Below are 46,219 nucleotides of genomic sequence, written 5' to 3' on the forward strand. Positions count from 1 at the left end.
GGCTCCCCGCGGGGAGCCGGCCTTCCGGTTTTTAAGTCAGCTGTTACTTTTTGCCCTGATTGGCCACGGCCTGGATGGCTTCCGCGGCGGCGTCGGCGTCCAGGTAGGTGCCGCCTGGATTGACCGGCTTCAGGTTCTCGTCCAGTTCGTACACCAGCGGGATGCCGGTGGGGATGTTCAGCCCGGCGATGTCGTCGTCGCTGATGCCGTCCAGATGCTTGACCAGCGCGCGCAACGAGTTGCCGTGGGCGGCCACCAGCACGGTCTTGCCCGCCGCGAGGTCCACCGAGATGTCCGACTCCCAGTACGGCAGGAATCGATCCAGCACATCCTTGAGGCACTCGGTCCGCGGCACCTTGTTCCCCAGGTCCGCGTAGCGCGGGTCGTTGACCTGCGACCACTCGCTGGCGTCGTCCAAGGCGGGCGGCGGGGTGTCATAGGAGCGGCGCCACATCATGAACTGATCCTCGCCGAATTCGTTGCGGATCTGCGCCTTGTCCTTGCCCTGCAGGGCACCGTAGTGGCGTTCGTTCAATCGCCAGCTGCGCTTGACGTCAATCCAGCTGCGGTCGGCGGACTCCAGCGCAATGTTGGCGGTGACAATGGCACGCTTCAGCCGGGAGGTGTACAGGACGTCCGGCAGCAGGTCGTTCTCGACCAGCAGCTCGCCGCCGCGGTGCGCTTCCTTGCGCCCCAGGTCGGTCAGCGGGACGTCGACCCAGCCGGTGAAGAGGTTCTTTTCGTTCCAGTCGCTCTGCCCGTGGCGCAACAGGACCAGCGTGTGTTTCGAAGTGGAAGTCATGGCTGCAATCCTAGCGGAGTACCGCCCCGGCGCCGGCGGCTCCGGCCGGACGTTACGCTGACGGACGTGCCGGTGCGTGGAGGAAATTCCCGCGTGAGCTTCGGCACAATCGGCCCCGCATGGCGATCTGGCGGGCCGCCGTGCCCTTATTCTTTTTTCTCGTGCCCCAGACGTCCGCGACCGCCACCCGGCCGGTCCGCCGACCCATCGGAACCGTCACCCGGGGCACCACCAATCCCAACCGGCTGCGGCGGATGGACCGCTGGCTGGCGGGCCCCGAGGCCAGCCGCCTGCGCCGGGCCGTGGATCCGCTGGTCATCGACCTGGGCTATGGAGCCGCGCCAACCACCGCCGTCGAACTTCACCAGCGCCTCTGCCGGGTGCGCGCCGACGTAGAGGTGATCGGCATCGAGATCGAGCCGGCCCGCGTCGCCGTCGCCAAGCCCCTGGAACGTCCGGGCCTGAGCTTCCGCCAGGGCGGGTTCGAAATCCCGGTATCCGGCCGCCGGCCCGCGGTGGTCCGCGCGTTCAACGTGTTGCGGCAGTACCCGGAATCCGAATTCGGCGCAGCCTGGGACACGGTACGCGGCCGGCTGGCACCGAGCGGGCTGTTCATCGACGGCACCTGCGACGAGATCGGGCGCCGGGCCACGTGGATCGCGGTGGCCCCGGAAGGCCCGCTCTCGCTGAGCATCTCGCTGCGTTTCGGCGCGTTCGCCCGGCCGTCGGAGGTGGCCGAGCGGCTGCCCAAGGCGCTCATCCACCACAACATCCCGGGCGAACCCATACACCGCTACCTTCAGGCGCTGGACCGGGCGTGGGCGGACGCGGCGCCGCTGGCCGCGTTCGGCCACCGGCAGCGCTGGCTGGCCATGTGCAAGTCATTGCACGACGCCGGATGGCCGGTTTTGGATGGCCCCTCGCGTTGGCGTCTGGGCGAGGTCACGGTCGCGTGGAAGGCCGTCGCCCCCTCGGCGTGAGCTTGTCGTTCTCTCGGCGTGAGGCCGTCGCGCCCCTTGTCGTGCGCGGGAAGCCTGCTCGGCTGTCAGGCTGCCGCGTTGCCCATCAGGCGGTCGCGGCACTCACCAGGGGTAGGCCGATCCGCCGCCCTTGACCTCGATCAAGGCCGGCTTGACGTCCGCCAGGTAGACGCCCGCCGCGGCCACGGCGGCCAACTGGAAGATCATCCACGTACCCAGGCCGCCTGCCCCCAGAGCGGCCAACGCGCCCACTGCGGTGGCGGCGACCAGCACGCCAACCCAGAAGCCCTTGGTCTTCTTGAACGCGGCCTGGAAGTAGTCGGCCTTGCGGCCCACGCAATCCGCCAGCGCCCACAGTTCAATAACCAGGGCGATCAGCCCCAAGGCCATGTAGAGCCAGTACTGGATGTCGTAGGCAAGTTGCACGCCTTAAGCCTAACTGGTGGGGGTATGTTTCGGCAGCCTCACACGTCGGCCGCGGCGAGGGCCTGTTCCAGATCCGCCCACAGGTCCGCCGGGTTCTCGATTCCCACCGACAGCCGCAGCAGGTTCTCGGGCACGCTGTCCGGCTCGTTGACATGGCGTCGGCGCCGCTCGATCAGCGATTCGACCCCGCCCAGCGAGGTAGCCGGCAGCCACAGTTGCAGCGCGTCGATGACCTTGTCCGCGGCGGCGGCACCGCCCTTGACCTGGATGGCGATGATGGAGCCGAAGCCGTCCATCTGGGCGGCGGCGCGGGCATGCCCCGGATCTTCGGGCAGACCCGGATACCGCACGGCCTCGACCGCCGGGTGCTGCTGCAATCTGCGGGCCAGTTCGCCGGCGGTGGCCTGCGAGCGCTCGATCCGCAGCGCCATGGTCCGCACGCCGCGCAGCGCCAGCCAGGTTTCGAACGGTCCGGCGATGGCCCCGTGCAGCGACCGGTGCACCAGCAGCTTGGACCGCAGCTCTTCGTTGGAGGTCACGACGGCGCCCAGCACCACGTCCGAATGGCCGGCCAGATATTTGGTCACCGAATGCACCACGACGTCGACCCCTGCAGCCAGCGGACGCTGCCCCAACGGGGTGGAAAAGGTATTGTCCGCGACCACGAGTGCGCCGGCCTGGTGCGCGGCGCTGGCCAGCGCCTCTACCTCGGCGATCTCGAGCATCGGGTTGGTTGGGCTTTCCAGCCACAGCATGTCGGCGCCGCCCAGCTGCGCCGTCACGGCAGCGGTGTCCGCGATGTCTACCGTGCGCAGCTGCAGTTCGCCCCGCTCGGCCAGTTGCTCGGCCATGGCCAGGCTGCCCTGGTAACTGTGCCTCGGCATCACCAAGACGCCGCCGGACGGAATCAGCGACAGCGCGGCTGAGACGGCGGCGAGGCCGGACGCGAAAACCAGGCCCGGCAGCGCGGCGCCTTCCAGCTCGGCCAAGGTCTCTTCGAACGGGTCCCAGGTGGGGTTGGAGTACCGCCCATACGCGCGGTCCCCCTGCACCACTTCGCCACGGCCGAAGAACGTGGAGGAGAGCACCACCGGCGGATTGACCGGGGCGTCATGGTCGCGGGGCGGCCGTCCGGCAGACACCACCACGGTGTCCGGCGCAAGATGTTCGGCATGCTGGAGGTCGCGGGAAGAGGCGTCGGTCATGACAGCAGATTAGTACGGCCGCCATCCACACGTTAACTGTGACCGTCCCGCGTGCACCAACGATTCCGGCTAGGCTAATCAGGTGAGTTCCGACCGCCAGCCCGCCAACGCCAGCGGCCTCTTCATCGCATTCGAAGGCGGGGACGGGGCCGGAAAATCAACCCAGGCCACCGCCGTCGAACACCGCCTGCGGGCAATGGGCCGCACGGTGCTCCGGACCCGGGAGCCGGGCGGCACGCCCGTGGGCGAAAAGCTGCGCGCATTGGTGCTCGAACATGGCCACGGCGAAATCGATGCCCGCACCGAGGCGTTGATCTTTTCCGCCTCCCGCGCCGCCCACGTCGAACAGGTCATCCGGCCGGCGCTCGCACGCGGCGACGTGGTGTTGTGCGACCGGTTCATCGACTCCTCGGTGGCGTACCAAGGTGCCGGCCGCGGACTCGGCCTGACGGAAGTCCGGGAGATTAACCTGTGGGCCACGGAACGGCTGCTGCCGGATTTGACGGTGCTGTTGGACGTCGCCCCGCAGCAGGGCCGCGACCGCCGCACCGCCGGCGACGCCGCCGAGGACCGGCTGGAATCCGAGCCGGACGACTTCCACTCGCGGATCCGCGCGGCGTTCCTGGAGTTGGCCGCCGCTGCCCCGGAGAAATACCTGGTCCTGGACGCGAGCGCCGCACGGGAAGAACTCACCGCAGCCATCATGGACCGGGTCCAGGAGCTGATCTCGTGAGCGTCTGGTCCGATCTGCCCGGCCAGAGCGCGGTGGTCGAACAGCTCAGCCGCGCCGCAGCCGCCGAACGGCCCGCACATGCCTGGCTGTTTACCGGCCCGCCCGGCTCCGGCCGCAGCAACGCCGCCAAGGCCTTCGCCGCCGCGCTGCTGTGCGAAAAGCGGGATCCGGCCGAGCGCGGCTGCGGAACCTGCCACGCCTGCCGCACTGTGCTGGCCGGCTCCAACGCCGATGCCACCCTGGTGGCCACCGAGAACGTGACCTTCTCCATCCAAGAGATGCGCGAGCTAGTCGGCAAGGCGCAGGACAAGCCGTCCTCGGGCCGCTGGCGCGTGATCATCATCGAGGACGCGGACCGGATGACCGAACGCACCACCAACGTGCTGCTCAAGGCCATCGAGGAACCGCCGCCGCGGACCATCTGGATGCTGTGCACTCCCAGCCCAGCGGACGTCCTGGTCACCATCCGCTCGCGCTGCCGCCCGGTCAGCCTGCGCATTCCGCCAGCCGACGACGTCGCTGCCCTGCTGGTCCGCCGGGACGGCGCCGATCCCGAATTGGCCGGCTTCGCCGCCCGGGTCTCCCAAAGCCACATCGGTGTGGCCCGCCGGCTGGCCGCCGACGCCGACGCACGCCATCGACGCGACACGATTGTCCGGCTGCCGCTGCGGCTGCGCGGCGTGGCCGATGCTGTCACGGCCGCCGGCGAGCTGGTGGACATTTCCAATGCCGACGCCGCGGCCGCCTCCGAACAGCGCAACGAATCAGAGCGCGAAGCGTTGCTGATCGCGCTGGGTGCGCCGGAAAAAGGCGCCATGCCGCCGGCCATCCGCAGCCAGCTCAAGCGGCTGGAAGAGGACCAGAAACGCCGCGCCAAGCGCAGCCTCAGCGACTCGCTGGACCGGGTGTTGATCGACCTGAGCACGTTCTTCCGCGACGTGCTGACCCTGCAACTGGGCACGGGCACCGAACTGATCAACGAATACCTGCGCCAGGACCTCACCGCCTACGCGGAACGATCCACCCCCGAACAGACGTTGGGCAGAATGGACGCCATCGCCCAGGCCCGGCAACGCCTGGGCACCAACGTTGCCCCCGTCCTGGCCATGGAAGCCATGGCCGTCAGCCTGCTCTGAGTCCCACCCGGATCTCGCCCGCAGCAACTACTCAGGAGCCGCCCGCATGCCCAGCACCAGTCACAGGCACCCCGCCTCAAAGCTGCGCCATTCCGCTGCGGCGGTGCTGGCCGCCGTCGTCCTTCTGCTGGGCACCGGCTGTTCGGTGATCACGCCGGAACAGGCGCGCGAGCCCGCGGACCCGGCCCAGGTGACCAGCGGTGTGGCCGAAGAGCTGATGCCGTTCTATACACAGGCCGTTGACTGGAAGTCCTGCGAGAACGGCTTGGAGTGCGCCGACATTGACGTGCCGCTGGACTACGCGGAGGCCGGCGGCAAGAAAATCCAGATCGCCGCGATCCGCAGCGACGCAGGAGATTCGGCCCAAGGGTCCATCCTGGTGAATCCGGGGGGTCCCGGAGCCTCCGGCTACGACCTGCTGCGCGACGGCCTGCAGACGATGTTCTCCGAGCAGCTCCGCAGCGACTACGATCTGGTGGGCTTCGACCCGCGCGGGGTTCAGCGGTCCGCTCCGGTGACCTGCCAGACCGATGCCGAACGCGATGAAGCCCGGGAGACGGACTACAACCGCGACTCGGATGCGGATATTGAACGGGCCATCGAGGACGCCGCCAAACTTGCGGCCAAGTGCGCCGAGAAGACCGGTCCGGTGCTGGGCCATGTGGACACGGTCAGCGCCGCCAAGGACATGGACATCCTCCGCGCCGTGGTCGGCGATGAAAAGCTGAATTACCTGGGCTTCTCCTACGGCACGTTCTTGGGCGCCACCTATGCCGGGCTCTTCCCGGAACGGACGGGACGGATGGTGCTCGACGGCGCGCTGGATCCCGCGCTGAGCAGCGAGCAGGTCACGCTGGGCCAGGCGGCCGCTTTCGAGGATGCCATCCACGCCTACACGGCGTACTGCCTGGACAATGCCGGTTGCCCGATGAGCGGCAGTGTGGACAACGCCGTCGACCAATTGCGGGATCTGATCCGCTCCGTCGAAGAGAGCCCGCTCACCGCGCCGGACGGCCGCCTGGTGCCCGTGGGCACCTTCGTATCCGGACTGCTGGTCCCGCTGTACGACGACGCCAGTTGGCCGGTCCTGACCCAGGCCCTGACCACCGCGTTCCGGGGCGATCCCAGCAGCATGCTGTTGCTGGCCGACGCCGGCGCCGGCCGCGACCAGGACGGTCACTACACCAACAACACCACGGACGCGTTCACGGCGATCAACTGCCTGGACTACCCGATGGTGAGCGATCTGGCAGGAATGCGCCAGGACGCCAAGGAACTGGAGCAGGCCTCCCCGACCATCGGCCGCTACCTGGCGTTCAGCGGGGCGAACTGCAGGGACTGGCCGTACGAGCCAACGGGTGAACGCGCCCCGATCCACGCCGAGGGCGCCGCCCCCATCCTGGTGGTCGGCACCACCGGGGATCCCGCCACGCCTTATGAGTGGTCCGAATCGATGGCCAAGGAACTGGAGTCAGGCACGCTGCTGACCTACGAGGGCGAGGGGCACACGGCGTACGGGCGCGGGAACACCTGCATCCGCGAGGCCGTGGACAGCTACTTCGCGGACGGGACCATGCCGGCCGACGGCACCGTCTGCTCCTAGGCCACGGTGGGCCGGCCCGTTTTGACCGGCCCGGCACGGCTCCCATATAGTTGTTCTTCGTGGATTCAGCCCGGCAACGGTGCAGCGTCCCGCCTCCTTAGCTCAGTCGGTAGAGCGTTTCACTCGTAATGAAAAGGTCGCCAGTTCGATTCTGGCAGGGGGCTCCAGCGAAAACCCCGGCACATCAGTGATGTGCCGGGGTTTTTCTATGCCCTCAGGCGTGGCCCTCCACCGGAGGAAGGTGGCATGCTGGCCCGGTAGGCCCATGTGCCTCTTGGCCTGCCTCGGTTCATCCACGAAAGGAACTCCCTGATGCGGCACACGCCCGCCTACCTGATGACCGACCCGAACGAAGTCAAGCGGCTGATCCGGAACAACCCCTGGGCCACCTTCGTTTCCGCCACAAGCAACGGCCTGGTTGCCTCCCACTACCCCGTGTTGCTTGAGGAAGACCGTGACGAGATCAGCATCGTCAGCCACTTCGGCCGCCCGGACGACACCCTGCACGAGCTTGGCAGCCACGAAATACTCGTCATCATCCAAGGTCCGCATGACTACGTTTCGCCCAGCTGGTACTCACCGGGCGACCTGGTACCCACCTGGAACCACGTGACCGCGCACCTTTACGGAACACCTGAGCTCCTGACCGACGATGAGAACTACGAAATGCTTACCCGTCTCACCGAGCACTTCGAGCAGCACCGTCCGGGCAGCCGGCACCTCAGCGAAGACGAAGCGGGAACCCGCCGCATAGCCAAGGGAACCGTCGGGCTGCGAATTCTCGTGGAGCGGTTCGACGCGAGAGCGAAACTCAGCCAAAACAAGCATCCCAACATCGTGCAGAACGTGATCACCCATCTGGAGCCGGACAATCCTGCCCTCGCCCACGAGATGCGACGAACGCACGCCCCGGCCGCCGACATGTGATGTCCGGCCAGCGGTCTGTGCGTTTCGGTGGCCGCCGCAGCTTCGGGAAGAATGGGACAGGCCGCCGCTGCATGCCCGGCCCCGATGCCATGTGTTTGGAAAGAAGGACAACCTTGGACTACCGCCTGATCATCAACCAGGGCAGGGTCGCCGACCGCACCGACGGCGCCCTCATCGGCGCGCGGAAGGCAGGACATGCCTTGGCCGAACACCTGTCGGTCGAGGCGACCGTTGTGGGTCAGCCGTCGCCGGCGATCCAGGATGACTGGCGGCCGGCCCTCGACCAGGCAGCGGACACTCTGCGCGGGCTCGCCGACGCCGTCGGCTCGTCCCTGGACGCCGGCGATGTCCCGCTATTGGTCACCAACACCTGCGCGGCCAGCCTGGCCACCCTGCCGGTGGCAGCGGAAAGGTACCCCGATGCAGTGTTCCTGTGGATCGATGCCCATGGAGACTTCAACACCCCGGACACTACCGAATCCGGCTATCTGGGCGGGATGGCGCTGGCGGGCGCCTGCGGACTGTGGGACAGCGGCCAGGGCGGCACCGTAGACCCGCGGAAGGTGATCCTGGTCGGCGCGCGGGACATCGACTCCGCCGAGATGGACCTGCTTCAGCACGCCGGGGTCACCATCCTGTCGCCGGAAGAGGCCACCCCCGAGGCCGTGCTGGAGCTCGTTGCCGGCCGCCCCGTCTGGATCCATGTGGACTGGGACGTGCTGGAGCCCGGATACATCCCGGCCGCTTACAAGATCCCTTCCGGGCTGCTGCCCCGTCAGGTCGCCGCGATCTTCTCGGCGCTGCCCACCGAGAGCATCCGCGGGGTGGAGCTGGCCGAGTTCGAAGCCGGCGACCCGGACGTTCCCGAAGCGTTGAGCGTCGAGCTGATCGTGGAGACCTTCCAACACCTGCAGCAGCCGCTGGGACTACAACGCTAGGTAGCCGGCGCCTGCTCGGTCGTGACGGTGCCGGCGTCGCCGTCGACGTGGATCCGCTGGCCGTTGGTGATGCGTTGCGTGGCCACTCCCGTGCCGAGCACGGCGGGGATGCCGTATTCCCGGGCCACGATGGAGCTGTGGCTCAAGGGGCCGCCGACGTCGGTGACCACGGCCGAGGCCATCGCGAACAGCGGGGTCCAGGCGGGGGTGGTGATGCGGGCGACCAGGACGTCTCCCGGCGCCATCCGGCCAAAGTCCTCCGGCCCGTCCAAGACCCGGGCGGGAGCGCTGACCCGGCCGGGGCTGGCCCCGATCCCTTTGATGGTGCCGTCAGCCTGCCGGGACCGCGCGGGCATCATTGAGCCGAAGGCTCGTTCCATCAGCCTGCTCTCCGGCAGCATTTGCGGAGCGGCGGCCTTAACCTGGCCCCGCCACAGCATCTTGCGCTCCTCGACGGCGGCCGCCCGGACGGGACGGTCCGCCCCGGTGATGGCCACCGCCCGCGGACCCGGCTGCTCCGGAACGTTCTGGGTTCCACAGTTACCCGGGGCTTCCCGGGTCCGCGGTGCGGCCAGGCCGAAGTCGACGGCGCTGGCCAGTTCCCGATGACGCAGCCAGAACACGTCGGCGGGCTCTGCAATCACTGCCGCGTCGGCCAGCCGTTGTCCGAGCTCCAGCAACATCCGGCGGATCAACGGCCAGGCCAGGCCGACGTCGGCCAGGGCGTCCTCGCGGATGGGTGCGGCATTCTGCGCCCACCGTAGCAACCGGAAGAACGCGGCGGCCCGGCGGGACCCTCCGAGCCGGGTGGCGATGCGGTTGGTGTGGTCCTCCCTGCGGGCGGCCGACATCCTCTGCCGTTCGTGCGGGTCTTGGCCCTGTCCGTGCAAGTAGAACTTCACCGTTTCCAGGAGCGGCGTAGGATCATCGGCCGGCACCGGATGGATGAAGTCGAGGTTGTAGACCGTGTGGCCGAACCGGTCGAGGTGGGCCTGGAGCCGTGGCTGCCACTGCCGCCACAGTGCAGGATCCACCCCGGTAGGAGGGGACCCCGTGCGCTGCGAGTCGGCCAGTGCCGTAGACGGTGTAGCGAGGAGCGCCGGAGCCAGGCCCGGCACCCCGCGGGCCCAGGCAGCGAGGTCGTAGAGGGACTTTTCCGCCCGGATGGGTTCGCTGTCATAGCCCAGCAGGAACGTCACGGCGGGAGGATCTTCCGTGCGGCGGACGGCCTTGTTGTAATACGCCCGGAAGGAGATTTCGCTGGTCGCGGCGATGGGAATGATGGACTGCACCGCCGTGTAGTACACGGCGCAGGCATCCACTAAGGACTGCACGCCCTCCAGCAGTTCCTCTCCCGACAATTCCCCTTCCGGCTTCGCCGACCAGTCCGCAACGATCCGCTCATAGCGGGGGTGGGAGAAGTCCCGCCACCCGGCCACACCCATGTGTGCTTTGCCGCCAAGCAATGCCGCCATCGCCGCCGGTGTCCCGCCCAACATCCGCACCATCGCCCGATTGCGGTAGTAGTAGTAGGCGTAGCCGTTGACGGTGGGCAGCCCCACATCGCCCTCGTGAATGACGTTCCGGCCCACGGCTTCGTCCATCAGGACTCGGAGCGAGCGTGACACGGAGCCGTCGATCAGGTCGGCGAACAGCGGCGAGAGCGGGTCCGGCAACTGTTCCACGATGCTCGCGCGGAAGTAGAGCCCGTTCCGGTAGGGCACGGGCCAGCTGTCCGGGGGGTCGGCCGCCGGTTCAGGCAGCGCCGTTATGGGCCGCGACTGCAGGAAGAAGAACCCGTCGCCGGTTCGGGCCCACTCGATGTCCTGCGGCACGCCGAAGTGTTTCGCGATCTGTGCTCCGTAGCGTGCGAGTTCCGCCGCCACCGGATCATCCAGTACCTGCTGGCGGCGGCGCTCCTGCGGCACGGGCTGCTCCCGAGTGCCATGCCCCGCGTAGACGGTCATGACGTCCTTGTCCGCGGTCCGCCGCGAGAGCACGCGGTCCGTCCCCGCGTCAACGACGATGTTGTCGGGGGTGACCGTTCCGCTAACCACGGATTCGCCCAGGCCCCAGGCGGCACTGATCACTATCTGGTCGCGGCGCCCGTTGGCCGGGTTAGCGGTAAACATGACCCCGGCCGCGTCGGCCCCGATCATCCGCTGGACCACCACCGCCAGGCGCACCGACGCGGGCCCGACGCCTTCACGCGCGCGGTAGGCCATGGCGCGTGCCGTCCACAGCGAAGCCCAGCAGCCGGTCACGGCCGCGGCCAGGGCCTCCGCCCCATGCACATTGAGGTAGCTATTCTGTTGGCCGGCGAAGCTGGCCGAGGCGAGGTCCTCCGCGGTGGCGGAGGAGCGCACCGCCACCGCCGCATCCCCGTGACCGAGCCCTTGGTAGGCGGCGCCGAGTTCGGCGGCGACCTCGTCCGGCATGGTGCCGCCGGTGAACAGGGCACGGATCCGCTCCGAGGCCTGCTCGTAGTCCTGCATCGCCGCCTGCGGTCCAAGGCCGGCCAACTCCTGGATGCCCGTTGCGAGGTGATTGGCATCCACGAAGGCCGCGTAGGCCTCGGTGTTCAACACAAACCCAGCAGGGACCGGCACTCCGGCGCGAAGGAGGCCGCCCAAGCCAACGCCCTTGCCACCGACCGCGGCAAGGTCCCCTCCTCCCACATCGTCGAAATGGTTGATGTAGGTCATGAGCGTGCGTCCATTCCGCCCGGCACCGGGCCGTCTACACTGGCACCTGATTGCCAACATGATGGCACGCCCGGACTCTAGAGGCCATGGTGGCGATGGTCTGACGCCGGCTAACGCTGCCCTGCGCCGCCCTGCTCCAGGCCGGCCAGCAGCCGCTCGGCCTCGGCGAGGTCGGACAGGACGACGGCGGCGTGGCGGCGCACGTTCTCGGCCCCGACTTCATAGCCTTGGGCGCCGCCGAGCCTGGCCATGGCTGCGGCCTGTGCGGTGGCCGCCAGCGAGTTGCCGGCCTTGGAGAGGCTCCGGTGGACCTCGGCCAAGGGTCCGCCCGGGATGTCCAAGCCGTCGGTCGGATGCAGGGATTGCGCGGCCACACAGCAGTTGCGCACCCGCGGCAGCAGCCCGGCCACCTGGTTGGCGATCGGCAGCAGTTCGCCGTAGAGTCCGTCGTCCTGCACGCCCTCGAGGACCTGATGGTAGCGCTCCAAGGCGCGGCGGAAACGGTCGTGCGCGCGGCGCCAGATGCCTTTGCCGAGGTCCTTATCGTCCCGGCGGGCCTGCCGGGCAGCCCCGAAGAGCGCCACGGTCCTAGAGGTACTGCCCGGGGCCGACGTGGCGTTCGCGGCCCTGGCCGGCGTTCTCCCCCTCGGCTCCGGGGGCGCGGCGCGGTTCGCCGTCGTCGCCAATCACGACGCCCGGCGCAATCATGGTGCCGGGCGGCAGCTGCTTCATCTGCATCCGCGCCGCCATCTGCTGATTCAGCGCCTGCTGGGCCGCGATGGCGGTCTGGATTCCGTGGAACAAGCCTTCCAGCCAGCCGACCAGCTGTGCCTGGGCAATGCGCAGCTCGGCGTCCGAGGGCGTGGAATCGTCGGTGAAGGGCAGGTTGATGCGGTGCAGTTCCTCGATCAGCTCCGGTGCCAGCCCGTCCTCGAGTTCCTTGACGGACCGCTCGTGGATTTCAGCCAAGCGGGTGCGGGCCGCGTCATCGAGCGGGGCGCTGCGCACCTCTTCCAGCAACTGGCGAACCATGGTGCCGATCCGCATGACCTTGGCCGGTTCGTCAACCAGATCGGCGAGTTTGGACCCGCCGCGGCCGGACCGCGGAGCCTCGGCACCGGCTTCTTCGGGCTGCGGCTCACCGCCTTCCTGGCGCTGGCCGGACAGTGCGCCGACGATGACCGGTTCTGCGGGCTGCGGCGTCTGCTCTTCGCTCATGTTTTTATCTTGCCAGAGACAGCCATCCTGCGCAGATCGGATTGCCTCGTGTTCCCCCGGCAGGTGCCGCAGCTTGCTGCCGGGTACCGGCGCACTGCCTCTTGGACGAAAGCCGTCCGGGCGCAACGATGCCCGCACCGGAACGTTCCTGACCTACGCTCCGGTGCGGGCACCGCCGTCGTTATTCTCGAGTCAGCAGCAGCGGCCCTGCGGGTTGTTCTCCTGCCGGTCCGTCTTGTCCCGCCAGAACTCGCGTTCGCTCATCGGTTCAGTGCCCGGGTGCGCCCGCCTGTGGTGCTCCAGATAGTCCTGGTAGGCGTGCTCGCCCATCACTCCTTTGAAGTACCACGCGAAGCTCCGCCAGCCGCGCCGCGCCTGTGGCCAGTTAATGCTCGACATCACTATGCCCCGTCCTTGCCCGCCCGGTCGCGGCCGGCAATGCGTTCCATTGTTTCTCCAGCTCCCGCTCGGGCCGGCTGGCAATGAGCCCCGCCGGTCCATAGGTGGCAGACACCACTGCCGGGTCCTCGTGCGAGGGCTCCCCGCCGAGCCGCCAGGACCGGTAGGTTGCCCACAGCGCGGTGGCGATCACGATGATGGTCAGGACCACGAAGACGATGGACAGAGTGCCCTGCACCGCGGTGTTGCGGACCACCGCCTCCATCTCCTCCACCGTTTTGGCGTTCCCCAGGCTGGTCTGGCCCGCCGCCAGGGCCTCGCGGTTGGCGAGGTTGTTGGCCCAGTAGCCCACCTTCACGTCCGGGCTGAAGATCTTCAGGATGGAGGCCCAGATGGTGATCACCGAGGCGAACGCCAGCGGCAGCGCGACGATCCACAGGTACTTGAACGCCCCGCGCTTGGCCGCAATGGCCAGGCAGACCGCGAGCGCGATGGCCGCCAGCAGCTGGTTGGCAATGCCGAAGAGCGGGAAGAACGTATTGATGCCGCCCAATGGATCGGTGACGCCCAGGATGAGGATGTACCCCCAGCCGGCCACCATGATGGCGGTGCAGATCCAGACGCCGGGGCGCCAGGACATGTTCTTGAACTTCGGCAGGACGTTGCCGATGGTGTCCTGCAGCATGAAGCGGGCCACCCGGGTTCCGGCGTCGACAGCGGTGAGGATGAACAAAGCCTCGAACATGATGGCGAAGTGGTACCAGAAGCCCATCATCGCCACGCCGCCGATCAGACCCTGCATGATGTGCGACAGCCCGACGGCAAGGGTGGGAGCACCGCCGGTCCGCGAAACGATGGACTCCTCGCCGACATTGCGGGCCAGTTCGGTCAGCATGTCCGGCGTCAGGTTCACGTTGGCCAGGCCCAGGCTGTTGACGAACGCCACCGCGCCTTCCACTGTGCCGCCCGTCGCCGCCGCGGAGGCGTTCATTGCAAAATAGATCCCGCGGTCGATCGAGATGGCCGCGACCAGGGCCATGATGGCCACGAAAGACTCCATCAGCATTCCGCCGTAGCCAATGAAGCGGCTCTGCTTCTCCTTCTGCAGCATCTTTGGCGTGGTGCCGGACGCAATCAGCGCGTGGAACCCCGAGAGCGCGCCGCACGCGATGGTGACGAACAGGAACGGGAACAGCGAACCGGGGACGACGGGACCGTCGCTACGGCCGGCGAACTCGCTGAAGGCCGGGACGTTGATCTCCGGCCGGACCAGCACGATGGCCAGTGCCAGCATCAAGATGGTGCCGATCTTCATGAAGGTGGAGAGGTAATCGCGCGGAGCGAGCAGCAGCCAGACCGGCAGCACGGCCGCGATGAAGCCGTAGATGATGATGCCCCAGGCGATGGTGGTCCGATCCAGCGTGAAGATGGCTGCGCCCCAGCCGGTATCGGCGATCGCCCCGCCGCCGACGATGGCTGCAATAAGCAGCACGAAGCCGATGATGGATACTTCGCTGACCTTGCCCGGCCGCAGGAAGCGCAGGTAGATGCCCATGAAGATGGCGATCGGGATGGTCATGGCGACCGAGAAGACGCCCCAGGGCGACTCGCCCAGGGCGTTCACGACCACCAGGGCCAGGATCGCCACGATGATGATCATGATGGTCAGGGTGGCAATCAGCGCGGCCGTGCCGCCGACGAGGCCGAGTTCCTCACGCGCCATCTGGCCGAGCGACCGGCCGCCGCGGCGCATCGAGAAGAAGAGCACCAGGTAGTCCTGCACGGCGCCGGCCAGGACGACGCCGACGATGATCCACAGCGTGCCGGGCAGGTAGCCCATCTGCGCGGCCAGGATGGGCCCGACCAGCGGACCGGCGCCGGCGATGGCGGCGAAGTGGTGGCCGTAGAGCACGCGGCGGTCCGTCGCTACGTAATCCTTGCCGTCCGCGTTGTACTCCGCCGGCGTTGCCCGCCGATCGTTGGGACGGGTCAGCTTGTTCTCGATGTACTTGGAATAGAAGCGGTAGGCGATGAAGTACGTGCAGACGGCGGCGAAGACGAACCAGATCGCGTTGATCGTTTCACCACGAGAAAAGGCGAGCACGCTCCAGCTCACCCCACCCAGCAGCGCGATGGCTACCCAGATAACGATCTTGGTGGGCGTCCACTTGTGTTGCTCGGCTTCCGCGACCGGATCCAGCGCTACCGGCGGCAGGTTCGGGTCCTGGACCAGCAGGTCGGAATCCGGGTCGTTTCCGGCTTGCCCGGGCAGGGCTCCGGTCGGTTTCTCGCTCATAATGCTCCCCCTTCATGGAACGCCGATGCTATTAACGATGCACCGTAGCAGCGCCGCCGTCTACAGGGAACGGAGCCGCCCGTTTCTTCAGGTAGTGAGCAGGATCTTGCCCGTGTGGGCGCCCGAATCGAAGTACTCGTGGGCCGCCGCAGCGTCCGCCAAAGCAAACGTGCGGTGCACCTGTGGCGCGACGTCCCCGGAGACCACCAGCGGCCAGACATGCTCGGCAACGGCACGCATGATGGCGGCTTTTTCCTCCGCCGGGCGGGCCCGCAGGGTGGTGCCGATGACCGCACCGCGTTTGGCCATCAACTGGCCCAGGTTCAGCTCCGCCTTGGCCCCGCCCTGCAGGCCGATCACGACCAGCCGGCCGGAGGTGGCGAGGGCGTCCACGTTCCGCTGCAGGTACTTGGCACCCACGACGTCCAGGATGACGTCCGCGCCGCGTCCCCCGGTAGCCTCTTTGATCCGCTCCACGAAGTCTTCCTCGCGGTAGTTGATCAGCACCTCGGCACCCAGTTCACGCGCGACATCGAGCTTTTCCTGGCTGCCCGCCGTCACCGCCGGGACCGCGCCGAAGGCATCGACCAACTGGACCGCCATCGTGCCGATGCCGCCGGACCCGCCGTGGATCAGCACGGTTTCGCCGGCCTGCACGCCGGCGGTCATGAACAGGTTGGAGAAGACCGTGGCCGCCACTTCCGGCAGCGCCGCGGCCGTCACCAGGTCCACGCCTCGCGGCACCGGCAGCACTTGTCCCGCGGGGACCGCAACCTGTTCGGCGTAGCCTCCGCCGGCCAGGAGGGCGCACACCTCGTCGCCGACCCGTGGCGCGGTGACGCCGGCACCCACGGCGGACACCCGGCCGGACACTTCCAGGCCCGGGATCTCGGACGCCCCCGGCGGCGGCGGGTAAACGCCGTTGCGCTGCTGCACATCGGCCCGGTTGACCCCGGCGGCAGCCACATCGATCACTACCTCGCCCTCCGCCGGCCGCGGGGCTTCGGTCTCCCGCAACTTCAGGACCTCGGGGCCGCCTGCTCCCTCGTAAAAAACCGCTTTCATGCCAGCCTCGCTCACCTAGTCGGGGACGCAAAAACCTTGAGGGGGCGCGCTTTGCCCGGGTACGCCCCTCCGTGTCAGACTACAAGGTGAGGAAGGTTGTCCGAGCGGCCGAAGGAGCTGGTCTTGAAAACCAGTAGGCGGTAACCCCGTCTCATGGGTTCAAATCCCATACCTTCCGCTTTCGCAGCAGGTGTCTTGGCCGTGAGGCCCGGACACCTGCTGCTTTTCCACGCCATGATGACGGCGTCCAGTCGGACAAGACCGGCGTGTATTCTGCCTCCCCCGCACCGCCGGTATAACCTCGGCTAGGAGCCGTTGCACCCAAAGCCGAGGAGACCCCGTGCCTAGCCAGTCCGCGCCTGTCCGCCGCCGCCCACTCAAGGCGGCCGCCGTCGTCGTCCTTTTGGCAGCGCTGAGCGGCTGCGGCTTGGGCGACGCGCAGGAACCGCCACGGGATGAATCCGGTGCCGTGACCGAAGCCGCTTCCGCCGGCGCGTACGCCATCAAGGTGGGCGACTGCCTGAACAACCCGGACGCCGAACAACTCACCGAGGTGGAGTTTGTGCCGTGCGGTCAGCCGCACGAGCTGGAGGCGTTCGCGGCCAGCAACCTGCCGGAGGGAGATTTTCCCGGCGACGAGGAAGTGGCGGCCAAGGCCGAAGAGTTCTGCGTGGCCGAGTTCAAGGCTTTCGCGGGCATCCCCTACGACGACTCCGCGCTGGAGCTGATCCATTTGAACCCCACCGAGGAAAGCTGGAGCGGCGAGCAGGACCGTGAACTGCTCTGCCTGGTGGGCGCCAAGGACGAGCCCACCACAGGCACGCTCAAGGACAGCCGCCGCTAAGTCCGGCAGGGACCGCTGCCGCCCGCCGTCTGGTCCGGTAGGCCAACTACCGGCCGCCGCTTTGGGCCGGCAGCACCGCTGCCCAGCAGTCCAATTACTCAACCTGTTCGGCCCTTCCTGTCAAGGCTTGGCGAACGTTTCACCCTGTTTGAAGGTGTTCTCTCACAGAAGTGTTCCTCTGGTTCTGGCCCTCGGGTAACCTCCCGTTCATCCCTGCCAGCTGAACTGGGGAGCGGTGCTTGCACCGTGCAGCCGTGCCGCAGCCGTTCCCTGAGTGCGCGGATCATCACTTCCACCTTGAGAGATAGGGCCACATGGCTACTTCATCACCGAAGACCGCGCTGGCTGCGGTCCTGACTGCAGGCCTGGTGGCGGCGCCTTTCGCGGCGTTACCCGCGCATGCGGCCGATCCGGTCGACCTCAACCTCCTGAGCATCAACGATTTCCACGGACGGATCGACGCGAACACGGTCAAGTTCGCGGGCACCGTGGAACAGCTCCGGGCGCAGAACCCCGAGGGAACGGTGCTCACCTCCGCCGGCGACAACATCGGCGCCTCGGTCTTCGCGTCTTCCACGCAGCAGGACCAGCCGACCATCGATGTGCTCAACGCCTTGGAATTGGCGACGACGGCGGTGGGCAACCACGAGTTCGACCGCGGCTTCGCCGACCTGACGGACCGGGTGGCCCCCGCCTCCAAGTACCCGCAGCTGGGCGCCAACGTGTACCGGGCCGGCACCACCGAACCGGCCCTGCCCGAGTACGAGCTGGTCCCGGTCAACGGCGTGACCGTCGGCGTGGTCGGTGTGGTCACGGAAGAGACTGCTTCGCTGGTGTCCCCGGGCGGGATCGCGGACCTCGAGTTCGGCGACCCGGTAGACGCCGTCAACCGGGTGGCGGCCCAGCTGACCGACGGCGCCGGCGACGAAGCCGACGTCATCATGGCGTCCTACCACAAAGGCGCCAACACGAACGCGGACCTAACCAGCGCCGTGGCGGCGAGTGCCGTGTTCAACCGGATTGTCAACGAAACCAGCCCGGACGTGGACGTCATTTTCAACGGCCACACGCACCAGGCCTACAGCTTCGAAGCCCCGCTTCCGGGCGTTGACGGCAAGACGCGGCCCGTGGTGCAGACCGGCTCCTACGGCGCGAACATCGGCCAGGTCCAGCTCAGCTACGACGCCGATGCCGACGAGGTGCTGGCGCACACCGCCGCCGTCGTCCCACGGACCGGCACCGCCGACGCCGACCTGGTCTCCGCCTATCCGCGCGTGGCCGAAGTATCTTCGATTGTGCAGGCCGCGCTGGAAAACGCCGAGGAAGTCGGCGCCCAGCCGGTTGGCTCGGTCACCGGCGACATCACCACCGCCTTCCTGCCGGACGGGCCGGACGCGGATACGGCGCCGGACCGGGACGACCGCGGCTCCGAATCGACGCTGGGCAACCTGGTGGCCGATTCGCTGCTGGCGTCCCTCGCCTCCGCCGAACGCGGCGGTGCCGAGATCGGTGTGGTGAATCCCGGCGGGCTGCGCAACGAGCTCTACTACGCGCCCGACGGCACGGTCACCTACGCCGAGGCCAACGGGGTGCTGCCCTTCCTGAACAACCTGTGGACCACCACGCTGACCGGCGCCCAGGTCAAGACCCTGCTGGAGCAGCAGTGGCAGCGCACCGCGGCCGGCGAGGTACCCAGCCGCGCCTACCTGCAGCTGGGCCTGAGCAAGAACGTCAACTACACCTACGACGCGGCGCTGCCCGAAGGCGAGCGCATCACCGGCGTCTGGGTCAACGGCAAACCGCTGGACGCGGAGCGCGGCTACCGGGTGGGCACCTTCAGCTTCCTGGCACAGGGCGGCGACAACTTCCACGTCTTCACCAAGGGCGCGGACACCCGCGACTCCGGCCTGGTGGACCGCGACGCCTGGATCGACTACATCCAGGACAACAGCCCGCTCTCCCCGGATTTCGCCCGCCGCACCGTGCAGGTCACCGGGGCACCGGAATCCGTCGGCCCCGGCCAGCAGGTCAGCGTGCAGGTCTCCAAGCTGGACCTGACGTCGCTGGGCGCTCCGCTGAACACCGAACTGTCGCTCGCGTACGTTGACGCGGCCGGCACCAGCACCAAACTGGGCACCTTCCAGGTGGCCGACGGCGGTGCCTCCATCGAGTTCACCGCTCCTTCCGCACTGGACGGCGGCTACTTCGAACTGAGCGCCGCCGCCTCCGGAACCACCTTCCGGCTGCCGTCCGCCGTCGAGGCCGGCGGCAGCGACGGCGCCGACCATGTGGTGATCAACGAGGCGTACCTGTCCGGTGGCAGCGCCGGCGCTGCCTACGTGAACAAGTTCATCGAGCTCTACAACCCCACCGACGCCGAGGTCAGCCTGGACGGCTGGTCGCTGCAGTACCGCTCTTCCGGCGGGACCGGCAACCCCACCGGAGTGGCGGCGCTGTCCGGCAGCATCGAGGCCGGCGGCTACTACCTGGTGCAGGCAAACTCCAACGGCACCAACGGCGAGGAACTGCCGGAAACGGATCTAGTGACGAGCTTGGCCCCGTCCGGGACCAACGGCACCCTGCTGCTGGCCAACCAGTCCGGACCAGTGGCCGATCTGGGCACCGGTTCGGTGGTCGACCGCGGCAATGTGGTGGACCTGCTGGGCTACGGCACCTCGAACACCTTCGAGACCGAAGCGGCCCAGTCGCCGAGGAGCAACTCGGACGTGCGGTCGATGAACCGCGCCGACGGAACCGACACCAACAACAACGCGGCGGACTTCAGCCTCAGCGAAGATATCTCCCCGCGGGGTTCCGGCGAGGGCAACGGCGGCGGTGACCCGGAGCCGGAGCCCAAAGCAGCCACCATCGCCGAGATCCAGGGCACCGGCACGCAGTCCCCGCTGGCCGGCAAGACCGTGACCACCGGCGGCGTGGTGACCGCCGCCTACGCCACCGGCGGCTTCGACGGCTACTACCTGCAGACCGAAGGGACCGGCGGCGACACCAACGCCACGGACCGGACCGCGTCGGACGCCGTGTTCGTCTACTCCCCCGAGACGGCCGGTGACGTGCAGGCCGGCGACTTCGTGGAGGTCACCGGCAAGGTCAGCGAGTTCCACGGCCTGACCGAGATCACCGTCGCGGCCGAGGGACTGACCGTCCTGCAGGAGGCAGCGGAGGCGCCGAAGGCAGCAGCCATCGGCTGGCCGGCCACGGAGGCGGACCGCGAGAAGTTCGAGGGCATGCTGCTGGCGCCTCAGGGCGGCTTCACCGTCACCGACAACTTCGCCCTGAACCAATACGGCGAGATCGGCCTGGCCGCCGGAGACTCCGCGCTGGTGCAGCCCACCGCCGTCGGAACCTACGGCTCTAACGAGTTCTGGGCCGAGACGGAGAAGAACGCCGCCCTGGCCGTCACGCTGGACGACGGCTCGAGCGTCAACTACCTGGGCGCGGACGCCAACAAGGACATCCCGCTGCCCTACCTGTCCGCCGGGGATCCGGTCCGGGTGGGTTCCCCGGCAACGTTCGCCACCAATGTGGTGCTGGATTACCGGTTCGATCTCTGGCGTTTCCAGCCGCTGGGCCACCTGACGGTGGAGAACGCGGAAAGCGTCCAGCCGGCGTCGTTCCAGAACACGCGCACCGATTCTCCGGAAGAGATCGACGGCGTGAAGCTGGCCTCGTTCAACGTGCTGAACTACTTCAGCACCACCGGCGACCAGCTGCCGGGATGCGGCGCCTTCACGGACCGCGACGGCAACCCGATCACGGCCCGCAACTGCGATGCCCGCGGCGCCTGGGACGCGGAGAACCTGGAACGCCAGCAGGCCAAGATCGTGGCAGCCATCAACGCGCTGGACGCGGACATTGTGGCGCTGGAGGAGATCGAGAACTCCGCCCAGTTCGGCAAGGAGCGCGACGCAGCCCTGGCCGCGCTGACCGAGGCACTGAATGCGGATCTGGGCGACACCCGCCACAACGGCAAGCATTCGGGCAAGGGGCCCCAGCACGGCGGCTGGGACTACGTCCGGTCGCCGGAAGAGCTGCCGGCGCTGGCGGATGAGGACTTCATCCGTACGGCCTTCATCTACAAGAAGGACGAGGTGAAGACGGTCCAAGAGTCGGTGATCCACAACGACACCAAAGCGTTCGCCAACGCGCGCAAACCGCTGGCCCAGGCATTCAAGGCCAAGAACGGCGCCTCGGATACCTTCATCGTGATCGCCAACCACTTCAAGTCCAAGGGCTCCGGCCCGAGCTCGGGCGAGAACGCCGACCACGGCCAGGGCGCCTGGAATGCAGCCCGCACCGCGCAGGCGCATTCGCTGGTGGACTTCGCGGAGCAGATGCAGGAGAAGTTCCGGACCGGCAAGGTGCTGCTGACCGGCGACTTCAACTCCTACGCGAAGGAAGACCCGATCAGGGTCCTCACCGAGGCCGGTTACGTGGACCAAGGCGCCAAGACCGGCGAGCACAGCTACAGCTTCGGCGGCATGGTCGGCTCGCTGGACTACATCTTCGCCTCGCCCGCAGCGGACGCGAAGGTCAAGGGTGCCGACATCTGGAACATCAACTCGGTGGAATCGATCGCGCTGGAGTACAGCCGGTACAACTACAACGCCACCAACTTCTACGCCCCGGATCCCTTCCGGGCCAGCGACCACGATCCGATCATTGTGGGCCTGGACACGGACAAGGACCGCGGCAACGGCGGAAACAAGCGCTAAAACCTAGAAGGACGAACAGGCCCTCCCTACCCGGGAGGGCCTGTTTTGTTGCGCGTCAATGACGGCGTCAGCGGCCTAGGCTGCCGCTGCCAACGACGGCGGTGCCCGCCTGCGCGGGGTCGGCCAGACTTCTGTTGCGCGTCAATGACGGCGTCAGCGGCCTAGGCTGCCGCTGCCAACGACGGCGGTGCCCGCCTGCGCGGGGTCGGCCAGACTTCTGTTGTCGGCTGCGTCCAGGATGGCACGGGCTATCCGGTCGGCATCCTGCAGCGTCCGGCCGCCGGTTTCCCCGGATGCTCCGGCTTCGGCGGCAATCGAGGTGCCCCACTGCACCGAGGACAGCTGCAGCCCGATCACATACAGATTCCGCACCGGCTGTCCGTTCCGATCCAGCGGACGGTACGGCGGTTGCGTGACGTCCAGGCCGGAACCCGTCACCGGCGCTCCATTGGGTCCAATCATCAGCTTGGGCCTGGTCAGGCCATCCTCCAACATCCGGCGCAGCAGCGTCGACCGGTTATGCGCCACCCGGTTGACCGGCATCATCGCCTCCACCAGGTAGGCGGCGCTGTATTCGGCGCCGTCGACCCATGACGAGGTGACCCGGAAGCGGCCGGTGTCCGGATCCACTTGGTAGACCGGCTCGGGGCCCGCAAACTGGACGATGCCGGCCCGCGCCAGGGCGGCCAACTGCTCGATGCGCTGGGCCGGCGGTCCGCTGGCCAGCCCCTCGACCAGCGGTTCGAACCATCCGCGAAGTTCGGCCAGCCAGGATTCCTCGGTGATCCCGCCGTCGGCCACAATCTTCTTGAGCAGCGAGCGTCCGGCGTTCAGTGCCCCGATGGCCATCTTGAGCGGATCATCGGTACCGCGCGCCGAACCCTCCGCATCGGCGTCCAAATAGTCCAGCACCGCTTGCTGATGCTCCGCTGCGGATGCGAACTTGCGGCCGCCGAAAGGCTTGGCCAGGCCTTCCACGTCCAGCAACCTGTCCTCGCTGACCCGCTCGGCCAGGTACGCCCGAACCCGGGTCAACATCGTACGGCTTCCTGGCTCCCATTTTTCTGCCAGCAATTGGTCCAGCCCTGCCAGCAGCTCCTGCGGCGCCACCTTCAGGCACTCCGGTTCCACCCGCGCCAGGGTGGAGTAATAGGTCCAATACACGTCGCGGTGCAGCATGGGCCAGAGGTCGTGGTCGAAGCCGGGCTGCACACCGGCTGCGGCGAACAGGCGGGCCGAGTGCGTGGTGAAGTGCCGCAGCTCCACACCGGCCGGAATGTAGCTATTGATCTTGGCCTTCGCCCGGTAGGGGGTGCCGCGCCGGGACCCGGCCACCAGCCGCGGTTCCTTCCCCGACGGGAGGTAGGTCAGCGGCCCGCCGTCCGTCGCGGGCACGAACCGTCCGCCGCGGCCTTCGGTCACTTGAACCATCAGGTCGAAGAAGTTCAGGCCCATTCCACGGACCAGCACCGTGCGCCCTGGCGGCAGCCGACCCCAGTCCACGTCCGCCGGCACATTGGGCGCTAGGTAGTTCAGGCCATGCCGTGCCGCCGCATCCTGAAGCTGCTGCTGCTCCGGGTTCAGCGCGGCAGGCACATGCCCCAGCGCCAGCACCACGGCGTCGGCCGGCAGGGTGGTGCCGTCGTTCAGCTCAAGCTGCCACCCGCCGTCGTGCCGTGCCAGGCCGGTGGCTTCCGCCGCATGAACGGTCAGCGAGGCATCCGCTCCGGTCCGGGCGGCCAGGTGCGCAAAGGTCCAGGCCAGGTAGCGCCCGTACAGCGCGCGGCTGGGGAAATCGGCCGGCCCCAGCGCCGCCGCCTCCTCGGCGTCGTCCGCCGGCACATCCGGGATACTGCCGGCCGCTACGGCGGAGCGCCAGGCCTCGAAAGTCATCCCGGCCACCGGTTCGGGGCCCACGTGCTCGGTCCCGGGTGCCGGCACCACCGTGGGGAACAGGCAGGGCGTGTTCATCAGGAACAACCGGGACTGGCCGGGCTGCCAGACATGGCCCGACCCGGGCCGGAACGGGTCCACCAGATGGATCCGCAGCCGGGCCCCGCCGCGGGCCTGCTGGTTGGACAGCAATCGTTCCAACACGGAGGTGCCCCGCGGGCCGGCGCCCACGATCGCTACACGAAAAATGCCCGGATTATCCACGCTTTCTAGCCTACGGCCTGCCGGGCGGCGCCCGGTCGGGCGGGGCTAACCGCCAGCGCGCTGGGGGCCGCGGCAGCATTCTGTGGCTTGGGTACCGGACTCCACGCTCCCCCGGCCTGGACGGTGGGCGCCAAACTCCAGCCTGGACTGTGGGCGCCAAACTCCCCCGCTTGTACAGTGGACGCCACATTCAACCTGGAAGGGCCGGCATTCCTCTTGCTTGCTCGGGGAGGCCCCAGTGGTCCGGCCCATCGGAGCGGAGCCCCGCCAGCTTTGCTTACCGGTGGGAGAAATACTGTCCGCGGAGCGGTACAAGCCCAGTAGGACAATGGCCCGCTGGGCAGTGACCCGCGAGCGCTCCGGCCGGAGGACAACGTAACGCAGGCCGGAGGGCAACGTGACGCAGGCTGTCCACGGCCGCAGGCACTACAACGGCGAGCGCGCTGGGGGGCCGCGGCAGCATGCCTAGGATGGAGGCATGGCCCAGGACCCCGCGCAGGACAATACGCATTTGCCCCAGGACGACTTCATCTGGCTGGAGGACATCTACGGCGAGAAGCCGCTGGAATGGGTGAAGGGGCAGAACCGGCGCACCGAGGACAAGCTAGTGGACGGGCAGTTCAGGGCGCTGGAAGCCGGCATCCTGGAGGTTCTCGACGCGGAGGACCGGATTCCCGGCGTCACCAAGCGCGGCAATTACTACTACAACTTCTGGCGCGACAAGACGAACCCCCGCGGCCTGCTCCGGCGTACGTCTTGGGAGAGCTACCTGAGCGACTCCCCCGAGTGGGAGATCCTGCTGGACGTGGACGCGCTGGCCGCGGCCGAGGGCGTCGAGTGGGTGTACGCGGGCTCCGCCTTCCTGCGGCCCGCCGACGGCGTCAGTTACCGGCGGGCCATGCTGCGACTGTCGCCCGACGGCGGCGACGCGGTGAGGCTGCGGGAGTTCGACGTCGAGGACCGCGCCTTCGTCACCGGGGGCTTCGACATCCCGGTGGCCAAGAGCTACGTCTCCTGGCTGGACGAGGACCGGATCCTACTGGGGACCGATTTCGGCCCCGGCTCGCTGACCACCTCCTCCTACCCACGGACCAGCCGCATCCTGCAGCGCGGCCAGGCTCCGACTGAGGCGGAGGAGTACTTCGACGTCCCCGAGGACCACATGCTGGCCCAGGTCGGCCACGACTCCATCCCCGGATTCGAACGCGACGTGGCGGTGGACGTCATCGACTTCTTCAACTACCGCACCTACCTCCGGCGCGACGGCGGTTGGCTGCCCATCGACGTGCCCACCGACGTGAACGTGGACATCTACCGCCAGTGGCTGCTGATGAGGCCGCAGGGCGACTGGGAACTCGGCGGTACCGTCCACCCCGCCGGCTCGCTGCTGGCCGCTGATCTGGAGGCCTTCCTGGCCGGCGAGGGCAGCGTGCAGGTGCTGTTCGCCCCGGATGCGGCAACCTCGCTGCAGTCCTGGAGCTGGACGAAGAACTACCTGCTGCTGAACCTGCTGCACGATGTCTCCTCGCAGGTCCGCGTGCTGGATCCGGCGGCCGGCTGGTCCGCCTTGGAGCTGCAGGACTGCCCGCCCCTGCACGCCGTGGATGCCTCGGCCGTGGATGACGAGGAATCCGACGACTACTGGCTGGTGTCCACCGGCTACCTCACGCCGTCCACCCTCTCGCGCGGCACCATCGGCGGGTCGGCAGCGGAAGTCAAGGCTTCGCCGTCGTACTTTGATGCCTCGGCATATGAGGTCCAGCAGCACTTCGCCACGTCCAAGGACGGCACTCAGGTGCCCTACTTCCAGGTGGCGCCAAAAGACCTCAAGCACGACGGCGGCAATCCCGTGCTGCTCTCGGGTTACGGCGGGTTCGAGGTCGCCAGGACACCCGGCTATAGCGGCACCGTGGGCCGGGCGTGGCTGGAACAGCGCACCGCCGACGGGCGCGGCGGGGTCTACGTGGTGGCCAACATCCGCGGCGGCGGCGAGTACGGTCCGGGCTGGCACCGGGCGGCGCTGCAGGCCAACCGGCACCGGGCCTACGAGGACTTCGCCGCAGTGGCGCAGGACCTGACGGACCGCGGCATCACCCGGCGGGAGCGGCTGGGCTGTGCGGGCGGATCCAACGGCGGCCTGCTGGTGGGAAACATGCTGACCAGCTACCCGCACCTGTTCGGCGCGGTGTCCTGCGGGGTGCCGCTGCTGGACATGGCCCGCTACACCAAGCTCTCCGCCGGCTACTCCTGGATTGCCGAGTACGGGGACCCGGAGGACCCGGCCCAGTGGGAGTTCATGCGTACCTTCTCGCCCTACCACCTGCTCCAGCCGGGCACCGAGTACCCCGACGCGCTGATCTGGACCGCCACCTCGGACGACCGGGTGGGCCCGGTGCAGGCTCGGAAAATGGCCGCACGGATGCTGGAGCTGGGTGTTGAGAACGTCTGGTTCCACGAGGCGTTGGAGGGCGGCCACGCCGGCGCCAGCGACAACAAGCAAACCGCCCGGCTGCAGGCGCTCTCGCACACGTTCCTGTGGCGGGCGCTGACGGGTTAAGCCGTTCCCGGTTTTGCTCTTGACCCGTGGTTCTGGGTAGTCTTGTGTGGCTAGCAATAGCGTATGGAGACGTGCCAGAGCGGCCGAATGGACTTCACTGCTAATGAAGGGTCGGGGTTAAACTCGACCGGGGGTTCAAATCCCCCCGTCTCCGCGTCAACTCCCCCGGGAAACCGGGGGAGTTTTTGCGTCTCCGGAGTGTAAACGCCGGGCGGGCCCGAACCAACTGGTTAGCGCCTCCCGTAGGCCAGACTGCGTCTCGTCTCCCGTCCAGGCCACATGCCCGTCGGGCCGGATCAGCACGGCCGACGGAGCGCTGACCGGACCGATCACCGGAAGCTCCCATCCGCCGTCGTAGGTGGCGTCCACCAACTGCACCCGATCCGCCCACGGCCCCAATTCGATGCTGCCCGGCGTGCCGAGGTTGATGAGCACCGCACGGGCATGGTGCAGGAGGGTATACACGCGCAGCGGGCCGTTGGCGGTGAAGACGTCGAGATCGGGCATCCGGCGCCCGAGCAACGGGTGCCCCTCGCCGAGGTCGTAGCGGACGTCCAAGCCGGAGATGAGCCCGGCAACCTGCTTGCGGGCTTCATCGATGGTCAACAGGCCGGCCACCGTGTCGGCCAACGCGCCGACGCGAGGGTCGGCCCGTTGCATGAGCGACTGCGCCATCGTGTGTTTCAGCGCGCGGGCCCCGGCCGGGTGCCGTTCGGCGTGGTACGTGTCCAGCAGGCTGTCCGGCGCTGTGCCATTGACGACTTGTGCGAGCTTCCAACCGAGGTTCACTGCGTCCTGGATGCCGAGCCCAATCCCCTGCCCGCCCGACGGAGCATGAACGTGTGCGGCATCGCCGGCCAGCAGCACCCGGCCGCTGCGGTAGCTGGCGGCCTGCCGGGTGGCATCGGTGAACCGCGAAATCCACCTCGGATGGTGGACCCCGAAATCGGTGTCATAGATCTCGGTCAGCGCCTTGCCGAGGTCGGCCAGGGTGGGCTCGGTTCCCCGTCCAAGTTCCTTCTCTGTCACGATCACCCGCGTGGTTCGCCCGTCCTCCATCAGGTGCAGCCCGTGAATCCCCACCTCGTCAATCCGCGCGCCGGCCGGCGTCTCCTCGGTCACTTCCACTTCCGCGATCAGGCTGCTCCTCGTCGCATCCCAGCCGCGGAACTCGATGCCGGCTGCTTTCCGGACAGCGCTTCGCCCGCCGTCGGCGCCGACCAGGTACTGCGCGTGCATCCGCGTCCCGTCGGCGAGCTCCACGTCCACGCCGCTGTGGTCCTGGGCGAAACCCGCCACCTCGAGCCCCCGATGGACCGGCACGCCCAGCTCCCCGATCCAGCCGGCTAGGATCCGCTCAATATGGTTCTGCCACAGGCCAAGCGTGTAAGGGTGCCGGGTGGGAAAGTCGCTCACGTCCAGCTTTGTGCTCCCGAAGAACGCCGCCTGGACGCGCTGCCCCTCGGCGAGGAACCGGTCGGCGATCCCGCGCTGGTCGAGGATTTCGATGGTCCGCGAGTGGAATCCGCCCGCACGCGAGCCCACCAGCTCCGGCGTCCCGCGGCGCTCCACAATCGCCGTCTCGACTCCCGCCAGGGTCAGCTCGGCGGCGAGCATCATCCCGGTCGGACCGCCGCCGGCAATGACCACATCGGCCATCGCAACCACCGCCTCTTGAACGTGGCCCGTGCCATCCGCGGAACCTCTTAGACGCCTTCAACTGCTTCGAGGCGGCCGGTCCGAACCGCCTCGGCGAAGGCCTGGTAGTCCTTGTCGTTCTGATCGGCGTACCGCTCGGAGAAATCGGTGACCGAGACATCGAATTTGTCGCTCTTGCCCAGATAGGCGGCGATCGCGATCGGGTCACCTGATCGTGCGTGCGCGCGGGCCAGTGTCCAGCCGCAGGCGGTGGCATACAGCGCCAAACCCGGCGGCTTCATCGCTTCCACCACGGCTGAGCCCTTCATATCCCGGAGTTGGCGCCAATAGAGGTGCCGATTGTCCTGCGCACCCTTGGTCCAGCCCAGGAAGATGTCGCTCGCGGCCTGCATCATCCGCTGCCCCTGCATCACGCGCTCGCCCGGCTGCCTGTACTTGCTCTTCGGCAAGTGGTCCTCAAGCACCGATCGCGTGGCCTCCTTGACTTGGAGGAACAGCGGATCCTCTTGATCGCGCCCTTGGAGCAAGGCGATAAACGCCCGCGTACCGACACTGCCGACGCCCACAACCTTGCGGGCGACATCGATCAGTTCGAATTGTTCAAGCAGGTGCCGCCGGTCTTCCGGCAGGGTGGCCCGGTAGGACCGGAGCTGATCGCGGATAACGCTTTCTACCTCGTCGCCGGACATTCCGTACGCACCTGCCAGCTCCCGGGCGGGAATGACCAGCGGTGGCTGGCTGACAATTCGGACCCTCCCGTCGACTCGCTCTGCGAGCTTGGAGAGTGCCTGCAGGCTGTCCCGAGTGCGGGCCTTTGCGAGGCTCTGCCTCGCTTTCTCTCCCCTGGCCTTGGCTGCCTTCTTGAGGGCTTTGTCGCTTTGAGTTGCCACGGCCAGATCGATGGCTTCCACCAACTGCTCCTCGGTCAGGCGGGCGTACCAAATGTCCAAGGTGCGCATTTGCGCGAACTGTGCCATCGCTTCGCGGTAGGCCCGCACCCCGGTAAGCGTCACGTCGCGCGCGTCGTCCTTGCTGAACGCATTGTTCCGGGCTGCGATGGTGAAGCTAGCGGACATGCGTTTGACGTCGTATTCGAATGGTCCCGGAAGCGTCTCGTCGAAGTCGTTTAGGTCGAACAGCAGGTTTCGTTCGGGCGAGGCAAATACGCCGAAGTTGGACAGGTGGGCATCGCCGCACGATTGGGAGTTCAAGCCGGCCCGCGGCGTATCTTTCAGGTCGCGGGCCATAATCTTGGCCGCGCCCCGGTAGAACGTGAACGGTGAGGCCAACATCCGGCCGTGACGCACCGGCACGAGGTCCTGTTCCCTGGTTTGGTTCTGTTCTTCGAGGAGTGCTACCGGATCAGGCCGGTCGGCGGCGGGAACCCAGCCCGTGTGGCTGGAGACGGGCGTCTGTTTGCGGCATTCCTTGCCCTTGGCTTCGCGTTCCTCGACGCTCGGGTGCTTGACCCTTTTCTCGGCCATGCTCGGTGACCTCCCTTTGACGTCAGGAACCGCCACCGTCGCACCGGCACTAGTGGCCTCGAAACGTTCAGGAGCCGCCTGGCCCCACTGTTGTGCGCTTCATCGAGTCCTGCAGCATCTCGTCCGCATTGACACTGCGATTGTGGCCCCGGCACGTCCAATCGTCAACGCGCCGCGCTTTTCGCTGTACTGAGGGGTTGTGCCTGTGCCATCGGTACCACTCAAGCGTGATTCTGCGGAGGTCATTGGCACCGGCAGTGCCTTTACGCCCCCCGGCACCTCGTGCCTCCGAGTCCGGTCGGTCAGCCCTTGAGAGCGAGCACGAAGGGCAGCACCGTTTCCGCCCCGGCCAGGCGCAGCGCGCGGCCGGCCACTGTGAGGGTCCAGCGGCTGTCGGCGAGGTCATCGACCAGCAGCACGGGGCCTCGGTTCTCCGCCAGCCATGCTTCACCACCCTCGGGGACCTGGAACTGGTCCCAGACATCGGCCAGCCGGAAGGCACTGTTGCCGCCGGGGCCGCTGCGCGGGCCGCCATGTGGGACAGCGAGTTCGCCGAGGTACGGCAACCGGCCAATCTCCGAGAGACCGCGAGCCAGCGACTGCGTCAGCAGCGGCCGGCTCCGCGACGGCACATTCACGACGGCCACCGGCCGCTGCGCCCAACCCCACTGGGCCAGGACCTGCACGCAGGCTTTCAGCATGCCGGCGGGCACCTCTCGGTCCGGAGCGTCGGTGCCAAAGACCTCCCGCAACTGCCCGCCCCAGCCCAGATCCGTCAGGCGTGCAAGCGCCCGGCCGCTGCCGTTGGCCTCGGCGGGCGGGATCTTCCCCTTGACCGGGACGCCCAGTTTGTCCATCCCGCTGGGCCACATGGCCCGGGGCTCCAGTTCGACGCCGGCCCGCTGCAAGGCGGCGCCGGCGCTCTCGGTGGCTTCGGCAGCGATGCTGTCCGAGTACCACGGCCCGGCGCAGTTGTCGCAGCGGCCGCACGGAGCAGCCGCCGGATCGTCCAGGGCGCTGGCCAGGAATTCCATCCGGCAGCCGGAGGTGTTCTCGTAGTCCAGCATGGAGTTCTGTTCGGCCACCCGGGCCTGCGCAATGCGCCCATAGCGCTCCGCGTCATAGGTCCAGGGCTGGCCGGTTCCCTCCCAGCCGCCGCTGACCTTGCGCACCGCGCCGTCTACGGAGAGGACCTTCAGCAGCAATTCCAGCGGGGACCGCTTCAGGTTCACGAGCGTCTCCAGCGCCGCGGTGGACAGCACCGTGCCGGGAGCGGCGAGCTCGCGCAGCACCGCGGTGGCGGTCCCCTCGTTGGGCATCGATGCGGTGGCGAAATACTCCCAGATGTCCCGGTCCTCGGTGCCCGGCAGCAGCAGGACATCGGCGTTGGGGGTGCCGCGGCCAGCACGCCCCACCTGCTGGTAGTAGGCCACCGGGGAGCTCGGTGCACCCAAATGGACCACGAAGCCCAGGTCCGGCTTGTCGAAGCCCATGCCGAGAGCGCTTGTGGCCACCAGCGCCTTGACCCGGTTCTCCTTCAGCGCCGCCTCCGCCTGTTCCCGCTCGGCAGGATCGGTGCGGCCGGTGTAGGCGGCCACCTCATGGCCGGCCTCACGCAGCAGGCGCGCCGTATCCTCGGCGGCGGAGACCGTGAGCGCGTAGATGATTCCGCTGCCGGGCAGGTCATTCAGATGGGTGAGCAGCCAGCCGAGCCGGGCACGCGGGCTGGCCAGCCGGAGCACTCCCAACCGCAGCGAGGCACGGGCGAGCGGCCCCCGGATGGTGAGCACCCCGCCGTCGTGCTCCCCCGCGGAACGCACGCCGAGCTGCTCTTCGATGTCATGGACCACACGCGAATTGGCGGTGGCCGTGGTGGCCAGCACCGGCACCCGGTCCGGGAGCTGGCCGATCAGGTCCCGGATCCGCCGGTAGTCGGGACGGAAATCGTGGCCCCAGTCGGAGATGCAGTGGGCCTCGTCGATCACCAACAGGCCGGAGCTGCCCACCAGCTGCGGCAACTGCTCGTCCCGGAAGCGCGGGTTGTTCAGCCGCTCGGGCGACACCAGCAGCACATCCACAGTGTTGGCGGCCAACTGCTCCTGGATCTGCCCCCATTCCAACTGGTTGGCGGAGTTGATGGCCGCGGCCCGCACACCGGCGCGTTCGGCAGCGGCCACCTGGTCGCGCATCAGCGCGAGTAGCGGCGAGACGATCAGCGTGGGACCGGCGCCCCGGCGGCGCAGCAGCAGGCTGGCCACGAAGTAGACCGCCGACTTGCCCCAGCCGGTGCGCTGCACCACCAGAGCCCGGCGTCCGCCGGAGACGAGCGCCTCCACCGCCTCGAACTGGCCCTCGTGGAATTCGGCCGCGTCATGGCCCACCAAGGCCCGCAGCAGCGCCGTGGCCTCCTGGCGCAGCCCACCGCCGTCCGGCCCGGCCGCAGCCGATCCCAGTGTGGCGATGTCCGTCGCCGTGTCCGTTGTCCCGTCGATCCACTCAGCCATGAACCCCAGTATTCCAGCCGCAGCTGACAACCTGTCCCTTTTCCACAGGAGCCCCTTATAAGCTGGTGGGGTGAGCAGCATAGATCTTGGCCTGTCCTTCAAGGCCTACGACGTCCGTGGGATCGTGGGCGAGACCATAACCGCCGCAACCGTCGAGGCGACCGGGGCCGCCTTTGTGGACGTACTGTCCTTGGCCGGGCAGACGGTGCTGGTGGGCGGGGACATGCGCCCGTCCTCGCCGGAGTTCGCTGCCGCGTTCGCCCACGGCGCGGCCGGCAGGGGTGCCAACATCCTGATGCTGGGGCTGATCTCGACCGACGAGCTCTACTATGCCTGCGGTTCCCTCGATGCCGCCGGAGTGGTGTTCACCGCCAGCCACAACCCGGCCCAGTACAACGGCATGAAGATGGCCAAGCCCGGCGCGGTGCCGGTTTCCTCCGACACCGGCATGTTCGACATCCGCGACCGTGCGCAGAAATACCTGGAGACCGGCATTCCCGACGGCACCGAAACCGGGGCCATCACCGAAGCCAACGTGCTCTCCGGTTATGCCGGGTACCTGCGCTCCCTGGTGGACCTGACCGGCATCCGCCCGCTGAAAGTAGTGGTGGACGCCGGCAACGGCATGGCCGGAATGACCACACCCGCCGTGCTCGGCGACACCCTCTTGCCGGCGCTGCCGCTGGAGATTGTGCCGCTGTACTTCGAGCTGGACGGCACCTTCCCCAACCACCCGGCCAACCCGCTGGAACCGGAGAACCTGGTGGACCTGCAGGCCGCCGTCCGCGAGCACGGCGCCGACATCGGCCTGGCCTTCGACGGCGACGCCGACCGCTGCTTTGTTATCGATGACACCGGGTCCGTGGTCTCCCCCTCGGCCATCACCGCGCTGGTCGCCCGCCGAGAGATCGCCCGCGCCCAGGCCGCCGGCGAAGAACACCCGGCCGTGATCCATAACCTGATCACCTCCCGCGCCGTGCCCGAAGCCGTTTCCGCCGCCGGCGGCCGGGCCGTGCGCACCCGGGTGGGCCACTCCTTCATCAAGGCGCACATGGCAGAGGAAAAGGCGGTGTTCGGCGGCGAACATTCCGCGCACTACTACTTCCGCGACTTCTACAACGCCGATACCGGCATGCTCGCCGCCATGCATGTGCTGGCCGCGCTCGGCGAACAGCAGGCGCCGCTGTCCGAACTCGCTGCCGAATACGACCCCTACCACGCCACCGGTGAACTGAACTCGCAGGTCGAGGACAAGGCCGCCGCGGTCGCCCGCGTGCTGGGCGACTTCGCCCCCGCCCTGGCCACCGACCCAACCGCCGGCGGGACATCAGCCACCGCGCCCACCTGCCCCACCGCCTACGCGGGAACCGGAGTGAGCGTGGACCGCCTGGACGGCACCACCGTCATTGCCGACGACGGATCCTGGTGGTTCAACCTGCGCCCCTCCAACACCGAACCGTTCCTGCGCCTCAACGCCGAAGCCACCAACCCGGCGCTGCTCCAGACCCTCCGCGAACACGTCTTGGCCCGGGTCCGGGAAGCAGCATGAGTGCGTCCTGGCGCGACGGCATTCCGTCCGAGGTACTGGCCGATATCGACACCCTGTTCGGCACCGGGCTGGGCGTGGCCCAGGAGCAGTTGGCCGACCACGGAGCGTTCCTGCCCGCGGCACTGGTGACCACGCGCGACGGCGGGCTGCGCCTGGTGGTGGTTTCCCCCGATGACCTCGACGCGGAGGCAACCGAGGCAACGGAGGTCAACGTGGACGGCATGATCGAGGATCTATATGCCACGCTGCGGCAGGAACGCGGCGACTTCCGAGCCGTCGCAGTGATCAGTGACATCTTCCTGCCCGAAGAGGACGCCGACGCGATCCAGATCGCCGTGGAGCACTCCGCCGGCGTCGCCGTCTCCGCCATCCAGCCCTACCATCACGACGACGATGGCAAGTGGAGCTACCCGGACCCCTTCGTGGACCCGCAGGAACGCCTCGTCTGGCCCGATCAGGAACCCGTCGAAGAAACCGGGTCCCCGGAGGCCTGAGCAGGCTGCCGCGCCCCGCCGCCGTCGCCATGACAAGCGACCGACGTCACCGCATCCCCACGCCGTGACTGGCGGCACAGCCGCGGCTTTTGTCAAGAGCTGGCGGCTAATATAGCAAGCATGCGTATCAATGCCTTCTCCGATGTGTGCCTGCGGGCGCTGATGCTGCTCTCCGCGGCCCCGGACGGGGAATTGATGACCACGCAGGCCATCGCCGACGGCGTCGGTACGCCGTACAACCACGTCAGCAAGGCGGTGCTGAAGCTGCGCGGGCTCGGACTCCTCGAGGCGGTGCGCGGCCGGTCCGGCGGCGTGCGGATCAGCCCCGCCGGTCGGGCCGCCACTGTGGGCGGCGTGTTGCGCACGCTGGATGCGCGCGAGGACCTGGTGGATTGCGAGTCCGCCCATGGTGATTGCCCGATGAACAACAACTGCGGGCTGCGCGGGGCGCTGCGCCGGGCGCGCGAAGCTTTTTACCGCGAACTCGACTCCGTGGTGGTGTCCGCGCTGCCGCACCAGTCCCAAATGGAGCCGGTGTTTGTGAGCTTGCTCACCCGCCGGCCGGCCTAAGCCGCCCCGTTACCGGATCTTTCTACAACTTCTAGAGGCCATCCTTCGGGAGGCAGCGGCTGAAATCCGCGCCCAGCCCGCGGTCCGGCACAGTCACCAGACCGCCGGCTTTCAGGCGTACGTCCGGCTATCCCGTTTGGCGGCCCGAGAGCTTGTCACGCAGCCGGTCAACCATGCCGACGCCGGGCCCCACGGTTTTGTGGAACAGTTCGGAGTGCGGGGCGCTGGGGTGGGGCCTGGTCGGCGCGACTTTTTTGGCCTTTTCAACCTTTTCGCCGAGCTCGACGAGCTTGTCCCCGGGGATGTGGGCACGCAACTTCGGGAACTGATCCGTTTCTTCATCGCCCGCGTGGTGGCGCAGCTGTCCCTCGAGTTCCCTGACCAGTTCCATGAAGGTGGGCTGGGACGAGTCAACGTCCTCCAGCCGCTTCATGAGCTGGACAATTTCCTCGTGTTCCTGCTTGTCGTGCTCTACTTCCTCCTTGCCGTTGGGCACATGTTTCTCTATCACCGGGTAGACGAGCATCTCCTCGGCGACGGCGTGGCGCATCACCTCGGCGATGACGGTGTCGGCCAAGTCCCTGCGCTGCCGGGGGTCGGAAGTCTGCTCAATCTGGCTGAGCAGTTCGAGCATTTCCCGGTGGTCCGTCGTGAGGATGTCCACAACATCCCCGCCATCAGCATCAGCCATCAAGCACCACTCCTCTGATTCATCGCTCCTGAACCTACTTGGGCGCCAAAGATACCAAGGAGCCGTCACCGAAACCATGGTGTGTGCTCGCCGGAGGCGCATTCGCTGAGATCGCGGGTCTGGTCTAGACCGGCATTGCGGCAGGAGCAGGTTAAAAGGGATGAGACCCCGGCATGTGCTGCGCGGGGTCTCATCCGGGCGCCTCTGGGGAGGCTGAGGGTTTATTCGCTCAGGCGAAGCGGGCCTGCAACTGCTTCAGCTCGGCGGCCAGCTCATCGGGCAGCGCGTCGCCGAAGCGGGCGTACCACTCCTCGATGCCCTTGAGCTCTTCCTTCCACTCGGCGGGATCCACCTTGACGGCTTCTTCCACCTGCTCCGGGGTCATGTCCAGGCCGGTCAGGTCGATCGACTCGCCGGTCGGGATGTAGCCGATCGGGGTCTCCTTGGCATCAGCGGTGCCCTCGATGCGCTCGATGGCCCACTTGAGCACGCGGGAGTTTTCGCCGAAGCCCGGCCAGGCGAAGCCGCCATCGGCCGTGCGGCGGAACCAGTTGACCAGGAAGACCTTGGGCAGCCGCTCCGGGTTGGCCTTGGCCTCGATGGTGCCCCAGTGCTTCAGGTAGTCCCCGGCGTTGTAGCCGATGAAGGGAAGCATCGCCATCGGGTCGCGGCGGACCACACCGACGGCGCCGGCTGCGGCCGCGGTGGTTTCCGACGACAGCGTGGAGCCCATGAAGATGCCGTTGGTCCAGGAGCGGGCCTGGGTGACCAGCGGGATGGTGGTCTTGCGGCGGCCGCCGAAGAGGATCGCATGGATCTCCACGCCGTCCGGGCTGTAGTACTCCTGGGCCAGCATGTCGATCTGCGAGATCGGGGTGCAGAAGCGCGAGTTCGGGTGGGCGGCGGGACGGCCGGAATCCGGCGTCCAGTCGTTGCCCTCCCAGTCGGTCAGGTGAGCCGGCACTTCCTCGGTCATGCCCTCCCACCAGACACCGCCGTCGTCGGTCAACGCCACGTTGGTGAAGATGGAGTTGCCCTTGGCGATGGCGCGCATGGCGTTCGGGTTGGTGCCCCAGCCGGTTCCCGGCGCAACGCCGAACAGGCCGTACTCCGGGTTCACACCGCGCAGCTCGCCCTCCTTGCCGATGCGCATCCAGTTGATGTCATCGCCGAGGGTCTCGGCCTTCCAGCCCTCAATGGTGGGATCCAGCAGCGCCAGGTTGGTCTTGCCGCAAGCAGAGGGGAAGGCGGCCGCAATGTTGTAGGCCTTGCCTTCCGGACTGGTGAGTTTGAGGATGAGCATGTGCTCGGCCAGCCAGCCTTCGTCACGGGCAATCACCGAGGCGATACGCAGGGCGTAGCACTTCTTGCCCAGCAGCGCGTTGCCGCCGTAGCCGGAGCCGTAGGACCAGATGGAGCGCTCTTCGGGGAAGTGCACAATCCACTTCTCCTCGTTGCACGGCCAGACGACGTCCGCCTCGCCGGGCTCCAGCGGGGCGCCGACGGAATGCAGCGCGGGGACGAAGAACGCGTCCTCGGCTTCCATCTTGCGCAGCACGTCGGTGCCGATCCGGGCCATGATTCGCATGGAGGCGACTACGTAGGCGGAGTCGGTGATCTCGACGCCAAACTGCGGCTGCTCGGCATCCAGCGGGCCCATGACGAACGGGATCACATACATGGTGCGTCCGCGCATGCTGCCGGCGAAGCGTTCCGTGAGGATCGCCTTCATCTCGGCGGGGTCCATCCAATTGTTGGTGAACCCGGCGTCGGCTTCCTTCTCGGAGCAGATGAAGGTCCGCTCTTCAACGCGGGCCACATCCTTGGGGTCGGAAGAACCGACGAAAGAGTTCGGGAACAGCTCCGGGTTCAACCGCTGCAGCGTTCCGGCCTCGACCAGGTGGTCGGTCAGACGAGCGTATTCCTCTTCGGAGCCGTCCACCCAATACACAGAGTCGGGCTGCGTCAGCTCGGAAACTTCGGCAACCCAGGCCAGAAGCTTTGCGTGTGTAGTTGGGGCGTCCCCAAGTGTTTCCTCAAGAACCGGCTGACGCGTTGTATCGCCCATGACTCATCCCTTTCTTGGGCCAGTGGTGTGTATTGATGCTATGGGCCACCGGCTAGACCAGTCGGGGGCCGGACAGCCCACGTCGGCGCGGTCCAGTAGGATGAGCCCCGCGATTCCGGGGTTTTTAGATGTGACCGCCGTCAATAATGTGATTAAGGTCATATAGACCGGTCTAGTTCACATGGCGTTCTCGCGGAGTTGGCCGGGGCTCGGGACCCCTGAGGCCCGGAATTCCGGGCCGGAACCGGGCATCGGCCCCTCGATTTGGCGACCGTCCGGTTAACACGCTACAGTTGTATCCGGCCGCGAGGCCAAGCGCCCATAGCTCAGCTGGATAGAGCGTCTGTCTACGGAACAGAAGGCCGGGGGTTCGAATCCCTCTGGGCGCACCACATGATGCGGCCCGGTCACCGACCGGGCCGCATTTTTTCTGTCCTTTTTCTTCCGATGTCACACCGGACCCGCCGCGCGGTGTCTTCCTAGCAGCCCCAGTTCCGGGGAAGCGACAAGGAGGACCACATGGCACGCATCCCACTGGACCACGAGCCCAGCCTGTTCCTGCGGATCGTGTCCGGCTACAGCAGGCGCAAGTACGGCAAGGTGCTGGACCCCGGCCTAGCCATGATGCACAACCGCCGAGTGCTGTTTGCCTGGCTGCGGCATGAAACCGCCGTCGGCAAGTTCCGCTCCGTCCCGCCCACGCTGAGTGCGCTGGCGGTGATGGGCGCCTCCGCCGCGGTCGGGTGCAGTTGGTGCATGGACTTTGGCTACTGGGAGTACCACCACCAAGGCGTTGATCCGGCCAAGCTTCGGTCGGTCCCCGAGTGGCGCACGGCCACCGTGTACAACGAAGCGGAGCGCGACGTCCTTGAATATGCCGAAGCCATGACGGCCACGCCGCCGGCCGTCACCGATGAACTTGTGGATAGGCTGAGGCAAAACCTGAGCCCGGCGCAGCTGGCCGAACTGACGTACCTGATTGGCGTGGAGAACCAGCGTTCCCGGGTGAATGCCGCCATGGGGCTGACGAGCCAGGGCTTTAAGGAGACGTGCAGCATTGGAGGCTGAAGTGACGACGACGGAGTCGAACCTTGACGTGTTCCAGCAGCACCGGGGGCTGCTTTTGGGCGCGGCCTACCGGCTGTTGGGCAGCGCGGCGGACGCGGAGGACGTAGCGCAGGAGGCATGGCTGCGCTTTGCCGAGGTACCACTGGAGGAGGTCCAGGAGCCACGCGCCTACTTGCTGCGGACGGTGACCAACCTGGCGCTGAACCACATCCGCACGCAGCAGCGGCGTCGGGAGGAGTACGTGGGCCCGTGGCTGCCCGAACCGGTCAGCAGCCTGCCGGACGCGGCTACAGCCCCTGCCCCGGACGAGGCCGCCGTGCTGGCCGATGATGTCTCGCTGGCCATGCTGGTGGTCTTGGAGCAGCTCTCACCGCTGGAGCGCGCGGCCTACATCCTGGGCGAGGTCTTCGGGTATCCGGCGCCGGAGATCGCCAGCACGCTGGACCGCTCACCGGCCGCGGTGCGGCAGCTGATGTCCCGTGCCCGGGCCCACGTGGCCAGCCGGCAGGCCAGGAACCAGGTGGATCCGGCCCTGCACAAGCGGATTACCGAGCAGTTCCTGCGCGCGGCCAGCACCGGGGTGGTCGAGCCGCTGCTGGGGCTGCTGGCACCCGACGTCGTCCTCACCAGCGACGGGGGCGGGCAGAAGTCAGCCGCGCTGCGCCCGATCCTGGGGGTGGAGAAGGTGCTCCGCTTCCTGCTCGGTGTCACCAGCAAGCCCGACACCCCGGTCCAACTGCACGTGGCCGAGGTCAACGGGCTGCCTGCCCTGGTCGCCGTTGACCCCGACGGTGCGGTGGATACGGTGGCGAGCTTCAGGATCGACGGCGGCCTGGTCCGCGAAATCTACCTGATGCGGAACCCGGACAAGCTGCGCCGCATCCGCGTCTAGCAACCAGGCCCCCAAGCCCGGACGATCGGCTGCCCAGATAACACCCTTTTCAGCGCCGAGGTGCACCGTCAGTAAAGCGACCTTGACGTCAAGGGAACTTGTCTGTAAAGCTTCCTTTACAACGAAGGGTTCAACGGAGCGCTTCAGGCTACAGAGAGGGAAGCCGGCATTGGACGACAAGACAGTTGTGCGGAGTCGATGGGGACGTGCACGCTTTGGCGGCGGTTCCGTGACCTTGTTGAGTACATCGCTGGTGATCGGTGTACTCATCTCCGGGGGTTTAGGTGGGCTATTCGTGCTGCTGGGCGATGTAGGGCGTCCTATGCTTGCGTTCGCCCTCGTAGTAGTCGGCACTCTGCCAGTCGCGGCAACACTCGGATGGGCAGTCCTCGTTGACCGCTCAACTCTTGCTGGAGCGATTGACAAGCCAGACGATTCAATCGAATCTGCGTGGTACCAGAAAGCTACGAGCGGGGCGTTCGGAGATATCCTCGTGGTTGGCGGGCTGGGCGCCGCCGGGTTCGCATTTACGGGACTCGAAGCGCCCATCGGCTGGGTGCTCTCCGCGGCCGTGCTATTTGCCATGCTCGACTTCGCAGCACGCTACATGTGGCTGAAGAAATCCGCTGCCTGATGCAGAACACGCTTCCACAGCACCGCCAAGAGTTAGGTTGGTCGCAACAACGTTTGGCGGATGAACTCGGAGTATCACGTCAGACCATCATCTCCATTGAGAAGGGCCGTTACGACCCATCCCTACCGGTCGCGTTCAGGATCGCGGCCGTCTTCCAATGCAGTATTGAAGACCTATTCACACCTCAATGAATGTGGCAGTCCGTCTTCAGTCCGATGCACAACGCGGCATTGTGAGCAGTCGATGGGGCCGAAGCCGAGTCAGCGCAGCACCACGAAATTGGTGACCGCTGCGTCGCGTCCGTCCAGTTCGGCCCAGCTCTTGGCATGCCGGAGCACGGTCAGGCCGGACGTCGGGTAGTGGGTGGCCATGTCCATCACGGACTCCTCGTCCGATTCCACCGACGCCAGCCGCATCGCCAGATCCTGCACCGCCGGCATGTGGGCCACCACCAGCAGCGAGGTGATCGTGTCGGGCAGTTGGTTGATCTCGGACAGCACGCGCGTCACCGGCGAGTCATACAGCTCGTCGGAGAGCATCGGCGTCGGCGCCTTCTCCCCCAGCTCGTTGCACACCCAGGTACAGGTCTGCCGGGTCCGCAGTGCCGAGGAGCAGAGGATGAAGTCGGGGATGGAGTCGTGCTCCACCATCCAACGTCCGATCAGCGGCGCCTCGTCGTGCCCGCGCTTGGCCAGCGGCCGTTCATGGTCCTCGACCCCCAGCGGCCACGCGGCCTTGGCGTGGCGCATGATCATCAGTTTCTTCAGGTGGTGGTCGTTCACACCACGAGTGTAGTAGCCCCCTTGCCACCGCTACGGCGCGGTGCAAGGCTCGGCACATGCCTGAGCAAACACTTGAAGCGGACGTTGTGGTGATTGGCGCCGGCGCGGTCGGCGAGAACGCGGCGGAGCGCACCGCCAACGGAGGACTCAAAACGATTCTGGTGGAATCGGAACTGGTGGGCGGCGAATGCTCCTACTGGGCCTGCATGCCGTCCAAGGCGCTGCTGCGTCCCGGCACGCTGCTGCAGGCCGCCCGCAGCGTCCAGGGCGCCGCCCAGGCCGTGACCGGCGGTCTGGACGCAGAAGCGGTGCTGGCCCGCCGGGATTCGTTCACCTCCAACTGGGACGACTCCTCTCAGGTGAAGTGGGTGGACGGGGCCGGCATCGAACTGATCCGCGGCACCGCCACGCTCAGCGGTCCGCGGGAGGTGACGGTCACGGACGACGACGGGACGCAGTCGCGCATCGCCGCGCGCCACGCCGTCGTGCTGGCCACAGGTTCCGCCCCGACGGTACCGCGGGTGGACGGGTTGGACGGGATCGATTTCTGGGGAACCCGCGAGGCCACTTCGGCCCGGGAGGTCCCGGAGAGCCTGCTGGTGCTGGGCGGCGGCGTCTCCGGCTGCGAGCTGGCCCAGGCTTACGCCCGGCTGGGCACCGACGTCACGCTGGTGGCCCGCGGGGATTTGCTGGCGAAGTTTCCCGAACCGGCCCGGCGGCTGGTGGAAGCCGGCTTGCGCCGCGACGGGGTGCGGGTCCGCCTGCACACCGCGACCTCCCGTGCGGACGCGTACGACGGCGGTGTCACCCTCACGCTGACTGCGGCGGGTTCGGACGGGGAGACGGGGACGGCGGACACCGTCACGGGAGCCAAGCTGCTGGTTTCCAGCGGGCGACATCCGGCCCTGTCCGGACTCGGACTCGAAGGGCTGGGACTGGATCCGAAGCATCTCACCGTTGACGCCAGCGGCCGGGTCTCTGGCGTGGACGGTGGCTGGCTCTACGCGGTGGGCGATGCGGCCGGCAAGGCGCAGCTGACTCACCAGGGGAAATACCAGGCCCGCGCAACCGGAGAGGCGATCGCGGCCCGCGCTGCCGGTGAGCTGGACGGTGATCCAGAACCGTGGAGCCGGTATGCCAGCACGGCAGACGACGCGGCGGTGCCCTCAGTGGTTTTCACCGATCCGGAGGTGGCGTTCGTGGGCCTGACCGAAGCCCAGGCCAGGGAGCGCGGGCTGAGTATCTCGACCACCGAACTGCCGATCGCCGTCGCCGGCTCTTCCCTCTACGCCGACGGCTACCAAGGCTGGGCGCAGATGGTGGTGGACGAGGAGCGCATGGTGATTGTGGGTATGACCTTCGCCGGCCCCGGCGTCGGCGAACTGCTGCACGCGGCCACCATCGCTGTGGTCGGCCAAGTCCCGCTGGACCGCCTCTGGCACGCCGTCCCCTCCTACCCCACCATCAGCGAGGTCTGGCTCCGGCTCCTCGAAAAATACGGCCTCTAGTCCCGGCGGGCGTGGCGGGTGGCGGGAAGCAGGGACAACAAAGCGGAACAGCTCTCGAGGAAGGCGGCTTTAATATTTCTAAGGCCGCCCGCGGCCGCATAAGAGATTCGACGAGGGACCCGATCCGAGCCTGCGAGGATTGGGAGTCGAAGAACGTTCGTTGCCGCCGTTCGGGAGCTGTTCCGCGAAGGTGAGAAAAACTAGATCGAGTACTCCGGCGCAGCCCAGACGACTACTTCCGGGTGCTCGTAGAACCGGTAGCCTTGGCCGCGCACGGTGCGCACTGTATTGGCCAAGCGGCCCAGCTTCGACCGAAGCCGGCGGATGTGCACGTCGATGGTGCGTTCGTTCGGAACTTCCTCGGCGTTCTTCCACAGCCCGGAGAGCAGCTCTTCGCGGCCCACGGTGCGGGTGGCGTTCTCCACCAGGTAGTTGAGCAGCTCGAATTCCTTGAACGTCAGGTTCAGCGTCTCGCCGTCCAGGTGCACCTCGCGGCGGGACAGATCGATCAACACACCGCTCGGCCGGCTGGCATGCGAAGCCTGCTGCGGCTGGCGCTGGATCTCCACCGCCGGTGTGCGCGGACGGCGGCTGACGGTGGGATCGCCAAGGGCCTGGCGGACCACATCGATGTTTTCGCCGGGCGCGTCGGCCGGGGCAAGGGCTACGGCCCCGTGGGTCTGGGCATCGGCGGCCAGCGACTGCACGTAGGCGCGGACCTGGGCGGCCAGCTTGCTCAGCGAGGTTCCCTGGGCAGCGGCGGCTTCCTCGTCGAGGCCCACGTAGAGAACAAACCCGCGGGCAACTGTGTCGTTAGAGACCGCCTGCGGGCCCGGAATTCCATTGGGGGTGACCACAGGAGTCGGTGCCGTGGTCGGATTGGCGGCACCGGCGTCGTACTGGCCCGGAACGGCGCGCAACACGCGGTAGGGCTGCTGCTCCCCCTGGTGCGGCTGCCCGCCGAACGGCTGGTGCGCTCCGGAGGCCTGACGCTGGGCGGCGGCCGCACGGTTCTGTGCGTTGCGGACGGAGATGTGGACGTATCCGGATGAAACTGACATTGAGAACCTCATGTGTGAATGGCCGTCATCGCGGCGCGAATGCATGGCATGCCCGCACGGGATGTGTTTCTGGCGCCCGCCATTGGACAGTTGAATTGCCTGGATAACTCTGGGGTGGTGAGTTAGGCCTGCATTCGGCAACAGTCCATCAGTCCGCCGGGAGACACCCCGTAACTGAAGGCTGCGGCTGCAGATGCTGTTGCGTTGTTGTTCACAACCATGAGTTTCCTCGTAACAAAGCTTACGTGCAAGTAATATAAGCCTGCTTATCTCACATAATGAGACGAAGCCGCACTTTTGTGTGGCGGATCACAGAAATCAAGATGAATAAATATCAGTCCAAGTGATCGCTTCAGGCCTTGAGCGCATAATTATTCACGTTGAGGGACTCAGGGCAGCCAGGAGGCCGGGCTAGGACGAAAACGCTCACCTATGCAAGGTGTCCAACATGTGGACACCCATGAGTGCGGGCTCGGGACGTTGGCACGGGCCGAACAGCGTCCGTTTCCGGGACGGTTTCGGCCGAGGTCAGCCGGCCACGCCGTAGAGCCGGTCGCCGGCGTCGCCGAGTCCGGGCACGATGTAGGCCTTCTCATTCAGCCGCTCGTCGATGGAGGCCACCACGATGGAGACGTTGGTGTCCTCCAGTTCGTCGCGCAGCGCCTGCAGCCCTTCGGGCGCGGCGAGCAGGCAGATGCAGGTCACGTCCGCGGCGCCCCGGGCAAAGAGGAACTTGATGGCTTCGCGCAGCGTGCCGCCGGTGGCCAGCATCGGATCCAGCACGAACACCTGGCGGCCGGTGAGGTCGGCCGGCAGCCGTTCGGCGTAGGTGATCACGTCCAGGGTTTCCTCATTGCGGGCCATGCCCAGGAAACCGACTTCGGCGGTCGGCACCAGCTTGGTCATGCCCTCGAGCATGCCGAGGCCGGCGCGCAGGATCGGCACCACCAGCGGGGTCGGCTTGGTAAAGGCAGTCCCGATGGTCAGGGTTACCGGTGTCTCGATCTCCACTGGCTGGGTGCGGACTTCGCGGGTTGCCTCGTAGGCGAGCAGGGTCACCAGTTCTTCGGTGAGTTGGCGGAAGACGGGCGACGGAGTGGTCTTGTCGCGGAGAACGGTGAGTTTGTGGGCAACAAGAGGATGGTCCACTTCGAGTACGCGCATCCCACAAAACTACCGGCAGCCGGATAGCAGGGACAAACATCGGGCCTGCCAGAATGGTGCCATGGGCCCGATTGATCCGCAGCACCACCACTGGATGGGCCTTGCCCTCGACCAGGCCCGTCTGGCGCTGGACACCTTCGATGTCCCGATTGGCGCGGTGGTAGTGGGGCCCGACGGCGGGGTGCTGGGTTCCGGACGCAACGAACGGGAGGCGCTCCACGACCCCACCGGCCATGCCGAAATGGTGGCCATTCGAGAGGCAGCGCGAAAGCTCGGAACGTGGCGGCTGGACGGCTGCACCCTGGTGGTCACCCTGGAACCGTGCGCCATGTGCGCCGGCGCCATTGTGCTGGCCCGCATCCCCACGGTGGTCTTCGGCGCCTGGGACGAAAAGGCCGGCGCCGCCGGCAGCGTCTTCGACATCCTGCGGGAACGGCGGTTGAACCACTGGGTGGAGGTCTACCCTGAGGTCCGGGCCGAGGAGTCCGCCGCCATGCTGCGGGCCTTCTTTGCGGGCCACCGCGGCGACCTCCCGCTCTAACGCTGCTATCCCGCCGGGCCGTTTTGGGGCTAAGGGCCAACACCGGGTAAAGTTGACGCGTTGGTGACGTGTCCGAGCGGCCGAAGGTGCAACACTCGAAATGTTGTTTGGTGTAACAGCCAACGTGGGTTCAAATCCCACCGTCACCGCCAACTAGCGAGGCCCCGGTTCCCCTTGTAAACAAAGGGAAACGGGGCCTTTGCTTTGCCTTCAAAACTACACAGCAGTAACGCAGCTGGACAGAAATTCAGGGACAGCCCGCAGGTTCGGTCTTTTCACCAATTGAAGCCCGTAAGGAGTCTCCCCCGGTAGTCGGCACGAGGATGAGTTTCAAGAATGCAGCTGAAACCCAGTCCTGCGCTCATCGTTATCGCCGGGCCGATTAGTGACTCCCAGTGTTTGCGGAACAGCCGCCAGAAATTTGGACACGCTGGCGGTTAGTTGCCATGCTCCCAAATTGAGCGCCGAGCTTGTCGGTGTTGTCGTTGAGCCAATCCGTATAGCTGGTTTCTTTGGGGAAGGTTCCACAGATACTTCGGCCACGCCGACCCGTTCATCCTCATCCGCCGAGGACCCGCACGTGCAAGCGCCTCAGCCGGCACCGTGCTGCGTTGGCGTGCCCTTGGCGAGGGCGCCGTCGATGCCGCCGAGCGAGACCGTCGCGCTCATGAGCGTTTCGGTCATCTGCTCCAGCACGGTCATGTCGACGTTCTTGATGGTGTCGCAGGACTGGTGGTAGCACTCGTCGTACTGGTCCCCCGCCTGCCCGCCGAACGTGAGCGCCTCGGCCTCGCTCTTGGTCCCCGCGTCGCCGGTGAACAGGCCC

At 67.3% G+C, this 46,219-nt stretch carries 37 protein-coding genes and 5 tRNA genes; 23 read left to right on the plus strand and 19 right to left on the minus strand.

Features of this window, described 5'->3' with window-relative positions; all coding sequences use genetic code 11:
• Positions 1-43 precede the first annotated feature (43 nt).
• Complete coding sequence (locus tag AC5RWT_RS16685; protein WP_494081120.1) at positions 44-802, minus strand: phosphoglyceromutase; 759 nt, start codon at positions 800-802, stop codon at positions 44-46.
• A gap of 254 nt (positions 803-1,056) precedes the next feature.
• Between AC5RWT_RS16685 and AC5RWT_RS16690 the strand changes: the two genes are divergently transcribed.
• Positions 1,057-1,782 (plus strand): class I SAM-dependent methyltransferase, encoded by a 726-nt coding sequence (locus tag AC5RWT_RS16690; protein ID WP_494081149.1) that lies wholly within the window; start codon positions 1,057-1,059, stop codon positions 1,780-1,782.
• A gap of 102 nt (positions 1,783-1,884) precedes the next feature.
• On the opposite strand, the gene AC5RWT_RS16695 is transcribed toward AC5RWT_RS16690, so the two are convergent.
• Positions 1,885-2,208: a DUF2516 family protein gene (locus AC5RWT_RS16695; protein WP_127513287.1), complete on the minus strand. Its 324-nt coding sequence runs from the start codon at positions 2,206-2,208 to the stop codon at positions 1,885-1,887.
• A gap of 38 nt (positions 2,209-2,246) precedes the next feature.
• Positions 2,247-3,413 (minus strand): trans-sulfuration enzyme family protein, encoded by a 1,167-nt coding sequence (locus AC5RWT_RS16700; protein WP_494081121.1) that lies wholly within the window; start codon positions 3,411-3,413, stop codon positions 2,247-2,249.
• A gap of 82 nt (positions 3,414-3,495) precedes the next feature.
• Between AC5RWT_RS16700 and tmk the strand changes: the two genes are divergently transcribed.
• The 6 genes from tmk to AC5RWT_RS16730 all read left to right on the plus strand — a co-directional run bounded on the left by tmk (position 3,496) and on the right by AC5RWT_RS16730 (position 8,750).
• Complete coding sequence (tmk, locus tag AC5RWT_RS16705; RefSeq protein WP_494081122.1) at positions 3,496-4,146, plus strand: dTMP kinase; 651 nt, start codon at positions 3,496-3,498, stop codon at positions 4,144-4,146.
• Positions 4,143-5,282 (plus strand): DNA polymerase III subunit delta', encoded by a 1,140-nt coding sequence (locus AC5RWT_RS16710; protein WP_494081123.1) that lies wholly within the window; start codon positions 4,143-4,145, stop codon positions 5,280-5,282. The genes tmk and AC5RWT_RS16710 overlap by 4 nt, the downstream gene beginning before the upstream one ends.
• A gap of 46 nt (positions 5,283-5,328) precedes the next feature.
• The gene (locus tag AC5RWT_RS16715; protein WP_494081124.1) at positions 5,329-6,885 is read left to right on the plus strand and encodes an alpha/beta hydrolase; all 1,557 of its coding nucleotides are present in this window, start codon (positions 5,329-5,331) and stop codon (positions 6,883-6,885) included.
• 91 nt (positions 6,886-6,976) lie between these two features.
• Positions 6,977-7,052: transfer RNA gene (locus tag AC5RWT_RS16720), tRNA-Thr, on the plus strand.
• A gap of 145 nt (positions 7,053-7,197) precedes the next feature.
• Positions 7,198-7,812 carry an FMN-binding negative transcriptional regulator gene (locus AC5RWT_RS16725; RefSeq protein ID WP_494081125.1) on the plus strand — a complete coding sequence of 205 codons (615 nt, stop codon included), beginning with the start codon at positions 7,198-7,200 and terminating at the stop codon, positions 7,810-7,812.
• Between the two features lie 113 nt (positions 7,813-7,925).
• Positions 7,926-8,750: an arginase family protein gene (locus AC5RWT_RS16730; RefSeq protein WP_494081126.1), complete on the plus strand. Its 825-nt coding sequence runs from the start codon at positions 7,926-7,928 to the stop codon at positions 8,748-8,750.
• Here AC5RWT_RS16730 and AC5RWT_RS16735 read toward each other — a convergent pair.
• From AC5RWT_RS16735 to AC5RWT_RS16760, 6 genes are all read right to left on the minus strand, one after another.
• Positions 8,747-11,455: a PEP/pyruvate-binding domain-containing protein gene (locus AC5RWT_RS16735; protein ID WP_494081127.1), complete on the minus strand. Its 2,709-nt coding sequence runs from the start codon at positions 11,453-11,455 to the stop codon at positions 8,747-8,749. The two genes, AC5RWT_RS16730 and AC5RWT_RS16735, sit on opposite strands and share 4 nt — an antisense overlap.
• 110 nt (positions 11,456-11,565) lie before the next feature.
• Positions 11,566-12,039 carry a hypothetical protein gene (locus AC5RWT_RS16740; protein WP_494081128.1) on the minus strand — a complete coding sequence of 158 codons (474 nt, stop codon included), beginning with the start codon at positions 12,037-12,039 and terminating at the stop codon, positions 11,566-11,568.
• A 4-nt stretch (positions 12,040-12,043) separates the two neighbouring features.
• The gene (locus AC5RWT_RS16745; protein ID WP_494044939.1) at positions 12,044-12,673 is read right to left on the minus strand and encodes a bacterial proteasome activator family protein; all 630 of its coding nucleotides are present in this window, start codon (positions 12,671-12,673) and stop codon (positions 12,044-12,046) included.
• A gap of 192 nt (positions 12,674-12,865) precedes the next feature.
• Entirely contained in the window at positions 12,866-13,072 is a 207-nt protein-coding gene (locus AC5RWT_RS16750; RefSeq protein WP_494044940.1) for a YbdD/YjiX family protein, read from the minus strand.
• Positions 13,059-15,368: a carbon starvation CstA family protein gene (locus AC5RWT_RS16755; RefSeq protein WP_494081129.1), complete on the minus strand. Its 2,310-nt coding sequence runs from the start codon at positions 15,366-15,368 to the stop codon at positions 13,059-13,061. The genes AC5RWT_RS16750 and AC5RWT_RS16755 overlap by 14 nt, the downstream gene beginning before the upstream one ends.
• An 87-nt stretch (positions 15,369-15,455) precedes the next feature.
• The gene (locus AC5RWT_RS16760; protein WP_494081130.1) at positions 15,456-16,433 is read right to left on the minus strand and encodes an NAD(P)H-quinone oxidoreductase; all 978 of its coding nucleotides are present in this window, start codon (positions 16,431-16,433) and stop codon (positions 15,456-15,458) included.
• 90 nt (positions 16,434-16,523) lie between these two features.
• On the opposite strand from AC5RWT_RS16760, the gene AC5RWT_RS16765 reads away from it, so the two are divergent.
• The 3 genes from AC5RWT_RS16765 (at position 16,524) to AC5RWT_RS16775 (ending at position 22,010) form a co-directional block, all read left to right on the plus strand.
• Positions 16,524-16,611, plus strand: a tRNA-Ser gene (locus AC5RWT_RS16765).
• Positions 16,612-16,773: 162 nt separating this feature from the next.
• Positions 16,774-17,277, plus strand: a complete 504-nt coding sequence (locus AC5RWT_RS16770; protein WP_494081131.1) for a septum formation family protein — start codon at positions 16,774-16,776, stop codon at positions 17,275-17,277.
• A gap of 314 nt (positions 17,278-17,591) precedes the next feature.
• Positions 17,592-22,010: an ExeM/NucH family extracellular endonuclease gene (locus AC5RWT_RS16775; protein ID WP_494081132.1), complete on the plus strand. Its 4,419-nt coding sequence runs from the start codon at positions 17,592-17,594 to the stop codon at positions 22,008-22,010.
• A 153-nt stretch (positions 22,011-22,163) separates the two neighbouring features.
• On the opposite strand, the gene AC5RWT_RS16780 is transcribed toward AC5RWT_RS16775, so the two are convergent.
• Positions 22,164-24,167 (minus strand): FAD/NAD(P)-binding protein, encoded by a 2,004-nt coding sequence (locus AC5RWT_RS16780; RefSeq protein WP_494081133.1) that lies wholly within the window; start codon positions 24,165-24,167, stop codon positions 22,164-22,166.
• Between the two features lie 478 nt (positions 24,168-24,645).
• On the opposite strand from AC5RWT_RS16780, the gene AC5RWT_RS16785 reads away from it, so the two are divergent.
• Together AC5RWT_RS16785 and AC5RWT_RS16790 are read left to right on the plus strand one after the other, a co-directional pair.
• Positions 24,646-26,724 carry a prolyl oligopeptidase family serine peptidase gene (locus tag AC5RWT_RS16785; protein WP_494081134.1) on the plus strand — a complete coding sequence of 693 codons (2,079 nt, stop codon included), beginning with the start codon at positions 24,646-24,648 and terminating at the stop codon, positions 26,722-26,724.
• A 65-nt stretch (positions 26,725-26,789) separates the two neighbouring features.
• Positions 26,790-26,878 (plus strand) — tRNA-Ser (locus tag AC5RWT_RS16790).
• A gap of 2 nt (positions 26,879-26,880) precedes the next feature.
• Here the strand turns inward: AC5RWT_RS16790 and AC5RWT_RS16795 are convergent.
• The 3 genes from AC5RWT_RS16795 to AC5RWT_RS16805 form a co-directional block, all read right to left on the minus strand.
• Complete coding sequence (locus AC5RWT_RS16795; protein WP_494081135.1) at positions 26,881-28,383, minus strand: FAD-dependent monooxygenase; 1,503 nt, start codon at positions 28,381-28,383, stop codon at positions 26,881-26,883.
• A gap of 47 nt (positions 28,384-28,430) precedes the next feature.
• Positions 28,431-29,867, minus strand: coding sequence for a DUF2252 domain-containing protein (locus AC5RWT_RS16800; RefSeq protein ID WP_494081136.1), 1,437 nt, complete (start codon positions 29,865-29,867; stop codon positions 28,431-28,433).
• Positions 29,868-30,169: 302 nt separating this feature from the next.
• Positions 30,170-32,371, minus strand: coding sequence for a RecQ family ATP-dependent DNA helicase (locus AC5RWT_RS16805; RefSeq protein WP_494081137.1), 2,202 nt, complete (start codon positions 32,369-32,371; stop codon positions 30,170-30,172).
• A gap of 70 nt (positions 32,372-32,441) precedes the next feature.
• On the opposite strand from AC5RWT_RS16805, the gene AC5RWT_RS16810 reads away from it, so the two are divergent.
• The 3 genes from AC5RWT_RS16810 (at position 32,442) to AC5RWT_RS16820 (ending at position 34,984) form a co-directional block, all read left to right on the plus strand.
• A complete protein-coding gene (locus tag AC5RWT_RS16810; RefSeq protein ID WP_494081138.1) occupies positions 32,442-33,920 on the plus strand; it encodes a phosphohexomutase domain-containing protein in 1,479 nt (492 codons plus the stop codon).
• Positions 33,917-34,414: a hypothetical protein gene (locus AC5RWT_RS16815; RefSeq protein WP_494081139.1), complete on the plus strand. Its 498-nt coding sequence runs from the start codon at positions 33,917-33,919 to the stop codon at positions 34,412-34,414. Before AC5RWT_RS16810 ends, AC5RWT_RS16815 begins: the two co-directional genes overlap by 4 nt.
• A gap of 120 nt (positions 34,415-34,534) precedes the next feature.
• Entirely contained in the window at positions 34,535-34,984 is a 450-nt protein-coding gene (locus AC5RWT_RS16820; protein ID WP_494044952.1) for an RrF2 family transcriptional regulator, read from the plus strand.
• 127 nt (positions 34,985-35,111) lie between these two features.
• Here AC5RWT_RS16820 and AC5RWT_RS16825 read toward each other — a convergent pair whose 3' ends face one another.
• Both AC5RWT_RS16825 and AC5RWT_RS16830 read right to left on the minus strand, forming a co-directional pair.
• Positions 35,112-35,675: a hemerythrin domain-containing protein gene (locus tag AC5RWT_RS16825; RefSeq protein ID WP_494081140.1), complete on the minus strand. Its 564-nt coding sequence runs from the start codon at positions 35,673-35,675 to the stop codon at positions 35,112-35,114.
• 229 nt (positions 35,676-35,904) lie between these two features.
• Entirely contained in the window at positions 35,905-37,743 is a 1,839-nt protein-coding gene (locus AC5RWT_RS16830) for a phosphoenolpyruvate carboxykinase (GTP) (protein WP_494044954.1), read from the minus strand.
• Between the two features lie 315 nt (positions 37,744-38,058).
• Here AC5RWT_RS16830 and AC5RWT_RS16835 point away from each other — a divergent pair.
• The 5 genes from AC5RWT_RS16835 to AC5RWT_RS16855 all read left to right on the plus strand — a co-directional run bounded on the left by AC5RWT_RS16835 (position 38,059) and on the right by AC5RWT_RS16855 (position 40,528).
• Positions 38,059-38,135: transfer RNA gene (locus AC5RWT_RS16835), tRNA-Arg, on the plus strand.
• Positions 38,136-38,262: 127 nt separating this feature from the next.
• Positions 38,263-38,811, plus strand: a complete 549-nt coding sequence (locus AC5RWT_RS16840; RefSeq protein WP_494081141.1) for a carboxymuconolactone decarboxylase family protein — start codon at positions 38,263-38,265, stop codon at positions 38,809-38,811.
• Positions 38,801-39,703 carry an RNA polymerase sigma factor SigJ gene (sigJ, locus tag AC5RWT_RS16845; RefSeq protein WP_494081142.1) on the plus strand — a complete coding sequence of 301 codons (903 nt, stop codon included), beginning with the start codon at positions 38,801-38,803 and terminating at the stop codon, positions 39,701-39,703. Before AC5RWT_RS16840 ends, sigJ begins: the two co-directional genes overlap by 11 nt.
• A gap of 322 nt (positions 39,704-40,025) precedes the next feature.
• Positions 40,026-40,337, plus strand: coding sequence for a hypothetical protein (locus AC5RWT_RS16850; protein ID WP_494081143.1), 312 nt, complete (start codon positions 40,026-40,028; stop codon positions 40,335-40,337).
• The gene (locus AC5RWT_RS16855) at positions 40,337-40,528 is read left to right on the plus strand and encodes a helix-turn-helix transcriptional regulator (protein WP_494081150.1); all 192 of its coding nucleotides are present in this window, start codon (positions 40,337-40,339) and stop codon (positions 40,526-40,528) included. Before AC5RWT_RS16850 ends, AC5RWT_RS16855 begins: the two co-directional genes overlap by 1 nt.
• Before the next feature lie 69 nt (positions 40,529-40,597).
• Here AC5RWT_RS16855 and AC5RWT_RS16860 read toward each other — a convergent pair whose 3' ends face one another.
• Positions 40,598-41,119: a SixA phosphatase family protein gene (locus AC5RWT_RS16860; protein WP_494081144.1), complete on the minus strand. Its 522-nt coding sequence runs from the start codon at positions 41,117-41,119 to the stop codon at positions 40,598-40,600.
• A gap of 56 nt (positions 41,120-41,175) precedes the next feature.
• Here AC5RWT_RS16860 and AC5RWT_RS16865 point away from each other — a divergent pair, with 56 nt between their 5' ends.
• Complete coding sequence (locus tag AC5RWT_RS16865; RefSeq protein WP_494081145.1) at positions 41,176-42,627, plus strand: dihydrolipoyl dehydrogenase family protein; 1,452 nt, start codon at positions 41,176-41,178, stop codon at positions 42,625-42,627.
• 200 nt (positions 42,628-42,827) lie between these two features.
• On the opposite strand, the gene AC5RWT_RS16870 is transcribed toward AC5RWT_RS16865, so the two are convergent.
• Entirely contained in the window at positions 42,828-43,688 is an 861-nt protein-coding gene (locus tag AC5RWT_RS16870) for a winged helix-turn-helix domain-containing protein (protein WP_494044959.1), read from the minus strand.
• Between the two features lie 528 nt (positions 43,689-44,216).
• A complete protein-coding gene (gene upp, locus AC5RWT_RS16875; RefSeq protein WP_494081146.1) occupies positions 44,217-44,852 on the minus strand; it encodes a uracil phosphoribosyltransferase in 636 nt (211 codons plus the stop codon).
• Between the two features lie 61 nt (positions 44,853-44,913).
• Between upp and AC5RWT_RS16880 the strand changes: the two genes are divergently transcribed.
• Both AC5RWT_RS16880 and AC5RWT_RS16885 read left to right on the plus strand, forming a co-directional pair.
• Positions 44,914-45,393: a nucleoside deaminase gene (locus AC5RWT_RS16880; RefSeq protein ID WP_494081147.1), complete on the plus strand. Its 480-nt coding sequence runs from the start codon at positions 44,914-44,916 to the stop codon at positions 45,391-45,393.
• Positions 45,394-45,455: 62 nt separating this feature from the next.
• A tRNA-Ser gene (locus tag AC5RWT_RS16885) sits at positions 45,456-45,545 on the plus strand.
• 439 nt (positions 45,546-45,984) lie between these two features.
• On the opposite strand, the gene AC5RWT_RS16890 is transcribed toward AC5RWT_RS16885, so the two are convergent.
• A partial coding sequence (locus AC5RWT_RS16890; protein ID WP_494081148.1) for a M28 family peptidase occupies positions 45,985-46,219 on the minus strand: 235 nt, incomplete at its 5' end.

Source organism: Arthrobacter sp. Dra40, assembly GCF_059091905.1.

Coding starts and splice junctions, on each gene's coding strand:
- AC5RWT_RS16685 (WP_494081120.1), bottom strand. CDS start 802: ATGACTTCCACTTCGAAACACACGCTGGTCCTGTTGCGCCACGGGCAG.
- AC5RWT_RS16855 (WP_494081150.1), top strand. CDS start 40,337: ATGCAGAACACGCTTCCACAGCACCGCCAAGAGTTAGGTTGGTCGCAA.
- AC5RWT_RS16755 (WP_494081129.1), bottom strand. CDS start 15,368: ATGAGCGAGAAACCGACCGGAGCCCTGCCCGGGCAAGCCGGAAACGAC.
- AC5RWT_RS16725 (WP_494081125.1), top strand. CDS start 7,198: ATGCGGCACACGCCCGCCTACCTGATGACCGACCCGAACGAAGTCAAG.
- AC5RWT_RS16750 (WP_494044940.1), bottom strand. CDS start 13,072: ATGTCGAGCATTAACTGGCCACAGGCGCGGCGCGGCTGGCGGAGCTTC.
- AC5RWT_RS16840 (WP_494081141.1), top strand. CDS start 38,263: ATGGCACGCATCCCACTGGACCACGAGCCCAGCCTGTTCCTGCGGATC.
- AC5RWT_RS16800 (WP_494081136.1), bottom strand. CDS start 29,867: ATGGCCGAGAAAAGGGTCAAGCACCCGAGCGTCGAGGAACGCGAAGCC.
- AC5RWT_RS16820 (WP_494044952.1), top strand. CDS start 34,535: ATGCGTATCAATGCCTTCTCCGATGTGTGCCTGCGGGCGCTGATGCTG.
- AC5RWT_RS16870 (WP_494044959.1), bottom strand. CDS start 43,688: ATGTCAGTTTCATCCGGATACGTCCACATCTCCGTCCGCAACGCACAG.
- AC5RWT_RS16805 (WP_494081137.1), bottom strand. CDS start 32,371: ATGGCTGAGTGGATCGACGGGACAACGGACACGGCGACGGACATCGCC.
- AC5RWT_RS16825 (WP_494081140.1), bottom strand. CDS start 35,675: ATGGCTGATGCTGATGGCGGGGATGTTGTGGACATCCTCACGACGGAC.
- AC5RWT_RS16815 (WP_494081139.1), top strand. CDS start 33,917: ATGAGTGCGTCCTGGCGCGACGGCATTCCGTCCGAGGTACTGGCCGAT.
- AC5RWT_RS16865 (WP_494081145.1), top strand. CDS start 41,176: ATGCCTGAGCAAACACTTGAAGCGGACGTTGTGGTGATTGGCGCCGGC.
- AC5RWT_RS16700 (WP_494081121.1), bottom strand. CDS start 3,413: ATGACCGACGCCTCTTCCCGCGACCTCCAGCATGCCGAACATCTTGCG.
- AC5RWT_RS16760 (WP_494081130.1), bottom strand. CDS start 16,433: ATGAAAGCGGTTTTTTACGAGGGAGCAGGCGGCCCCGAGGTCCTGAAG.
- AC5RWT_RS16880 (WP_494081147.1), top strand. CDS start 44,914: ATGGGCCCGATTGATCCGCAGCACCACCACTGGATGGGCCTTGCCCTC.
- AC5RWT_RS16735 (WP_494081127.1), bottom strand. CDS start 11,455: ATGACCTACATCAACCATTTCGACGATGTGGGAGGAGGGGACCTTGCC.
- AC5RWT_RS16830 (WP_494044954.1), bottom strand. CDS start 37,743: ATGGGCGATACAACGCGTCAGCCGGTTCTTGAGGAAACACTTGGGGAC.
- AC5RWT_RS16795 (WP_494081135.1), bottom strand. CDS start 28,383: ATGGCCGATGTGGTCATTGCCGGCGGCGGTCCGACCGGGATGATGCTC.
- AC5RWT_RS16775 (WP_494081132.1), top strand. CDS start 17,592: ATGGCTACTTCATCACCGAAGACCGCGCTGGCTGCGGTCCTGACTGCA.
- AC5RWT_RS16690 (WP_494081149.1), top strand. CDS start 1,057: ATGGACCGCTGGCTGGCGGGCCCCGAGGCCAGCCGCCTGCGCCGGGCC.
- AC5RWT_RS16745 (WP_494044939.1), bottom strand. CDS start 12,673: ATGAGCGAAGAGCAGACGCCGCAGCCCGCAGAACCGGTCATCGTCGGC.
- AC5RWT_RS16785 (WP_494081134.1), top strand. CDS start 24,646: ATGGCCCAGGACCCCGCGCAGGACAATACGCATTTGCCCCAGGACGAC.
- AC5RWT_RS16715 (WP_494081124.1), top strand. CDS start 5,329: ATGCCCAGCACCAGTCACAGGCACCCCGCCTCAAAGCTGCGCCATTCC.
- AC5RWT_RS16850 (WP_494081143.1), top strand. CDS start 40,026: ATGCTTGCGTTCGCCCTCGTAGTAGTCGGCACTCTGCCAGTCGCGGCA.
- upp (WP_494081146.1), bottom strand. CDS start 44,852: ATGCGCGTACTCGAAGTGGACCATCCTCTTGTTGCCCACAAACTCACC.